This window comes from Streptomyces sp. NPDC052020, from assembly GCF_040680575.1.
GTDB lineage: Bacteria > Actinomycetota > Actinomycetes > Streptomycetales > Streptomycetaceae > Streptomyces.
In genome coordinates this window covers 1-54,258 of sequence record NZ_JBFAWY010000042.1, presented here as the reverse complement: position 1 = coordinate 54,258, position 54,258 = coordinate 1, and the positions used below count along the sequence as shown (strand labels likewise).

Here is a 54,258-nt window from a genome sequence, read left to right as displayed (position 1 = left end):
GCGAGATCATCCGATGCCTCAAGCGATATGCCGCCCGCGAGGTCTTCAACCTGGTCAGACCGGTTTCCCGCGCCCCCGCGTTATAGGGGCGTCTGAGCCGGCGCGCGCGATGTGGTCGGTTCTTCGTGTGGTCCGTGTGCCTGTGACTCTCGGACGCCTGATTTGCGGTCGCACCGCTCGGGAAATCCCGCTGTGTGCTGCACAGGCTCTGGCGCCACCGCGACACCGTTCTCGAGTCCATCGACCAGGGTGCGTACCTTCATGTGTGTGGTGAGGCCACCGGCACGAGATCGGCTGGCGAGGCATACTCCAGCGGACGGGTCGGCACGTCCACTGACCTTCTTACTGAGGTTGAACTCGTGATGTCGCGCCGTTGGTCAGGCGGGTCTGATGGTCAGGCCGGTCTCGGCGAGGCAGCTGTCTATGAGGTGACTGCGGTACTGGATGTGCCGTAGACCGCGTCGGATGCGCTGGACGAGGTGTTCGGGGGTGGAGAAGGCGACGTTGGAAAGCCAGCCGCGTCGCAGGAGGGACCAGATCCCTTCGACGGGGTTGAGGTCGGGTGCGTAGGGCGGCAGGTGGTAGTTGGTCAGCCAGTCCCGGGCCGCGGCCCATTCCCGCAGGTCGGCGGCCTTGTGAACGTTGAGGTTGTCCCACACGAGCACGATCGGGCCGCCGAGCTGCTGGTGGGCGGCGATCAACAGATCCCGGTAGTCGCGCCAGGAGAAGCTCTTGCGTCCGTCCCGTCTGCCGTCGTCCCGGCGTGGCCGGTAGATCAGCCTCGATCGGTGGCCGGGTTTGAAGCAGGTCAGCGCAGCGATGGATATCCGTCTGCGGGAACGGCCGCGGACCCGCACGATGGGAGTCCGGCCGCGCTGTGACCAGGTCTTCGCCTGCGGCGGCGTCATGGAGAATCCGGCCTCGTCCTCGAAGACGAGCCAGGCCCCACTCACCGCCGCGAGTCTTCCGCGCAGGGCCACACCTCCTTGACCCACCCGGCCACCGCCTCGTCGTCCCGCTCGATCGCGCGTCGGGCCGGGACTTGGCACGACCAGCCGTTGCGTACCAGCAGCTTGCGCACGCCTTGGATCGTGTAGGTCAGGTGGAAGCGCCGGCCGATCACCGTCTTGACCCGCGCCAGCGTCCACCGCTGGTCCTCCCAGCCATGCGCGGCCGGCCCCTTGGCCAGCTCCGCCTCCAACTGGGCGAACTGCTTTTCGCTCAGCCTCGGCAGCGACGCCGGCCCCTGCGACCGCAGAGCCCGCGGGCCGCCCTCGTTCCACGTCCGCCGCCACCGCTGCACCGAGCGGACGCTGACCCGCAGGTCCTTGGCGATCGCCGAGCTCGCCTCACCCCGGGCGAACCTCTCGGCCGCTTTGAGTCGTAACTCCTCGCGAGACTGCTGGCGTTCGGCGGTCAGGCCGCCCCCTTGTGGATACCGCATGCCCCGGTGATACCGCACGAGCGACGAGCCGTCAGCCCCTGCGACACCACGAGTTCAACCTCAGTAGCTGAATAGCGTGACCCGGTCGGGGCGTCACGCCATCAATCTGTTCTGAGTCTCGTCGCCATGAACGATCCAGCAGCTGGGCCCCCGTGTGGAGCCGCATCGTCTCCTCACAGGTCGGTTACCAGAGTTAGGCGCGTCAATGGCGCTTATGGCGTGAAAACCGCTTCGGTTTCGTCCTTTTCGCTTTCACCCTCGGCCACGGGGAGGCGCTTGTTGCGGCGGACGGAGGACCAGAAGGAGGCGCCGATCAGGACCACACCGATCATGCCGGTGATGAACTCGTTGATCTCGTACTGGATGGTCACCAGCAGGACGGCGGCGAGGGCGCCGATGGCGTAATGGGCACCGTGCTCCAGGTAGACGTAGTCGTCGAGGGTGCCCTCGCGGACCAGGTAGACGGTCAGGGACCGCACGTACATGGCGCCGATGCCGAGGCCAAGGGCCATCAGGACGATGTCGTTGGTGATGGCGAAGGCGCCGATGACGCCGTCGAAGGAGAAGGAAGCATCCAGGACCTCCAGGTAGAGGAACATGAAGAACGCGGCCTTGCCCGCGAGTTTGACGGCCGACTTCGGCTTGCCGGTGCGCGCGGCTCCCTCCTCCTTGTGCTGCCGTTCCTCCTCCGCTTCGAGCTTGTCCTCGAAGAAGCCGGAGAGACCGCCGACGACCAGGTAGGTGATCAGACCGGCGATGCCGGAGAGCAGGACCGTCTCCGCCTTGTCGGCGTGGGTGCCACCGTGCTGGTGGGCATGGGCACCGAAGGTGATCGCCGAGACCAGCAGCACGATCAGGGCGATGCAGACCGACAGCATGTCGACCTTGCCCAGCTTGGCCAGCGGGCGCTCCAGCCAGCCCAGCCACTTGATGTCCCGGTCCTCGAAGACGAAGTCCAGGAAGATCATGAGGAGGAACATGCCACCGAATGCGGCGATCGACGGGTGCGCGTCGGTGACCAGCTCCTGATAGCGGTCCTTGTCGGTGAGCGCGAGGTCGACGGCCTCGATCGGCCCGAGCGACGCGCTGACCGCCACGATCACGACCGGGAAGACCAGACGCATGCCGAAGACAGCGATCAGGATGCCGATGGTGAGGAAGATCTTCTGCCAGAAGGCATTCATCTTCTTCAGGATCCCGGCGTTGACCACCGCGTTGTCGAACGACAGCGAGATCTCCAGGACGGACAGGATCGCCACCACTCCGAAGGCGGCCCACCCACCGTAGAAGATCGCGGCCACCAGGCCGAGCGCGGTGACCGCGAACGACCACCCGAAGGTCTTCATGAACACCGGTCAGTTCACCGTGCCTTCGGGGAGGACGGCGATGCCGTCGTCGTCGGCGTGCAGGATGTCGCCGGGGCGGAAGGTGACTCCGCCGATGGTGACGGGCACGTCGACGGCTCCGGCGGAGTCCTTGGCGCTCTTGCGGGGGATGGAGCCCAGCGCTTTGATGCCGAGCCGGAGGCCGGCCAGGGTGGCGCTGTCGCGGACGGCGCCGTGCAGGACGAGGCCGGCCCAGCCGTTGTCCTGGGCGGCACCGGCGATGAGGTCGCCGACCAGGGCGGTGCGCAGGGAGCCGCCTCCGTCGACGACCAGCACGGCGCCGTCGCCCGGGGTGCGCAGGAGGTCGCGCAGCAGGCCATTGTCCTCGTGGCACGAGACGGTCCGGACGGGGCCGGCAAAGCTCCGGTGGGCGCCGAACTGGCGGAACTGCATGTCACAGACGCGCAGGTCGGTGCCGTACTGGTCGACGAGGTCGGCCGTGGGGACGGGGGTGACTGTCTCGGGCATGGTGATGCTCCTCTTCGTTCGGGGCTGCCGCGCCCGTTTCTCATCCGGCCGTCAGGAGGATGGGGGCGCGAGCGCGGCAGCCTGCTCGGGGGTGAGGGGGCGGGTGGCGTGTCCTCGCAGGAGGAGGTGCAACTTGGCGGTTTCCTCCAGCTCCTCGATCGCGTCGGCGGCCTGTTCCATCGACGTGCCGGCGATGACGGGCCCGTGGTTGGCGAGGAGGAGGGCGTGGTGGGTGCGGGCCGTCCGTTCGGCGAGCGGTTCGAGGCTGCTGTCACCTGGGGCGTGGTAGGGGAGGAGGGGGAGCTTTCCGACGCGCATGGCGTAGTAGGCGGTGAGCGGGGGCAGCGCGTCGGCAGGGTTCACGTCGTCGAGGCAGGAGACGGCGGCGGCGTGGGTGGAGTGCAGGTGGACGACTGCCTGGGCGCCGGGGCGGGCCCGGTAGAAGGCGGCGTGCAGGAACGCCTCCTTCGTGGGCCGGGGGCCGTCCAGGTGCTTGCCGTGCAGGTCGGTGCGGGACAGCTCGGCTTCCTCGACGGTGCCGAGGCTGGACCCGGTGGGAGTGAGGAGCAGGGTGCCGTCGGCCAGGCGAACGGAGAGGTTGCCGGTCGAGCCGTGTGTCAGACCGCGGGTGAAGAGCGAGCGAGCGGTACGGACGATGAGCGTCCGGGCGGCCGGCTCGTCGGCGTAGGCGGTCACTCGGCCTCCGTGAGGGCGCGGGTGAACAGGTCGGGGGCGCCGAAGTTGCCGGACTTCAGCATGAGGGCGAGGTCGCCGCTCTTGGTGGTGGCGTAGGTCCACGGCACACCCGGGTCGGCCTCCTCGCCGACGAGGACGGCGCGGATGCCGAGGGCGGTGGTGACGGCACCGGAGGTCTCCCCGCCGGCCACCAGAAGACGGCGTACGCCGCGTTCGACCAGGTGGGTGGCGAGGGTGCCGAGCAGTTCTTCGACCTGTGTGGCGGCCTCGGCGACACCCAATTGGGCCTGCACAGCAGCCAGTTCCTCCGGTGACGCGGAGGCGTAGATCAGGACGGGCAGGTCAGTGTCCTGTCCGTCGTACCAGGCGAGGGCCTCGCCGGTGACGTCGCGGCCGGCAGCGGCGGCGAGGACGTCGAGGTGGAGGGAGGGCAGACCGGCGGCGTAGAACTGGGCGATCTGCTCCAGGGTGCGGGCCGAGCAGCTGCCGGCAAGGACGGCCGCCCGACCGTCGCGCGGCCAGGCTTCGGCGGCGGCCGTACCGGCGGCCGGGTAGGCGTGTCCGAGTCCTTCGGCGAGGCCGGCGGCACCGGCGACGACCGGCAGTTCGAGCGTGGCGGCCCCCAGAACGGCGAGGTCCTCGTCGGTGAGGGCGTCGGCGATGATGTGCCGGACGCCGGACTGCTGGTGGGCTACGACGGCGTCCCGGACGGCTTCGACTCCGCGGCGGACGGTGGTCCAGTCGATCAGGGCCACCTGGTGGCGGGTCTGCGCGGACAGCAGGCGCACCAGCGCGGAGTCTGTCATGGGGTTGAGGGGGTGGTGGCGCAGCGGGGAGTCGGACAGCAGCTGGTCGTGGACGAAGAGGTGGCCCTGGTAGACCGTGCGGCCGTTGGGAGGGGAGGCCGGGCAGTGCAGGGTGACGCCGGCGCCGGCGGCGTCCATCAGGGCGTCGGTGACCGGACCGATGTTGCCCTGCGGGGTGGAGTCGAAGGTCGAGCAGTACTTGAAGTACACCTGCGCGGCGCCCTTGGACCACAGCCAGCGCTGGGCGGCGAGGGAGTCGGCGACGGCCTCGTCGGCGGGCGTCGAACGCGACTTGAGGGCGATCACGGCGGCATCGCAGTCGGCCGGGAGCGCGGTGGTGTCGTCCGGGGTGCCGAAGACCAGGGCGGTGCGCAGGCCGGCACGCCGGAAGGCCGCGGCGACATCGGTGCCGCCGGTGAAGTCGTCGGCTATGCAGCCGATGCGCAGGGTCATGGTCGGGGTCTCTCCTCGAACGTGCGGGTGGTACGGGAGGCGGATCGGGGCGGGCGGCGGAGGCACCCGCCCCGGAGTGGGCGGGTCAGTTCTGCCCGGCGCCGATGGCCTTGATGACGGCGGCGGTGAACTCGGTGGTGGAGGCGGAGCCGCCGAGGTCGCGGGTGGAGGTGCCGGCGGCGATCGCGTCGGCCACGCCCTTCTCGATGATCTTCGCGACGGTGGCGAGCTTCTCGTCGCCGTGCTTGGCGGCGAGCCACTCGAAGAGCATGGCGCCGGAGAGGATCATGGCGACCGGGTTGGCGATATTCTGCCCGGCGATGTCGGGGGCGGAGCCGTGGGACGCCTGGGCCATGGCGGTGGTGGCGGAGGAGTTGATGGACGGGGCGGTGCCGAGCGAGCCGGAGATCTCGCCGGCCAGGTCGGAGAGGATGTCGCCGAACATGTTCTCGGTGACGATGACGTCGAAGTCCTGGGCGCGGCGCACCAGGTGGACGGTCATGGCGTCGATGTGGAAGTCGTCCACAGCGACGTCCGGGTAGTCCTTGGCGACTTCCTGGCACACCGTGCGGAACAGGCCCGTGGTGAGCTTGAGGACGTTGGCCTTGTGGACGATGGTGAGCTTCTTGCGGCGCGAGCGGGCCAGGTCGAAGGCGACGCGGGCGACGCGCTCGGTGGCCTCGCGGGTGATGATGCCCAGCATGATCGCGGTGTCCGGGGTGGGCATGAACTCGCCGGTGCCCGCGAAGGTGTTGCGGTCGGCGTAGAAGCCCTCGGTGTTCTCCCGGACGATGACCAGGTCGGCGTTGTCGCAGACGGCCTTCGCGCCGGGGAAGGACTTGGCGGGGCGGATGTTGGCGAAGAGCTGGAAGTGCTTGCGCAGGGTGCCCGAGGGATTGAGGGCGGACTTGTGCGGCTCGGGGTAGCTGACCGAGTCGTGCGGGCCGAGGTACCAGCCGTCGAGGCCGGCGAGGGCGTCCTTGGTCTCCTCGGGGACGGGGGTGCCGTGGGTCTCGATGGCGGAGGCGCCCAGCGGCAGCGTCACCCAGTCGACGGAGACGCCGGCGGCCTCGGCGGCGGCGGTGGCGATCTCGACGGAGGACGGGACGATCTCGGGGCCGATGCCGTCGCCGTCGAGGACGCCGAGGCGGTAGGTCTTGCTGCTCATGGTGCGGGTTCCTCTCAGAACAAGAAATGGTCAGGACAGTGCCGAGGCGGCGTCGGTGAGCGCGGTCCAGGAACGGGCGGCGGCCTTGGTGCTGTCGCCGTCCTGGGTGTGCTCCAGAGTCAGCCAGCCGGTGAAGCCGCCGGCGTGCAGTGCGGTGAGGAGCTCGGGGAGCCGGGGATCACCGACCGTCAAGGGCCCCCGGGTCGGGGCGGCGGCGAGTTGCAGGCAGCCGGTGACGGCGGCGTGGTCGGTGACGGCCCGGACCACGTCGACGCCCTCGGCGTCGAGGTGGTGGGTGTCCAGCACCAGGCCGGTCGGGGCGTCGAGCGAGTCGAGGACGGCGAGGGCCTCGGCCGGGGTGTGCCACAGCGAGGTGTTGGCCCGCGACTGCGGCTCCAGCAGCAACCGGCTTCCGCGCGTGGCGGCCTCCTCGGCCAGTTGCTCCACGGCACGCTCGGCCCACACGCGCTGCATGTCCGCGAGGCCGGGCAGGAAGGTGCCCCGGGTCTGGCCGAGCGAGACCGGCACGCCCAGTTCCCCGGCCAGCCGGGCCGCGCCAAGCAGCCGGAACAGCGCATGTCGGCGGACGTCGGGGGACGGGTCGGTCAGGGTCAGCCGGTCCTGCGCCGCCACCGGTCCGGTGCCGATCCCCAGGACCTTCAGGCCGGCGGCCTCGACGGTCCGGGCCAGCGTCTCGGTGTCGTGCGCGCCGGTCTCCCTGACCTGTACCTCCACCCCGTCGTAACCGAGTTCGGCCAGATCGCGGACGGCCTCGGCGAGCGGCGCCGAGTGGCCGAGCGGCATGGATGAGACACAGTCGTTCCCGGAGACCGTGTAGGCCACCGGCCAGGGCAGTACTGCGCTCATGGCGTGACCACCTGCGCCCCGACCGGGACGAGCAGGCCGCGCAGCTCACGGGCGGCGGCACCGGCGCCGTCCAGTACCGGCACACCGAGCAGGGCCGCCAGGGCATCGCGGACCGGCGTGAGCGAGTACTGCGCCAGGAGCACCGCGTCGGCGTCTGTGCCCCCGACCGTACGGAGGGCGTCCGCCAGGAGCCGGGCCGCCTCCTCGGGGCCGGCGCCGGCGGCAGCCTCGCTCAGCGCGGTCACGATGTCGACCGGGCGGCCCGGGCGGACGGCCGGGACGAGCGCTTCCAGCTGGGCGACTGCCGCCGGTACGGCCGGCGGGGTGGAGGCGACGACGGCGATCCGCCGGTACGGGCCGGCCAGGGCGGCCTTGAACATCGACTCGTCCGACTTCAGCACCGGCACGTCCCACAGTACGCGGGCGGTGTCCACCACCTCCCCGTAGGAGGAGCAGGTCAGCAGCAGACCCTGGGCGCCACCGTCCATGACGTGTGCGATCAGCCGGAGCATGCGGCGACGCAGTGCGTCGGTGAGGCCGCCGGTCGCGTTGGCGTCGTCCAGCAGGCGGTCGTCCAGCACGTTCCAGACCGTGGCCTGTGGAAACTCCTGGGCGAACGCGTTCTGGGCGATGCGATGGGCGGCCGGCACGGCGTGGATCATGGCGACCAGGGGAGGGGATTCGATCACCGGGTTCTTACCTCTTCCGGTAGGCGGGGACCGGCAAGGGTCCCGACCGAGGACCGGTCTCCGGACGACGCGGGAATTGTTTCCCGACGGCGGAGGACACGGGCCCGAGATGGGGGCGGCAGCGTGGTGTATCGGTGCCGCGCCGCCACTCTAGGTCCAACCGGTCAACCGGTCAACCGGTTCTGCGCAGGGCTGCGCCTCCGGCTGCCGGAAGAGGTCCGGCAGCCCCCCGTGGCCCCTAGCCCTCGCGCTGTTCGAGCGCCTTCATCAGGCGCCGGGAGGCGCCGTCCATGTGCCGGGCCATCGCCGCGCGGGCGGCCTCCGCGTCACCGTTCGCGACCGCCTCGAAGATCGGTACGTGGTCGTCGTAGGCCACCTTGCGGGAGCGGACCGCCCCCGTGCGCTCCACCCAGCCGCGCTGGATCATCGCCCGCATCCCCTTGAGCATGTCCCGCAGCACGGTGTTGCCGGCCAGTTCGCCCAGGGCGGCGTGGAAGGCGGTGTCCGCCTCCGGGAACTCCGCGTCCGGGCACTCCCGCATCGCCGTCAGTCGGGTCCGGAGCAGTTCGACGCCCGCCTCGTCGCGGGCCTGCGCGGCCAGTCCCGCGACGATCACCTCCAGCTCCGCGCGGGCCTGCACCATGTCCCGGGCGCCCCGCTCGCCGAGCACCAGCCCCAGTTCGAAGAGCCGGTAGAGCACGTCCGAGTCGGTGCCGCGGAAGTACGTGCCGCTCGACTGCCGGATCTCCAGTAGGCCGAGGAAGCCCAGTGACTTGATCGCCTCGCGCACGGTGGGCCGGTTCACCCCGAGCATCTCGGTGAGCTGTCGCTCCGAGGGGATGCGGTCGCCGGGCTGGACCTCGCCGGACATCAGGTAGTCGATCAGGCGGCGGGAGACCTCGGCGGCCAGCGGCTCGCGCGGCTCGACCGTGATTCTGGCGAGTTCGGCCATCGATTTCCTCACTTCGGTATTGACGCGATGGCTGGATTCTAGTTACCTACCGGCAATCCGGTAAACCGGTTGTCCGGAAGCGGGCGGGGCCGAGTCACCCGCCTTCCCCGTGTCGGCCACCCCGGACGTCCCAGCCATGCCAGGCGCACTCCTGACCTCCTCACCGGGCCCAGCCCCGCCACGACCGTGCGCCCGCCGAGCCCGCCGTACAGGAGCCGCACGTACCATGACCGACCCGACGCACGAGCCGAGCACGGCCTTGCGTGCGCTGCCGGTCGCCACCCGAACCGACACGCACTGACCTCACGCGCCGTTCCGCGCCGCCGCCCGACCGGCGGCCCTCAGCCCTGCCCCAAGGAGCAAGGAGCAACGATGCTCGCCGTCCTCGGCTTCGCCACCCTGGGCAGCTTCATGCTGCTCGTGATGCGGAAGTACCTCTCCGCCTTCACCGCCATCATGCTCACCCCCCTCGTCGCCGCCGTCATCGCGGGCAAGGGGAGCCAACTCGGCGACATGATCATGAACGGGCTGGACACGGTCGCGCCGACCGCCGCCCTCCTGCTGTTCGCCGTCCTCTACTTCGGCCTGATGATGGAGGTGAAACTCTTCGAGCCGATCGTCCAGGCCATCGTCCGCGCCTCCAAGGGCGACCCGGTCCGCATCGTGGTCGGCACCGCCGTGCTCGCCCTCCTGGTCGCCCTCGACGGCGACGGCACCACCAGCTACATGATCGTCTGCTCGGCGTTCCTGCCGATCTACCGCCGCCTGGGCATGAATCCCCTCATCCTGGCGACCCTGGCGGCCATGGCGCTGGGCACCATCTCCGGCACGACCCCCTGGGGCGGCGCGGCCACCCGCGGCATCAGCGTCCTGCATCTGAACGCGAGCGAGTACTTCGTCCACATGATCGGCCCCATGGCGCTCACCAGCCTGGCCATCATCGCCGTCGCCTACTGGCTCGGCCTGCGCGAACGCCACAAGATCGACGCCGAGAAGCTGGCCGCCTACAAGTTGGAGATCGCCTCCGGCGAGGCGTTCGAGCCGGTCGAGGTGGACTGGCGTCTGTGGTTCAACGCCGCGCTCACCCTGCTCCTGATGGTCCTGCTCATCGCCGAGGTCGCCGACCTCCTGGTGCTGTTCATGGTCGCCTTCGTCATCGCCCTGCTCGTCAACATCCGCTCCATCGGCGACCAGCAGGACCTCATCAAGCGCCAGGCCGCGAACGCGGTCCCGGTGATGATCCTCGTCCTGGCCGCCGGCGTCTTCACCGGCATCATGACCGACTCCGGCATGATCAAGGCAATGGCCGACGCGGCGCTGTCGATCGTCCCCGACAGATGGGGCAACGTCATACCGCTGTTCACTGCGGTCCTCGCGCTTCCCCTCGGCTTCTTCATGTCGAACGACGGCTACTGGTTCGGTGTGGTCCCCGTCCTCGCCGAATCCGCAGCCCACTACGGCATCCCGGCCAACGAGATCGCCCGCGCCGGAGCCATCGGCCAGATCCTCCACATGATGGGCCCCACCAGCGCGCCCCTGTGGGTCCTCCTCGGCCTGGTCAAGGCGGAACTGGGCGACTTCCAGAAGCACGCCCTGCGCTGGGGTGTCCTGGTCTCCTTCGCTTACATCGCCTTCGCCCTCCTCACCGGCGCCATCAGTATCACCTGAGCCGTGTGCGTGTCCTTCGTTCCCCAGACCCCCTGGCAGACCTTGGTCGAAGGCTTATCGCCGGCGCCCCGCTCACCTGCGTCCTGACGGTCCGCGCGAGGGTCGGTACGGGTTCCCTCGTCGCCGCCGGGTCGGACTGCGCCCCGCCGAGACAGCCCCGGTCACCGCGACGCACAGCGGCCTGGGCGGCTCGGCCAACGCCTCCGACACCCTGTGCGTGGCCCAGGCCCAGCACGGCTCCGCCCCCGGCATCGCCGGCCAGGGCGTCGCCAACCCCACCTCTCTGATCCTGTCCGCCGCGATGCCGCTGGACTGGCGCGGCCGACGCGACGGCGACGACCGCCTCCAGCGGGCCGCCGTCCTGATCACCGGCGCGGTCAGCACCGTGCTGGACAACCCCGCCACCCGCACCCGCGACATCGGCGGCACCCTCGGCACCGCCGACTTCGCCGCCGAGATCCACCGCATCATCGAGCACACCGGAGAGACCGCCTGATGATCGTTTCCACCGACCCGGTCAACGGCACCGAGCTCGCCCGCTACACCCCGCAGTCCGCCGAGGAGGTCGGCGGCATCCTCGACGCGGTGGCCGACGCTCAGGCAGACTGGCGACGGCGTGACATCACCGACCGGGTGCCCCTGCTGCGGGAGATGGCCCGTGTCCTGCGCGACGGCAAGGACCACTACGCGACGCTCATCACCGCCGAGATGGGCAAGCCGATCACCGAAGCACGCGCCGAGATCGAGAAGTGCGCGATGACCTGCGAGTACTACGCCGAGCACGCCCCCGAGCAGCTCGCCGACCGACCCGTCGCCTCCAACGCCACCGAGAGCGCCGTTGTCTACGACCCGCTCGGCGTCGTCCTCGCCGTCATGCCGTGGAACTACCCCTTCTGGCAGTTCTTCCGCTTCGCCGCCCCGCCCTCGCCGCCGGCAACGGCACCCTGCTCAAGCACGCCAACAACGTCCCGCAGTGCGCCCTCGCCGTCGAGGAGGTCGTCCGCAAGGCCGGCGCCCCCGAGGGCTTGTGCCGCACCCTGCTCATCGAGGTCGACCAGGTCGCCGGGATTATCGCCGACCCGCGCGTCGCGGCGGTCACGCTCACCGGGTCCACCGAGGTCGGTGCGATCGTCGCGGCCCAGGCCGCGGCCGTGCTGAAGAAGCAGGTCCTCGAACTCGGCGGCTCGGACCCCTTCGTCGTGCTCGCCGACGCCGACGTCGAGGCCGCCACTGCCGTCAAGGCCCGGTACGTCAACGTCGGCCAGTCCTGCGTCAACGCCAAGCGGTTCATCGTCGAGGAGGCCGTGGCCGACGCGTTCGTCGCCGCCTTCACGGCCGCCGCCGCGGAGCTGAAGGTCGGCGACCCGACCGACCCCGAGACGGCGATCGGCCCCATGGCCCGCGCGAACCTCCGCGACACTCTGCACGACCAGGTCCGCCGCACCGTCGACGCAGGCGCCCACCTGCTCCTCGGCGGCGAGATCCCCGACGGGCCGGGCTGCTACTACCCGCCCACCGTCCTCGACCACGTCCGCCCCGGGATGGCCGCCTTCGACGAGGAGACCTTCGGCCCGGTCGCCGCCATCACCCGCGTCGCCGACGCCGACGAGGCGATCACGTTGGCCAACCGGACCGAGTACGGCCTCGGCGCCGCCCTGTGGACGAGCGACCTCCGTGCCCGCCGACTGACCCGCCTCCTCGACGCCGGCGCCGTCTTCGTCAACGGCATGGTCGCCTCCGACCCGCGCCTGCCCTTCGGCGGCATCAAGAAGTCCGGCTACGGCCGCGAACTCGGCGCCGAGGGAATCCGCGAGTTCGTCAACACCAAGACCGTCTGGATCGGCCCGGCCGCCTGACCATCCCCACCTGGAGAACCACCGTGCACCACCATCCCACCGACGAGCCCTGCTTCGCCTCCTTCGAGCCCGCGGTCCTGCGCCCGGCCGAACTGACCGCCTTCAGCCGCGGCGGTGGCGCCCGCACCATCCCCCTGGTCACCAAGGCGACCGGCGCCGAGGTCTTCCTCACCGGCCAGACTCTCTTCGACGGCGGCGCGGGCATCGCCCTGCACACCCACAACTGCCCGGAGAGCGTCACCATCCTCGAAGGCGACGCCATCGTGGAGATCGACGGCACCGAACACCACGTCACTCGCTTCGACACCACCTACGTCCCCGCCGGTATGCCCCACTGCTTCCGCAACGCCTCCGCCACCGAGCCGATGCGCATCCTGTGGATCTACGCCACCGTCGACGCCACCCGCACCATCGTCGAAACCGGCGTCACCGCACGGGTAGACGCCGAGCACGCCAAGGCCGACGCCCGGAACAACGGCTGAGACCGAGAAGGAAGCACCCCGTGATCACCGAGATCGCCCAGATCGAAATTCATCCCGGCCAGGAGCAACAGTTCGAAGAGGCCGTCGCCAAGGCCCTTCCTTACTTCCTCGCAGCCGACGGCTGCGACGGGGTCGACCTGCACCGCAGCGTCGAACACCCCTCGCGCTACCGGCTGATGGTCCGCTGGGAGACCGTCGAGCACCACACCGTCACCTTCCGCGCCTCCGAGGGCTTCGCCAAGTGGCGGGCCCTGGCCGGACCGCACTTCGCGGCTCCGCCGCAGGTCGAACACGTACACTCCGTCCTTGCACCATGACGTCGGCGGCCGGGACCGACCGGGTCCCGGCCCACGCGGAGGCATCAGAGGATGACAGCGCCCACGGCCCACGGCCCCACCCCGCTCACCCGGCGGACGGCCGCCCGCATCGTGGAGCACATCGCGTCGAGCGACATGCCCGTTGGCGCACGCCTGGTTGAACGGGCCCTGGCCGAACACCTGAAGGTCTCGCGCTCACCGGTCCGCCAGGCCCTGCGGCTGCTGGCGGACGAAGGCGTGGTGGCCGCCGCCGAACGGGGCGGTTACACCGTCGCCCTCACCGGTCCGGCCCTGACCGAGGCGTCCCCGCTCCCGCCGGTCGAGGACGTCTACCTGCGCATCGCGGCCGACCGGCTCGACGGCCGGCTCCCCGACCGCATCACCGAGAACGCCCTCGCCCGCCGCTATGACCTCCCACCCGGACAACTCGCCCACGTCCTGCGCCGCGTCGCGGTGGAAGGCTGGATCGAACGGCTCCCCGGCTACGGCTGGGATTCCAGCCCATGCTCACCTCGATGGACGCCTACCAGGACAGCTACCGCTTCCGCCTCACCATCGAACCCGCGGCCATCCTCGAACCCGGCTTCGTCATGGACCGCGACGCCCTCGAAACCGTCCGAGCCCAGCAGCGCCTGGTCGACGGTCGTATCCACACCATCGGCAACGCCCAGCTGTACGACCTCAACAGCCGCTTCCACGAGCCCGTCATGGCGTGCAGCAACAACACCTTCTTCATCGGCTTCCTGCGCCGCGTCGACCGCCTGCGCCGCCTCATCGAATACCGGCGCTCCCTGCAACGCGACCGCGCGGCCCTGCGCTGCGCCGAGCACGTGCGCATCGCCGACCTCCTCCTGGCCGGCAAGCGCGCCGAGGCGTCGGCCTACCTGCGCGAACACCTGTCGTCCGTGAGCCAGGAGAAGACGCGCCGCAGTGGGTACCGCCGAATGACGGTGTGCCCCGTGGTTAGTGAGCGTTCACCTTCCTGCGGCTGAGTCCGACGAGGTTGGGCGAATGGACGGGTGTGCATGGCGGTGTTCAGGCTCCGCCACACGCGGCGTCCCTCAGCGGCTCCACCGCGTCCGCCGCCCTGGCCGCGGACCCCTCCCAGCCGGTCACCATCCCCGTGCCGCGGGAGCGGACCGCCGGCTCCGGTTCGTACCAGGTAGGGGCAGTAGATGAACCGCAGCTGCATGACGCGCGTGCTGTGCCACCGCGCTGAGCGGGCGAGGTCCGCGCCGCAGGAGCCGCCGACTGCTGTCACCGTCGCGATCTCATAGGCGTCCGACAGGAAGACCTCACGAAAAAATCAGGGTCCTGGGCGAGGGTCACTCACATGCACGCACACCGTCCCCGTACCCCCGCCACCGAGCGCACGCGCCGCTGGTTCATGAACCGTTCCCTGCTGCTGGGAGGCGCCGCCGCCGTGGCGACCATGACCGGCTGTTCCGCCGGAGTGTCCGACACGGGCGGCTCCGCGTCCGGCGGCGCCCAGAGCGGGATGCCGTCCGGTGGGCCCGGTGGCGCCGGGGGCATGGGCCCCGGTGCCACCGAGGTGAAGTACGCCGACTTCACGGGTGTCACCACCGACGGCACGGTCGTCGACGACCTGTTCTCGATCCACTCCACCGGCGTCTCGACGGATGCGGTGGTGCAGGCCGCGCAGGCGTTCCTGGACGGACTCAGCACCAAGGTGCGCCGGGCGTCCGTGTTCGACGTGGACGACGACGAGTGGCTGGCCTGGAGCAACGTCGACGGCTACGAACGCGAGGGTGCCCGCATGGGCGACCTGACCGAGAAGCAGCGCAACCTCGGCTATGCCCTGCTCGGTGCGGCTCTGTCGGCCGACGGGCTGGCCCAGACCCGCAACATCATGAAGCTCAACGCCTTCCTCGGTGACTACAACGGTGGTGGCAAGGAGACGCTGACCGAGGGGCACTACTACTTCACCTTCATGGGGACTCCCTCCACGTCCAAGCCCTGGGGCTTCCAGTACGAAGGCCACCACGTGGCCATCAACTACTTCGTCCTCGGCGACCAGGTCGTCATGTCCCCGACCTTCATGGGCTCGGAGCCCACCTCGGCTACCTACAACGGCGAGAAGATCACCCTTTTCAAGCCGGAGACCAAGGCCGGCCTGGCACTGCTGCGGTCCCTGACCTCGGCACAACGCAAGAAGGTGATCTCCGCCGACGAGAAGGGCGGCACGAACATGGTCGCCGGGGCCGGCCAGGACAACCTGAAGCTGGCCTACCAGGGCCTCGCCGCGAAGGAGTTCACCTCCGCCCAGCGCCAGAAACTGCTCGACCTGGTCGGCGTCTACGTCGGCTACATGGACGACGGCCACGCCGCGGTGAAGATGAAGGAGGTGGAGGAGCACCTCGACGACACGTACTTCTACTGGATCGGCGAGACCAAGGACTCCTCCGCCTTCTACTACCGGGTGCACAGCCCGGTCGTGCTCATCGAGTACGACGCCCAGTCCCCGCTGGCCTACGGCGAGAACGCTCAGATGGGCGGCGGCGGTGGCGCCCCAAGCGGCGGGCCGTCCGGCATGCCGAGCGGGCAGCCCACCGGTATGCCGAGCGGCGGCCCGGCCGGTGGCGGCATGGGCGGCGGCACCCCCACCCAGCAGCACATCCACACCATCATCCGCACGCCCAACGGCGGTGACTACGGCGTGGACCTGCTCAAGCTCCACCTGGAAACCGACCACTGACACATGACGTCCGCGACCGGCACGTGCCGCGTCATGACACCCCGTGCCGCAGGAGTGCGGGCAGCCCGGTCCCGGTAGGCGTCGTGAGAGGCCGATGCCCGCCGGGACTGGCCGCGTGCTGCGCTCCGGATCAGACCTGTGCCGGGAACAGCAGGCAGTCGTCCGGGCGGATGACCAGGTTGATTTCGGCGTCCGTGTGCCGGACGGGGCTCTCGGCGTGGACGCGCAGATCGCCGACGCTGAGTTCGTACTCGAATCGCGCTCCGGTGTAAGAACACTGTTCGATCCTCGCCCGGAGCACATTGACGGCACCGTCGTGCGGGGCGTCCGCGCGGTCGGTGAGTGTGATGCGTTCGGAGCGCAGGCCCACGGTGGCGGACGACCCCGCGGAGCAGACCCCAGCCACCCTCAGGCGCTGGCCGGTCTTGCCCAGTTCGACCTGTACGGTTGCGCCCTCGGTGGAGTCGACGTGCCCCTCCAGGAGGTTGCAGCGGCCGATGAAGCCGGCGACCTCGGGAGTGGCGGGGGTCTCGTAGATCTCGGTCGGTGTGCCCACCTGCTGGAGGCGGCCGTGCATGAACACGGCGATGCGGTCGGACAGGGACATCGCCTCCACCTGGTCGTGGGTGACGTATACGGTGGTGATGCCGACCTCGCGTTGGAGATCTTTGAGCCAGACGCGGGCTTGGTCGCGCATCTTGGCGTCCAGGTTGGAGAGTGGTTCGTCCAGGAGCAGGACGCCGGGGGAGTAGACGATGCCTCGGGCGAGGGCGACGCGCTGCTGCTGTCCGCCGGAGAGCTGGTGGGGGTAGCGGTCGCGCAGGTGAGCCATGTCGACCTTGGTGAGGGCGTCGTCGATGAGGCGCCGTCGCTCGTCCTTGGCGACCTTGCGGAGCTTCAGCGGCAGTGCGAGGTTGTCGGCGATCGTCATGTGCGGCCAGAGCGCGTACGACTGGAAGACCAAGCCGAGATTCCGGCCCTCGGGGGGCACCGTGTGGCGCGGGGTGCCGTCGAAGAAGACCTGGTCGCCGACGCGGATGGTGCCTGAGTCGGGGGTCTCCAGACCCGCGACGCACGACAAGGTGGTGGACTTGCCGCAGCCCGACGGGCCGAGCAGCGTGAAGAACTCCCCGTCGGCGACGGTGAAGTTGATGTCTTCCAGGACTGCGGTCCCGTGGAAGGACTTCTTGATGTTCTCGACGACCAGCTCAGGCATGCTTCTTCCCCTTCAGGAGGAGACCGGCGAGGCCGGCGACGACGGCGGTGACGGCGATCTGCAGGGTGGCGAGGGCGGCGACAGAGCCGGTCTCACCCTGGGTCCACAGGTCGATGGCAGTGGTGCCGATGACCTGTGACTCGGCTCCGGCGAGGAACATGGCAGGGGCGTACTCGCGGATCATCTGGGTCCAGATGAGCAGGAACGAGGCGAGCATCGCGGGCATGAGGAGACGGAGCATGATCCGGGACACCGTGCGCCACCAGTCGGCGCCGGCGACGCGTGCGGCGTTGTCGAGTTCGGCTCCGAGCTGCATGGTCGCCGGGGAGATCGCGCCGTACGCCGACGGGAGTGCCCGGATGCCGAAGGCGATGATCAGCGCGAAGAGCGTGCCGCGCACCAGGTCGCCGCCGGGCATCCAGGTGAAGGCCCAGAACAGGCCGATGCCGACGATCAGGCCCGGGACCGCGTGCGGCGACTGCGCGGTCGTCTCCAGGAGCCGGGCAAAGCGGAAGTCGGAACGGCGTGCCACGAGGACCACCACCGTGCCGAACAGGGTCACGGCCACCGCCCCCACGAAGGCCACAGTGATGCTGTTCACGATCGACTCGGTGTAGGGCGCGTAGTCGAAGATCAGACGGAAGTTGTCCAGGGTGAGCAAGTCGAACGGATTCACCAGCGGAGTGAGCAGCGAGGTGAACGCGCGCAGGATCAGCGCGAGCATCGGCAGCAGCGCGCCGAAGACGACGTACAGACCGACGAAGGCGAAGCCCAGCCACTTCCAGGCACCGATGTCGAGCAGGTCGGAGCGGGTGGCCTTGCCGCGCACCGACACGAACCGCTGGGCGTGCTTGAGCAGCCGCGTCTGGAACACGACCAGGCCGATGGTGGTGAGCAGCATGAAGGTGGACGCCGCGCCCAGCAGGCCGTAGTCCGGGTTGATCGAGTCGATGCCCTGCTCGTAGAGGAAGTTGGAGAAGAGGGTGATGCCGGCGGGCTCGCCAAGGATGAGTGGGATGGACAGTGTCTCGATCGCCGTTCCGAAGATCAGCAGGCCCGCGTAGAGCATCGGTGGACGCAGCATCGGCACCACGACCGAGCGCAGGATGCGCAGAGGCCCCGCGCCGACGCTCCGGGCCGCGTTCTCCAGCGAGGTGTCGGAGGCGGCCAGCGCGTTGGCGCAGAACAGGTAGGCGATGGGAACCTGGGCGACGGCCTCGACGAACGCCATGCCGGGCAGCGAGTAAAGGTTCCAGGGCACCCAGCCGAAGCCCTCGCGCACCGCGCTGGTCAGGAAGCCGGCTGGCCCGTAGACGACGATCCAGCCGAAGGCCAGGACGAGCGGGGAGATGTAGATGGGCCAGCGCAGCACCTGGCCGAACAGGCGGGCGGCGGGAAAGCGGGTGCGCTCCAGCAGGATCGCCATCGGCACCGCGATGGCGAGGGCGAACACGGTCGTCAGGACGGCGAAGAGGAGCGTGTCGAGGATGATCGAACCGAAGCCCGCCGACGTGAACAGGTGGGTGTAGTTCGAGAGGGTGAAGGCGCCGCCGGCAGCGTACAGGGGCTGGTTGCGGACCGACTGGTAGAGGATCGGTACGACGGGGGCGAGGACGAGCACGGCGGTGACGAGGAACGTCAGCCAGTGGATGGTGACTTCACGTCCGGCGCCGCACAGGCGCCGGTACTGGGGCGTGCCCAGCTCGCCCGCGCGCGGGGTGCGGGACGGGGCGGGTGGCGCCTGGGGTGTCTGGATGGCCATGGCGACTCCGTACGAACGGGGCGGGGGCAGGGAGGCGTTGGGGCGGACGTGGTCGGCTCAGCTGGCTGCCTTCTCCCAGCGCGCGACGTATGCCTCCCGCACACGCTCGGGGACCTGCACGGGCCGGTACAGATGGACGCGCTCCGCGCCGAGCTTGCGCCGCATGTCCTGCAAGCTGTCCATGGCGTCCTGGCGCACGTCCGGCCGGTACGGCACCAAGCCGCCCTCGGCGACCGCCGCCTGCCCTTCGGCGGAGAGCAGGAAGTCCAGGAAGAGACGGGCCGCGTTCGGGTGCGGGGCGGTCTTCACGATGGACACTCCACGTGGCATGACGACGGTGCCCTCCGCGTAGTAGCTCCACCCCAGCAGGCCCCCGCTGTGCTCGGCGGCCGGGATCGCGACGCCACCGCTGAGGTTGATGGAGAAGTCGTACTCGCCGGAGACGACCTTCTCCACGAGCGTGCCGGAGGAATGATCGGCGTGGGCGAACGGCAGCAGCCGTCGGAACGTGTCCCAGCCGCCCGCGACGTTCGAGGTGTAGCCATGGTTGCTGGCGTAGCCGTAGGCGTTGGTCGGGTCGTAGACGCCGATCTTCCCGCGGAAGCGGGACGGCTGCGCTTCTACGATCGCCGCCAGCGACCGAAGACCGTCGGGGAACTGGTCCGGAGCGAGGGTCTTGCGGTTGTAGATGAGAGCGACCGGGTCCGTCGACATGGTCCATACGCCGGGCAGCAGCTCGGCCCAGTCCGGCAAGTGGTCCTTCTCCGGTGAGCGGTAGTCGGCGGCGGCGTTCCGGGTCGCGTAGTCGCCCCACAGGGGGCCCGCGTTGTTGGCCAGCACGTCGGCGGGGGAGGTTCCGGCGGCGGATTCGCTGTAGTAGCGCTCGTAGACGGCGGAGCCGCCGAGGTTGGTCGCGCGGATGTCCGACAGCCAGGGGTAGCGCCGGGCGAACGCGTCGAAGACCGGCTGCCAGTTGGTCTGCGAGGTGTTCGAGTAGATGAGGAGCTTCCGCTCCCGCCGTGAGGCGTCGACGATCGTGTCGTAGGAGGCGGGGTAGTACGCGGGGGCTTGTGGGGCGGCGGCGTTCGCCTCGTCGGCCGTGCAGGCGGAGAGTGTGCCGCCCAGGGCGGTGAGGCTTCCGACGGCCGCGGCGCCCCGTAGGAGGTGACGGCGGGAGGGGCAGGCGCTGGACGATGGTCCCGGTGCGGGTGTACGGGGGATGGTGGACATGGCGGCTCTTCTCGTAGGGGACGCGACGGCGCTGTCAGCTGCTTCGAGAGACCGGCGGGGTCAGGTGACGCCGGTGGGCGTGGGGGGTGGCAAGAGGCGGGCGCGGTGCCGTCCGGTTACGACGCCGCGATGGCGCGGCGCACTACGTACGGCAGGATTCCGCCGTGCCGGAGGTAGGCGAGTTCCTGACGCGAGTGGAGGCGCAGCCGGAGGCGGACCGTGGTGCGGGAGGCGTCGGGCCGGGTGAGGGACAGGGTGACGCGGTTCGTGCCGACGCGCAGGTCGGCGAGGCCGTCGAAGGTGAGTTCCTCCTCTCCGGTGAAGGCGTGGGCCGATGCCGTGTCGCCGTCCGCGAACTCCAGGGGCAGCACGCCCATACCGATCAGGTTGTTGCGGTGGATGCGCTCGTAAGACTCGGCGATCACCGCCCGCACTCCCAGCAGTGCCTGTGCCTTGGCGGCCCAGTCGCGGCTGGACCCGGCACCGTAGTTGCGGCCCGCGACGACGACCAGATCATGGCCTGCGGCACGGTAGGTCGCGGCGGCTTCGTGAACGGGCAGGACGGCGGAGCGGTCGGCGGTGTGGGCGTGACCGCCCGTGAAGGCGTCTGCCGACGGGAGAAGCAGGTTGCGGACGGCCGCATTGGTGAAGGCCCCGCGCAGCATGACCTCGTGATTGCTGCGGCGGGTCGAGTACTGGTTGAGGTCGTGGCGGGCGACACCGCGGTCCGTCAGCCAGCGCCCGGCGGCGCTGCGTGCCGGAATCGCGCCGGCCGGTGAGATGTGGTCCGTGGTGACGTCGTCGCCCAGCACCATCAGCACCTTGGCCCGCTCGACGCGGAGTCGGTCGGGCGGTGAGGCGGACAGGCCCGTGAGGTGCGGGGGGCGGCGGATGTAGGTGGAGTTTGGATCCCAGGAGAAGCGGACGCCGTCGGGCGCCTCGATCTCGTGCCACGCCCGGGTGCCCTCGCGCAGCCGGGTGGCGTTGGTCCGGAACATCTCGGGACGTACGGAGGTGGCGACGCGCGCGGCGACCTCCTCGTCGGTGGGCCACAGGTCCTTCAGGAACACGGGGGTGCCGTCCGCGCAGGTACCGAGCGGGTCGCGCTCGAAGTCGTGCAGGATTGAGCCGGCCAGCGCGTACGCCACGACCAGCGGTGGCGAGGCGAGGTAGGACTGGGCGACGCGCGGGTTGACGCGGCCGGCGAAGTTGCGATTGCCGGACAGGACGGCCACCGGATCGATGTGGGCGTCGGCGGCGAGCCGCTCCAGCTCGGGGTGGAGCGGGCCCGAGTTGCCGATGCAGGTCATGCAGCCGAAGCCGACGATGTGGAAGCCGGTTTCCGCCAAGGGGTCCAGGAGCCCGGCCTCGCGCAGGTAGTCCTCGACCACCCGCGAGCCGGGTGACAGGGATGTCTTCACCCACGGCTTCGCCGTGAGCCCGGCCCGCTGTGCCCGTTCGGCGAGGAGCGCCGCCTGCACGACCAGTGTCGGATTGGCGGTGTTGGTGCAGCTGGTGATGGCCGCGATGGCGACCGGCCCCTCGGGGAGCCGCTCTGCGAACTCCGTCGTGTGCGCAGGCCGACCGGCGGTGGTGGACCGGAAGGACTCGGGCACCCGGGACAGCGGAAGCCGCTGATGGGGCAGATCGGGGCCGGCCACGCTCGGCTCCACCGTCGCCAGATCGAGGTCGATGACATCGTCGTAGCGCGGCTCGGGCCGGTCGGTGGTGCGCTTGAGGCCCTGCGCGGTCAGGTAGGCGTCGACCAGTCGTACGTGTGCCTCGTCGCGGCCGGTCAGCCGCAGGTAGGCGGCGGTCTCGTCGTCGTACGGGAAGTAGACGCAGGTCGCCCCGTACTCGGGTGCCATGTTGGAGACCGCGGCACGCTCCGCCCACCCGAGGGTGGCCGCACCGGGGCCGCAGAACTCCACGAACCGGTCCACCACGCCCTTGGCGCGCAGCAGCTCGGTGAGGGTGAGCGCCAAGTCGGTGGCACCGACGCCGGGCCGCAGCCGCCCGGTCAGGCGCACGCCCACCACGCGCGGGTAGGGGATGGTGACCGGTTCGCCCAGCATGGCGGCCTGCCCCTCCAGTCCGCCCACGCCCCAGCCGACGACGCCCAAGGCGTTGATCATCGGGGTGTGGCTGTCGGTGGCGACGAGCACGTCCGGGTGCAGCCAGGGCAGGCCGCCCTCGGCCGGGTCCTCGTCGCGCCAGACCACGCGGGCCAGGACCTCCATGTTGACCTGGTGGATGATGCCGGTACCGGGCGGCACGACCCGGAAGCCGCGCAGGCTGCGCTCGGCCCACTTCACGAACGCGTAGCGCTCGGTGTTGCGGCGGAAGTCGATGAGCAGGTTGCGTTCGACGGCGTCGGGGTGCCCGTACTCCTCGACGATGACCGAGTGGTCGACGGTCAGGTCGACGGGGACGGCCGGCTGCAGCCGTTCCGGGTCACCGCCGAGTTCGGCGACGCTGTCGCGCAGGGCGGCGAAGTCGGCGAGGGCGGGCAGACACGTGGTGTCGTGCAGCATGATCCGGTTCGGGTGCACCGGGAGCTCGCAGTCGCCGTGGCCCGAGCGGGCACGGGCGAGTACGTCGCCGAGCGCGGCGGGGGAACGGCGGGCGACGTTCTCCAGCAGCACCCGGACCGCGTACGGCAGTTCGGGGAGCCGCTCGGCGGGCAGCAGCCCGGCCAGCGGCTGGTACCGGTACGAGTGCCCTGCGACGGTCAGGACGGCGGTGGCGGTGGGGTCCGTGCGAGGGTCTGTGCTCATGGTCCCTGCTGTCGTTCCGGGAAGAGGAGCCCACGGGCGCATGGCGCCGGGCGCGGCCCATATTGTCTCAAGCCGCTTATTGATACAACCGTTGGAGCGTCGGATTCTCGGAAAGGTCCGATGGCGGGGAAGGGTGCTCGGGGAGTGAGGTGCTCAGCGCTGCGTCTTGATGGCGCGGACCTTGTCCAGGTGGCGGCGCAGGAAGGCGGCCGCCTCCTCGAGCTTCCCGTCCTCGACCAGGTCGAGCATGTGCAGGTGCTCGCGGGCCTGGCCGGCCAGGCGGGAGCGGTCGACCTGGTGGCGGTACTCGATGAGGCGGCGCAGCCGGTGCTGCCGGCGGGCGGCGTCCAGGAGGAACTGGTTGCCCGAGAAGCTCACGAGCATCTCGTGGAACGAGGCGTTGACGTGGAACAACTCCGCCCGGGGCAGCAGCAGGATGTCTCCGCGCAGCAGGGCCTCCTGCTGCTTGCGGTGCAGGGCCGCGGCCTCGGGGTCGATCGTGAAGCCGGGCTCCAGCAGGGCGTTCGGCTCGATGATCATGCGGAAGCGGTAGCTCTGGTCGTGCGCCTCGACGGTCGAGAGTACCTGCTGGAACTCCCAGCCGCGTCCACCGGCCTTACGGCGCACCAGGTCCTCGGACTCCATGCGGGCTAGTACCCGGTCGGCCTGGCGTGCCGACAGTCCGTAGCCGCGGCTGATGTCGGCAGCGGTGAACGGGCCGGTGAACCGTCCCCCGATGTAGTCGTCGGCGATCCGGAAGTACGCGTCCTCCTCGATGTCGGCGCCCGCCGCGAGATCCGTCCCGGTCAGGGTGGCGGCGTCACGGTCCAGGAAGAAACCCCGGTTCGGTTCCCGCCTCAGAATGCCGACCTCGGCGAGGAAGAGCATCGCCTTCCGGGCCGGGGTGCGGGAGACGTCCAGCTCGTCCGCCGCCCATTGCTCGGTGATGTGCGCGCCCTCCTTCAGGCCGCTGCGGCGGAGGAGATCGACCAGGCGGGTGGCGATGGAGGTGGTCAGGTTGGGCCGCGACATCAGTCTGCGCTCTTCGGAAGGGGACGTGGGACGCCCCATCTTATGAGTCCGGGTATGACGGGTGCGGTCGCTGGACTCTCTCTCATCAAGGGATTGTATCTATCGTCATGGTGGTGCAAAGTTTGGCCGGGGTGCCGATTCGCGCCTCTGTGAAGCCAGGAACGATGAGAGGCAGCCCTACAACGATGCAGTCGATTCCCGTCCCCACCGCCGACCTGGCCGACCAGTACGGCCACCGACTGCGTGTCTGCGGGGTGCAGTTCACCACCTACGGGGGACTGCGCTCCTTCGCCGGCCCGGTGCGGACCGTCTCCTGTCGCGAGGACAACGCCTTGCTGCACGAATTGCTCCATTCACCTGGTGACGGGGCCGTCGTGGTGGTCGATGGTGGCGGCTCCCTCGACACCACGCTTTTCGGCGACCGAATGGCCACGAGGGCCCGGGACAATGGATGGGCAGGGGTCGTCGTGTACGGCGCCGTCCGCGACAGCGTCGCACTGGGCGGCATACGGCTTGGCGTGCAGGCGCTGGGCACCAATCCGCGCCGAGCGGACAAGACGGGGCAGGGAGCGGTGGACGTGCCCGTTTCCTTTGGCGGGGTCACGTTCGCCGTCGGTGATGTCCTGCATGCCGATGAGGACGGGGTGGTGCTGCTCCCGGCCGGTCAGGGCCCTCAGGTGTCTGTTTCAGCGTGAGCAGCCGCAGCGGGGCAGGCTTGTCATTGGGCGGCTCGGGGACGTCGCGAAGTGATGCGTCGTCCGACGACGCGCTCTTGCGAACAACGGTTCTGCGCCGCGCCATCGAGGCGTGCCGGTGGCGAGCGGGATGGTGCATGCGCCGACGTGGATGTGGGCAAGCCGAGTGGCTCAGTGACGTGAGGCCGTTCGCTGTCGCGGAGGGTCGACGTGACGGTCAGGAGGGCGCCGAGGCGGGCTTGGACCTCGGTGACGCCTACCCTCCGGGGTGCGGCCAGTTCCTTCAGGGCACGGCGCACGTGGGGGAAGCCCGCAGGTGCTTCGCCTCGTGCGCCGGCCGCGCCGTACATCACGGACATCGCCGAACCGTGTGTCGTCCTTCGAGGTGCCCTGAAGTCGCTATGGATGACGATCCGGCCGGCGGTTTCGGCAAGGCCCTCGGCTGTCGGGGAAGGACCGAGCACGGGCCCTGCGACCAGCATCAGCGTCCGGGGGAGGGCCCACGGCCTGTGGGAGACACAACCACCTTCCGTTGGGGAAATGACGAGTGACCCATGGCGTCAGGAGAGAGGGACGTTCTCACTACGGGCGAGTCTGAGCCAGGTGACCAGGTGCCAGTCCTGGTCGTTGGCGAGTGGGTCGGCTCTGTGTGCCTGCCGCCCGTCGACCGTGCTGGGCATGACGAAGGCGCAGGTGGCAGAGCCGTCGGAGCGGTAGTTGATGAGGTTGGCCAGCAGGGACGAGCGGGCCACGTGCTCGGTGTGCGGGGTACGCAGACGCGAGGGGAGCCGGTACAGGACGGTCGCGGTCAGCACGCTCCAGTAGTGCGGGAAGACATCGCCGAAGAGCCGGTCCTGGCCGAACCAGTAGCCGTCCCAGTGCCGGATACTGACGCCGTTCAGCCGAACGTGCGGTTGGCGTCCGCTGAAGGCGAGCAGCCAGGGCAGCCGTTCGGCGATCTCCTTCTCCAGGACGGGGTCGGCGCTGATCCGCCACGCGTCGATGAGCAGGTTCAGCAACGGAGCGACGATGGCGTGTTCGTAGGCGACTTCGTGCTCGGGAAGCTGCTCACCCAGGTTGATGAAGTGCCGCGCGGAGCGCACGATCTCCTCGCGCAGTCGCGCCGCCCGTTCTTCCTGTCCAGCGGTGTCCAGCGCGTCGGCGGCTTCGGCGACGGTCTCGGACAGACCGATCGCCAGGTGGCGTCCGGCGCCCAGCTCGTAAGTCCGTTCGAGAATGCGCACGGCCGTTTCCAGTTGCTCGGGGCGGCGGTGGACTCGGTGGTGCTCGAGGAAGAAGGAGGCCAGCCACGGAGCGTCGTAGAGCCGGATCCCGGTGTGCTGGTCCTGGGAGCCGCGGCGGGGGGCCAGGGTGTCGTCGAGCAGGTGGCCGAGGGCGAACTCGGCCCATCCCTCCACTAGGGGATCGGCGATCTGCGGATCGATCCAGCCCTGTTGTCTGGCCAGCAGCACCAGGAGCGGCATGGCGATCCGTTCCGAGCCGTCGCTCCAGTCGGACCATCCGTTGGTCAGGACGGACAGGCCGGTAGTGGTGTCCACGGGTACGAACGCGTGGCGCAGCAGGTCGGGCCGTTCGGGTGAGCGCTGGCGGGTCACGATGTAGGTGACGCGTCGCCGTACGAGCTCGGGCAGCGACAGGTGGAAGAGGACCTCGGTGAAGGCGTCACCGACGCGTACGGTGACGGGTCCGTGGTCGGTGGAGGTGAGGACGGTGGCCTCGCCGTCTCGGCGGACGTCGACGTGCTCGGACAGGGGGGTGACGTCCCTGGCCGGGATGGTCAGTTCGTGGCCGACCTCGGTGGCCAGTGAAGTGACGTCGACAGGACCGGGATTGTGCCGCTCGAAGTCGTCAGGAGAGGCGTACCAGGTCAGGACCCATTCGAGGGTGTAGGTCTGGCCGGGGGCCAGCTCGATGACGGGCTGTCCGCCGAAGGCGGTCGGGTGGGCGGCGTGATCGGTCACGTTGAGGACGAGGTGGCCGCGGGCGTTCGACAGTGTGTTGGCGTTGCGGCTCTCGATGGAGTAGCCGGCGAGTCGGCCGGTGCGGACCACAAGGCCGAGGCAGCGGCCGGTCCCGGAGATCGGCTGGGCCAGGACCCAGGACCGGCTGCCACCGGTGAAGACGTGGGCGTGCACGGCGGTGCGCAGGGCGGCTGCGGCGTTCTCGTAGAGGTCGGCGAAGGGTGTCTGGATGCCCAGGGCACGGATGCTTCGCGTGGCCCCGCCGGTGTTGGTGAAGGTGTACCGCTCCAGGTAGTCGTCGCCCTGGATCCAGCGGGTCGTCTCCACGGTGATGCCGGTGATCGGGGCGTGCCTGACCCGGACGCGGTCCGGTTTCGCGTCGATGCTCTCGGGGGCGTTCCAGCGGCCGGCACCGGCGTCCGTCACCAGGTGCCCCGACCCCCAGGTGTGCTCGGTGGAGTGCCAGGGGGTGCGCGCGTCCAGCAGGAAGCGGCGGTCCGGCTGGTCGGGGTCGGTGAACTGCCGTGGTGCGCCGGAGCACAGGTGGACGCTGCCTGGACCGAACGTCCAGGTGGTGTGGTCATCCCTTGAGGGCACCGGAGGAGAATCCCTTCACGTAGTAGCGCTGAAGCAGGAGGAACAGCAGGGCACAGGGGACGGCGGCGATGATGACGCCTGCCTGGAGGGAGCCGAAGTCGATGTGCCCGAGGGTGCCGGAACGCTGGGAGACCAGGGCGACCGGCAGCGTTGCCTTGTCGCCGTCGGACAGGAAGATCAGCGGCCCGATGAACTCGTTCCAGCCGGCGAGGAACGTGTAGAGCGCGACCGTGCCGATGCCGGGCAGGACTCCGGGCAGCAGCACGCGGAAGAAGGTGCCGGTCCAGCCGCAGCCGTCGACCATGGCGGCCTCTTCCATCTCACGCGGCAGGGCGGAGAAGGAGTTGCGCATCATGAAGAGACTGAAGGGGCCAGGACGTCACCGCCGACGAAGGCGGACCGTTCGCCGTCCGCTCCGGGGATGGCGGTCACCCCGATACGGAGTTTGTCGTTCTGCTTGAGAGTGGCATAGCCGAGGGCGCCGAACCGCTGCAGGCCGACAGTGCCGTTCTGGAACCCCACGGTCCAGGTCGCCCCGGTCTCCTCGCGCGCCTTCTTTGGCACGACTCCGTCGGCGTACATCCGCTGCCAGGCGTCCATCCAAGCGCGGCTGGAGGCGGACTCCAGCCGCGCGGTGGTGCCGTCCTCGCTCAGCGGTTCCTCGCCGTCGGCCCATATCGAGGGCCAGCCGGCGAACATGTTGCAGCCCGGGCAGTTGCCCGCGAAGTAGGAGTCGGCGATGCCCTCGCCGAGGGCGTGAATCTCCGTGGCCTGCTGAACTTCTTTGGCGAGAGTGGTGGGCGGCCGGTCGGGATCGAGGCCGGCCTTCTCGTAGAGGACCTTGTTGTAGAACAGCGCCGACACGTCCACCACGGTGGGTACGGCGTAGAGCTTCCGGTCGACGGTCGAGGCCGTGAGGGGGCCGGACGCCAGCTTGTCCTTGTACGGCAGTGAGTTGACCCGTCTGGTGAGGTCGAGCAGCACGTTCTTCGAGGCGAGGCCGGACGCGTGGGTGACGTCGGTGGCCAGCAGGTCGGGCAGAGCCTTGCTGTCGGCGGCGATACCCACCTTCTGCAGATACGAGTCGCCTGGGACGGACGTCAGCTTCACCTGGTTGCGGTGCGTGGCGTTGTAACGCTTCACCAGTTGCCCGAGTGAGGAGTCGGCGGCCAGCCGGGTCCAGAGCGTCAGGTCGGCGCCGTCGTCCACGGCGGACACATCCCCCGCCGCAGTCTCCTGGCTCGCCTGGGGAGCGGCCTGACATCCCGCCAGCAGTGCCGCGAGGGCCACGGCGGCGACGGCGCACCGCCTGTTCCTGTCATTGCGCACATCCGCCTCCATGTAGCAGTCGGCTCCAACAACGATTTCGGCACTATCGACGCAGGTGAATGGCATTATGTGGCGGCTGTAGGCGGTTTACCGAAATCGGTTTCTGGCCGCTATTAGCCAGCAGGGCCGCTTGTCATGTCAAGTACCTTGGGCGACATTGCCCACCCGGACAGGAGGCTTCATGGAGCACCCGGTGACCATCTCCGACGTGGCGCGGCGTGCGCAGGTGTCCCCTTCGACCGCATCCAAGGCGCTCAACGGACGGGCTCAGGTCAGCGAAGCCACCCGCCGGCGAGTGCTCGCGGCCGCCCGCGACCTCGACTACGTGCCCAATGCCTTCGCGCAGAACCTGCGTACCGGCAGGAGCCGGACCGTCGGCATCATCGCCGCCGACGGCGTCGGAAGGTTCACCCTGCCCGTCCTCATGGGCGCGTCCCACGCGTTCGGGTCCGAGCAGATGGCAGTCCTGCTGTACGACTCCCACGGCGATCCCGAACTGGAACACCGCAATCTGGACGCGTTGGTCAAGCACCAGGCCGACGGCGTGATCATGCTGGGGCAGCATACTGACGCGCGCCCACCGGTCTCCCATGCCGCCCGCATACCGATCGTGTACGCCTACGCTCCTTCCTACGATCCGCGTGACTGCTCGGTAGTTCCCGACGAGGCCGACGGCGCACGGCAGGCGATCGAGCATCTGGTCCAGCAGGGCTATCGCCGCATCGCCCACATCACCGGACCGAGCACCTTCCACGCCACACGGGTTCGCCTCGAAAGCGTCAAGGAAACACTCGCCGAGCACGGTCTGACACTCGCGGGTTCTCGCCCCTACGTCGGCGAGTGGAGCGAACAGTGGGGCATGTCCGCGACGATCATGCTGCTCACCGAGGACCCGTCCATCGACGCGATCTTCTGCGGCAACGACCAGCTCGCACGCGGAGCCGTCGACGCGGCCCGAGACATGGGCCGCAGGGTCCCCGACGACCTCGGCATCGTCGGATTCGACGACTGGGACGCATTCACCCTGGGCTCCCGCCCTCCCCTCAGTAGCGTCGACATGCGGCTCGAGGAACTGGGGAAGAGAGCCGCTCACCAACTGTTCGGAAGCCGTACGAAACGAGACCGAGGCCGCGTGACCGTCCCGTGCGAACTTATCGCACGTGACTCGTCCCAGCGACTGCCGGCGGTCGCCGCTGCGAGGAGCAAGGGTGAAGGAGGCTGACCACACCGGAGCTTTCGTCCGTTCGAACCAACTCTGCCCGCGCCGCATCCCATGCGATGGCTTCCCGCGGCGTGGTATAGGGGATATCCGCGGTTGAGCGCGCGGGTTCTGCTCCCTAGGGTGCGCCGTCTGCCGGTGTCTGCCCCCTGCTCAACTGACGGACCGCCGTGCAACTGGCCGGACTGAACGGGCAGTTCGCCCCCAGAGGGTGCGCGACGGCCTTGTCCCAGCCTGACCTACTTCGCCTGCTTGAGTCACCACGTTCGGCCGATGGTCTGGAACTCGTCCGCGACGGCGCCGACCGCTGCTGCAGGAGCTGATCGAGGCCGAGGCCACCGTAAAGATCGGCGCGCCGAGTTGGGCGAACACACCGACATATCCACCACCTGGCGCAACGGGCACCGCGAGAAGACAGTGACCAGCAGGCCGGCGACCTGGAACTCCCATCCCGAAGCTACGGGCCGGAAGTCGGTCAAGGAGGTCTCGTCCTCTGCTACCGCAGTGCCGTGGCGTTGGCGGGTGAGCCGACTCCGCCCGTGAGGTGCAGTGGTTTGACCGTCAGGAGACTGTCCCAGCGGCCGGTGGCCCGGCAGTCGGCGGCCAGGGCTGTCAGGTTCCACAACTCGCCCAGTGGGAGCCCGAGTTTGGCGATCAGTTCTTGGTGCATCATGCCGGCGTCCTCGGGTGCGCTGTGCAGGAAGTCGCTGTCCGGCAGGACGGGCAGGACCTCCACGGCGAAGGTGTCGGTGGCCATCAGGGCGATGCGGTGGTCCCAGCACCAGGCGGCGAAGTCGCGGGACTGGGCGAACCCGGTGGCGCGCCGCGACTGTCTTGTTTCGGCGCGGGTGGCTGGGTCGGTGGTGAGGTACCACTGGGCCCAGCCGGTGTGGACGAGGACGAGGTCGCCGTCTTCGACATGGGAGCCCTGTGCGTCCAATGCCGCGTCGAGCAGGTCCGGGTGAGGGCGGGGCCGACGGCGTGGTCGAGTGGGGTGCCGCGGTCGCGCAGCAGGCCGTCGATGTCGATGAGCAGTCCTCGTCCGGCCAGCGGTGTCTCGGCCCACAGCTGGACGCTCAGGCGTGGGCTGCGCGGGGTGATGTCCTCGTCGGGGACACCGTTGTAGAAGCCGTGTCCGGAGGCGCGTCGGTGGCGCAGTCCGTCGATCTGGGTGCTCGCCTGGAGGTGGAAGTCGTCCAGGACGTCGTCGCGGGCCTGGTCGTGCTTGGCGGTGATGCGGTGCCGGGGAATGCCGCGTGCCTTGGACATGGGCGGGTCGAAGGCGTCGAGGGGGTAGTCGAGGTTGAGGGCGCGGCCGTCTCGTACGCACTGCGCGGCGCGCAGGACCTGCGGGGGGTCGGCGAGGTTGGCCATGCCGCGTTCGGGTTCACGGTCGAGGAGGTGCCAGCTGGATCCGGGGGGCGCGTCGGTACGTTCGAGGAGTTCGTCGTAGGTCGGCAGGAACTGCACAGGTGGGGCCTTCGGTTCAGGGGCAGCGGGCGGCAATGGCCCCCGCCGCGTGGCGGACTTCGGTGACGATGCGGGCGTGGTCGGTCTCGGGCAGGTCGCTGCTGGGCCCGACGACGCTGAGTGAGCCCAGCAGGTGGCCGTCCTTGAGGACGGGGGCGCTGACGGAAGTGACGTCCAGGACGCGTTCGTCCTGGGACAGGGCGAATCCGTTCTTCTTGATGTCGCGCAGTTCGGCGATCAGATCCTCAGCGGGGACCTGCTGGCCGGAGGCCCGGGTGAACGGTACGGCGGCGGCGACACAGCTCTCCTGTTCGTTCTCGGGCAGCCAGGCCAGCAATGCCTTTCCCGCGCCCAGGTGGAGGGGCAGCTTGTCTCCGATGGGCAGTTGGTAGCGGAGCGGGTTGCGACCCTCCACGCGGGCGATGGTCACGCGGGCAGTGCCGACGCGGACGAACAGGGTCGGGGTGAGGCCGGTGGTGGCGGCCAGTTCCTGGAGGATGGGCAGGGCCACGGGGGTGAGCCGGTTGTTGACCAGGAACGCGTGAGCGGTGGCGACGGCGGCGGGGCCGGCCACGTAGCCGGTGTCCTCCTTGGCCGCGTAGCCGCGGTCGACCAGGACGTTCAGGATGCGCTGGGCGGTGGCCACGATCCGCCAGGCCCTGCACCTGCTGGCGGTCGACGGCCTAGTGACCTGAGTCGGAGACGCGTCGTTGGTTGGGCATGAGTCGCTCGGGTCCGAAGATCCGCCGGTTGCAAATCGGAGCGCGGGACGAGGGCGATGACCGTGGTGGATCGGCCTTGAGAGGGTCGGCCGGTTGGCGTACCCACGGCATCGTGCGTACGCGACCGGGCGATCAACCAGGCCGATGGTCGATGCCGTCCGCGAGCTCATGCGTCGGCGGACGGACTGAAGGACGGGCCGTGACCGCACCAGAAGAGGATCTCCAGTGCCAGCCCGACGTTCAGTATGTTCTGCTGGAGAGGGCGGGGGAGAAGTCGTTCCGCCTTGGCGAGACGACCGAGGACGGTGTTTCGGTGCAGGAACAGGGTGCGGGCGGTGGCTGCCGCGTTGCCTTGGTGGGCGAGGTAGGCGCGCAGGGTGACGCAGAGATCCGGGTGCCGGGCCAACGGGCCCAGAACACGTCGCACCATGCCCTGCGCCGACTCGAGATGCCGCGTGGCGAGGACCACGGCCTGGACACTGTCATGGTCAGCCACCCGGTGCGGTGCCCGAGGATTTTCCAGCAGCCGACGAACTTCCTCAGCCGCGTGGTGGCTGTACCGGAAGCCTTCCAGTCCGAACGCGGTGGTGCCGATCGCCACGCGGAAGTCGGGATGTCCGTCGAGGACCGACTCCCAAGTGGCCGCGTTCGGGTGGTATGAGACCGGCAGCCAGGCCCACAGAGTCGCCGGCCCGGCCAGGACCGTCAGGGGCTTGCGCCGCTTCAGTACGGATACCGACTCGGCGAGCAGATGGGCGGCGTCTTCCAGGTCTCCGGGCTTGGGCGTCCGGCTCGCGCAGTGGACGATGATGGCGGTGTGCGTCCCGTCGAGCCGGTAGTCCAAGCGCTCCCCGGCGTGAACCGGGTCGATGCCGTCCGCTTCACGCAGGATCGCGGTGACGAGGTCGAGGCGCTCGGCATGGATACTGCGGGTGAGGCGGTCGCGTTCCTTCGCGATGACGGCCGTCGCCACGCCGAGCGCGGTGTCGATGTAGTCCGTCAGGGACCGTGACGTGATGTCCAGGAGTCCGCGCAACTCGTCGGCATCGTCGGTCAGCGTGAAGGCGATGGCCATCCAACGTCGCCAGATGACGTTCTGCCCGATGCGGTAGGCATGCAGGGCCCGATCCCCCAGACCTCGGTGGGCGAGCCCTCGGAGAACCGTCCGCACGTCCTCCCCCTGCTCCGGCGCCACCGGCGCTCCAGGCGCCCGGACGTTTCCGGTGGCCCAGCGCAGCAGATGGGCCCGGTTGCTGCGCCGTGCCGCCTCGACAAGATCGTGCTGCGGAGGGGATCCGTTTCCGATGCTGAGGATGGCATGGTCAAGCTCGCGAAAGGCCGTGTCCGACGACTGGAGCAGCCGCTCTGCTCCCGCCCGGATGAGCTGGCACATCCTCGGAGTCGGCTCTTCCCGTGCGGTGCCCTCTCCCATGAGCGGTGACGTTACCGCCGGTCATACCGGGGTGGTAGGTCTCGTGCGCTGATCGCAGCGCCCTTCCGGTCGTGACGTCAAACCGCCTTCACACCCTGGACCGTGCCGGCACGGAGTGTGCACCTTGCACAGTCCCTCCGCGCAAGCCGGGGCTCCTGCACGTAGTGAGGAAAACGGCCGCGCAGCACGATGTGAGCGCAAGCGGTTCCCGAACCGTCGCATCGGGCGGTCCCGTGACCGCCGTTCTCCCGACAGGCAATGCCGATGATGAGGAGGAAGACCATGCGCACAACCACCTGGAAGGCGAGACCGCGCCGTTGTGGGCGTCTGCTGGCCACGGTCGTCGCCCTGGCCCTAGGCGTCCTGGCCGCCACCCCCGCCCACGCCGACACTGCCACAACCACCGCAGCGGCCGACCATCCGGTGGGTGGCCTGGCCACGGCGGTGGTCAACTTCACCGTCAGCCCCGACCGGGTGGCCGGCGCCAACGACTGGGACTGCGAGCCCAGCGCCGCCCATCCCGAGCCCGTCGTGCTCGTCCACGCGACCTTCGCCAACCTCGGCATGAACTGGACGGCCCTGTCCCCGACCCTGGCAAACGAGGGGTACTGCGTCTACGCGTTCAACTACGGCCAGACCCTCCTGTCGCTCAACCGCATCGGCGGCCTGGACGACATCGGCGATTCCGCCCAGACGCTCCAGCGCTTCGTCGAGCTCGTCCGGTGGCGCACCGGTTCGGCGAAGGTCGACCTTGTCGGCCACAGTCAGGGCGGCATGCTGACCAACTACTACATCAAGCGTCTCGGCGGCGCCGACAAGGTGCGCCGCAGCGTCGCCCTGGCACCGAGCAACCACGGCACGACCCTCTCGGGCCTGACCAGCCTGGCCGAATCCTTCCGTCTCCTCGGCCTCATCGACACCCTCTACTCCGTCGCCGGCACCCCGGCGCTCTCGCAGCAGGTACAGGGCTCCGACTTCCAGAAGGCCCTCTGGGCCGACGGCGACACCGTCCCCGGCCCCCGCTACACGGTCATCGCCACCAACCGGGACTGGGTGGTCACTCCGTACACCAACGCCTTCCTCAACGGACCGAACGTCAACAACATCACTCTCCAGGATCAGTGCCCCGGCAATCCGGTCTCCCACATCGGCATGTTCGTGGACGGCCCCACCCTGCAGAACGTCCTGAACGCCCTCGGCCCCGACGACCCGAACTTCCGACCGGCCTGCAGAAACTACGGCCCGGCCATCTGACGGCCCGCGTCGGGGGCAATGCCACCCGGCGCCTGCAGGGCAGCCCCACCGCGACACCGAGGTCCGCCTGCCGGACGCTTCGGGGGCTGCCTGCAAACCGCAGGGGCCGCAGTCATCGACGGCACCGCCATGCCGCACAGGCGGAGAACACGGGCAGCACCCACAGGAAGAGGGCTCACTCGACCAATCCCTGGTCTTCGACAAGGACGACTTCACGGAGAAGACGGAATCGATCGCCGACGCCTCCGGCACCGAGCGCTCGGTGACGTACCGCTTCCACAAGGCCCGCAACTACGTGACGCACCCGAGCGACTCCGACCACCAGAGCTTGGTCGTCAGCGTCTCGGTCAAGATCGACGGACGGACGGTCCACGCCTCGTCCGCCCCGATCGTGCTGGCCAACGCGGTGGGCGGCTACATGCCCTCCAGCGTGGCGGACGCCGCCGGCCTGGGTCAGGCCAGGCTGGAGATGACTGCCACCGGACGGCATGGATGGCAGCGGGGCGGGTGGCACGGGCGCCAGTGCCGGCGGCGCCTTCTCGGCGCCCCCGGCGACAGCAAGATCTACGCGCCCTATCTCAGGGAGGCCGGTGTGGCCGACGCCTCCGACTCGATCTTCGCGGCCGGCGTCTGGTGCCCGATCACGGACCTGGAGCACGCCGACGGCGCCTATGAGGTGGAATTGGGGCACCCTGCCCACGCAGACCACCGGCAAGACCTTCGACCGGAGCGTGTCGAAGGAGCTCCAGTCGCAGTTCGCCGAGTACCAAGCGCGCCTGAACCTGCGCGGCCTCAAGGGCTCGGGCTTCCGCAACTACGACGACTACCTGCTCAAGCAGTACCTCCAGCCCTCTCGGACGAAGTACCTCGCGGCCCTCTTGGATTCCGAGCGCGAGACGTACCTGCCCAAGAACACGCACATGTCGTGGAAGAACAACCAGGCCGCCTTCACATGGGAGGGCTACCTTGCGCACGTGGCTCAGCGGAAGAAGACCCAGCCGGCCTTCGACGGGTTCGACCTGTCCGCCGGTGAGAACAACGAGTTCGGCACGGGCACCACCGAGGCCCGCCACTTCACCGCTTCGACATCCGGGAGAAGCTCAAGCTGAATGAACCCGATGTTCCACCTCCTCGAAAAGCACACCCCGAACCGCTCCAAGCACTGGTGGATTCGGCTCGGCGCATCCGACACCGACACCGCCCTGACGGTTGCCGCGAACCTGACCATGGCCGTGGACAGCCTCGGTCACCTGAACTGGAAGATCCGCAGGTGGGCCGCGAAGAACAAGATCGAGCTGTGCTTCACACCCACCTACGCGTCCTGGGCCAACCCCATCGAGGCCCACTTCGGTCCGCTGTGGCAGTTCACCCTGGCCAATTCCCACCACCCAAACCACACGGTCCAGACCCGGGCCCTGCACGCCTACCCGCGCTGGCGCAACCAGAACGCCCGCCACCCCGACGCCCTGGCAGCCCAACGACGCGAACGCGCACGCATCCGCAGCGAACGAGGCATCCGCTGGGGCGGCAGACCACTACCAGCCGTGGCCTGACCACCCAACCCGGCGAACCTTCCCGGTCACAGCACTAGCGGCTTTGCCCGCGCTCGGGGTGATGTCGGTGATCGAGCCGACGGTGGGGTGGCCGACGTCGAGGGCGAAAGGGGGCCTGGTCAGCCCGTAGGCGGCGCCGTGCAGGTGGGAGTCGTTGATGCAGGGCAGGACCGTGCGGCCACCGAGCTCCACGACGCGAGTGGCGGGCCCCGCGAGCGTGCGGATCTCATGGTCGGCGCCGACGGCGACGATCTCGCTGCTGCGGATTGCGACGGCCTCGGCGACGCGGGAATGCGGGTCCATGGTGAGCACTTGTCCGCCGGTCAGGATGAGTGAGGGGATCCCGGCGCTGTTCCCGCTCATGCGCGTCCCTCCTGCAGCAGCTTCGGCTGCCGACGGGTCCACTGAGTGGCCTGCTCATAAGCGTGGGCGAGTTGCAGCACGCCGAAGTCTGCGCCGTTCCTGCCGATCAACTAAAGTCCGGTGGCCAGCCCTTGCTGGCCGAAGCCCGCAGAAACGGCCGCGACCGGAAGCCCGCTGAGCGACCAGGGAACGACGGTCTCCATCCAGTGGTGGTAGGTGTCCATCGTGCGCCCGGCCACGGCGGAGGGCCAGTGCACGCTCTTGTCGAAGGGGAACACCTGGGCGGCCGGCGCGAGGACGTAGTCGTAGGTGTCGAACAGGCGGAGCACCGACCGGTGGTAAAGGTCCCGAACCGTGACGGCTCGGGAGACGTCCAGCGCGCTGAGCTTCTCGCCCTGCTCGATCTCCCAGAGCGCCTCGGGCTTCAGCCGCTCGCGGGTGGCGGGGTCGGCGTAGAACGCGTGCAGGCCCAGATTTACCCACCATCGCCAGGTGAGGGAGGTGTGCCAGATGTCCTTGGCCGGGAAGTCCGGGGTCGCCTCGTCGATGCGGCAGTCGAGGGACTCGAACGCCTGCAGAGCGTTGCGGCAGAGGTCGAGCACCCCGCCCTCAAAGGGAAGGTGACCACCCCAGTCGCCGATCCCGGCGAAATGCGGGCGTCGGCCTCGCCCGGTTCGCCACGACGGTGGCCTCGGTGGACGCTTCGGCTGACGCCCGTCCCTCCCGGGGCCGCCATCCCGGTCGCGGAGGCGGCCTTTCGGGCTGTCGACCGTCAGTGCCTCGTGGCCGAGCGCGTCTTGATGGTGAGGGCGGCCAGGGCCATCATCAGTGCGCCGAAGACGGCGGCGCAGGCGTACATGGTGAAGCCGATGTCGGCGTTGCCGGCCGCGATCAGCGCGCCGCCGATCCACGGGCCGAAGATGGCGCCGAAGCGGCCCATGCCGGAGACCCAGCCGAGGGCGGTGGGGCGGTCCTCGTCGTTGTGGTGGGTGCCGACCGTCGCGTAGACCATGGTCTGGCCGGAGAAGAGCAGCAGTCCGGCGAGGAAGACCACCGTGTACAGGACGCCGACCGGCATCTTGACGCCCATGAGGTAGACGAAGGCGGCGGTCAGGAGGAACCAGGCGATGACGACCTTGCGCGGGCCGATGCGGTCGGCGGTGCGGCCGGCGATGAGCATGCCGCAGATGCCACCGACGTTCAGGAACGTCGAGAAGAGCAGCGAGTCGCCGGTGTCGTAACCGAGCTCGACCATGATCTTCGGCAGCCACTGGCCGACTCCGTAGACCAGGAGCAGGCCCGCGAACGAGGTCAGCCAGAAGCACAGGGTGGTGGGCCACCGGCGGTCGCGGAAGAGGTTCTTCAGTGCGTCCAGCTTGTCCCCGTGGTCCGCCTTCGGCTCGGCCAGTTCGGTGCCGTAGGCGGCGGCGAGCAGTTCGGCGTCGGCGCGGCGGCCGCGGGTGAGAAGGTTGGTGGGCGACTCGGGCAGCAGCTTGAAGGCGACCGGGAGCAGGATCAGGGCGGGCAGCGCGGAGGCGATGAAGGCCGTTCGCCAGCCGTGGTCGTCGACCAGCCAGAGGGCGATCAGCGGGGCCAGGGCGCCGCCGGTCTGGTGGGCGGTCATGATGATGCCGGTGGCGAGGGCGCGACGGCCGCGCGAGGTGAACTCCATGCCGTACGAGATCGCGATCGGCAGCAGCGCGCCGAGGCCGAAGCCGCACACGAAGCGGAAGAAGCCGAACTGGCCCGAGGACTGGGACCAGCCGGTGCCCAGCGTGGCGAGGGTGAAGATCACGACGCTGACGAAGACGGTGACGCGGCGGCCGATCCAGTTCGAGGCCATGCCGGACAGGATCGTGCCGAGCAGCATGCCGAAGTTGGCGTAGCTGCCGATCGTGCCCGCCATGTCGGGGGTGAGGCCGAGGCTGTGGCCGGCGAGCATCTTCGGGAGCACGGAGCCGTAGATGAACGTGTCGATGCCGTCGAGGAGGACGAGTGCCCAGCACAGGGCGATGACGGCGGTGCGGCTACGGCGGGTCGCCGTCCCGGTCGCTCGGGCGAGCGGGGAGGTGGCGGAGGAGGACATCGTTGTTTCCTCTCGTGCGGGACGTTAGGACAGGGCCCTGGTCCCTGGCTGCAAGGGCAGGGGGTCGGTGCGGCTCGCGCGGCCGGTGGGGAGGACGGGCGGAGCGTGCCCCTGAGCTGCGGACTCCGCGCGGGGAGCCCGGAGCTCGCTGTGGCGTAGACGTTAAGAAGCCATAGGCGTCACGTCAACACTTTTGTTAACAATCTAAGCAACAATTCGGCCCCGGGGTACGGGTGGTAGCCGTTCCCCGGGGCCGGAAAGGGCAGATCAGATCAGGGCCGCACGGGCGGCGTGCCGTGCGTGTGGAAGGACTCGATGGTCTTCAGGCCCCACGCCTGTCCCTTCTTGCGCTCCTCCTCGGTCCAGGTGATGAGCGGCCAGTCGGGGGCGAGGACGAGGCGGGTGAGCGGGTTGCAGAGTTCGATACGGTTGCCGCCGGGTTCGTAGACGTAGAGGAAGAACGTCTGCTGGATGGCGTGCTTGTGCGGCCCCGTCTCGATGAAGACGCCGGTGTCGATGGCGAGGTCGGCGGCGCGCAGGATGTCCTCGCGGGTGTCGGTAGCGAAGGCGATGTGGTGCAGGCGGCCCTCGCTGCCGGTCCAGTCGGACGTGTAGACGACGTCGTACGACTTGTCGGTGTACGTCAGCCAGCGAGCCGCGATCTTGCCGGAGTCGAGCCGGATCTGCTCGGTGGGACGGGCGCCGAGGAGCTGTTCCTGCCATTCGGTGTTGGCGAGGACGTCGGCGGCGAGGAAGTTGATGTGGTCCAGGCGGCGGACGCCGACGCCGCGGTTGGGTTTGGCCTGCGGCTGGTTCTTCAGGGACGGCCTAAGCGCTCGGGGGGCCTGGTAGTGCTCGCTCTCCCAGTACAGGGCGTGTTCGTGGCCGTCCGGGTCGGCGGTGACGTAGAGCTTGCCGAGCCCGGGCTCGTCCTCGACCCAGTGGCCGGTGCGGCCCGCCGCCTCGATGGCCTGCACCCGGCGCCGGAGCGCCTCCTCGCTGGAAGTGCGCAGGGCGAGGCGGCCGAGGCCGGGCTGATCGCGGGCGGTCAGGACGAGGCTGTGGTGCTCGTAGTCGTCGAAGGTCCGCAAGTAGACGGTGTCGCCGTCCCGTCCGTTGACGGTCAGGCCCATGAAGTCGGTGAAGAAGGCGACGGAGGCGTCCAGGTCCGGAGTGAACAGCTGGGCGTGGCCGACGTGGGCGATGTCGCCGAGAGGCGGGGTCATGAGCGACCTCCTGTGGGTGGTACGGGGAAGACGGTGCCGTCGAAGATCTTGCGGGCGGTGCGGACGACGGCGGTACGACGCGCTCTCGGACCGCCCTCGGGGGTGCGCTCGATGCTGCTCTCGATGTCGGTGAATCCGCTGGGGTGCTCGATGCGGAGCCGGTCACCGTCTTCGGGGAGGGCCGCGATGCCGTGCGCGACGCTTCCCTTCACCCGCAGTCCGGCCGCCACGCTGGCGGCGCCCAGGACGCCGATGGAGGTGTGGACGCGGGCGGGGATGAAGGTGCGGGTGGTGACGGCGCCGCCGTGGCGGGGCGGCGAGAGGAGGGTGAGCTTGGGGACGGTGGTGTCCGTGACGTCGCCGAGTCCCATCAGCCGCCCGGCTGCCAGCCGTATCTCGTGGAGCCGGGCGGTCAGTTCCTGGTTCGTCTCCAGCTCTTTCGGGTCCTCCTGGCCGGTGACCTCGAGGGCCTCGGCTGGGATCAGGACGGTCGGCATGCCGTTGTCGACGCACGTGACCTCGGTGCCGGCGACCGTGTCGCGCACGTTCCCGGTGGGCAGCAACTCGCTTTTTCCCGGCGGGAATTCGATGACGACGGCGGCGGCGCTCCCGGGAACCCCGGAGATCTCCGTGCCGCCGCTGTAGTCGACGCGGCCGTCAGGGGTCGGGAACGTCGCCGTGGCGAAGTCACCGGAGTTCACCATGCGGATGCGTACGGACGTCTCGCTGCTCCCCGCGCGCACGAGTCCGCGCTCGACGGCGAACGGGCCGACCCCGGCGAGCAGGTTGCCGCAGTTCTGGCGGTCCGAGACCTCTGCCTTGTCCACGGCGACCTGGAGGAAGAGGTAGTCGACGTCGGCCTCGGGACCGGCCGACGGGGACACCACGGCGACCTTGCTCGTGAGCGGGTGGGCGCCGCCGAGGCCGTCGATCTGGCGCGGGTCGGGGCTGCCCATGACCCGCAGCAACAGCTCGTCGCGGGTGGTCTCTTCGGCAGGCAGGTCGTCTGCCAGAAAGTAGGCGCCCTTGGAGGTGCCGCCGCGCATCAGCATGCAGCGGATCTCCGCGGGGCCGGTCACGACTCGGCCTCCTCGTACGAGCGGTAGGTCACCCCGAGCCGTGTGAGCGTCTCCCGCAACCCGTAGCGGTCCAGGCCCAGTTGCCCCTCCAGGAAGGCGGCGCGGGCCCCGGCCTCCTTCCGCTCGCGGGCCTCGGACGCCTCAGCGGTGTCGCGGGCGCGCTCGCGCGGGACGACCACCACGCCGTCGTCGTCGGCGACGATCACATCACCGGGGTGGATCACCTGGCCGCCGATCACGATCGGCACGTTCACGCTGCCGCCGGTCGCCTTGACCGTGCCCTGCGGGCTGACGGCGGCGGACCAGGCGGGAAAGCCCATCGCGCGCAGTTCGGCGGTGTCGCGGATACCGGTGTTCAGGACGACGCCACGGACCCCGCGATGGGCGAGGGCGGTGGCGAACAGCTCGCCGAACAGACCGTCGGTGCACGGCGAGGTGGTGGTGACGACGAGGATGTCGCCCTCGCCGCACTGCTCGACCGCCGCGTGGATCATGAGGTTGTCGCCGGGCCAGCACAGCACCGTGACGGCGGTGCCCGCGACCCGGACGCCTTGCTGGATCGGGCGCAGATGTGCGCCGAGGAAGCCGGTGCGGCCCATGGCCTCACCGACGGTGGCCGTCCCGTAGCCGGCGAGCGCCGCGACGTCCTGCGCCTCGGCCTTGGGCGGGTTGGTGACGATCACGCCGGGCATCAGGCGAGCTCCTTCGCGATCTGCGGGTAGGGCCGCATGTACGCCTCGGCCATGGTCTTGTGGGCGAGGCCCAGGTTGGGGCCGGCGTTCCGCTTGAGCTGCACTCCCCGGCGTACGGCGAGGTCGGTGTAGTAGTCCCACAGGTGCTGCTGGGCACCGAGGCACTCCATCGCCTTGCGCTTGGTCTCCCACACCTCGGTGATGTCCAGGAGGACCTCGGGCTTGAAGCCGCTCATCTCCGGCTGGTGCGGTTCGAAGTAGAAGACCGGCGGGGCGCCGATGATCTCGCCCGCGCCGGGGTAGCCGATGGCCTGGGCGAGGACGCGGGCCTCCAGGGCCATGCGGTTGGCGGCCGGATGGTCGCCGTTGTACGGGTCCTCGACCGGGTGCGTGAGCACGACGTCCGGCTGCGTCTCCCGGTAGACGGCGACGAGCCGGTCGGTCAGCTCGGCCGTGGCGAGCAGCGGGTAGTCACCGGCGTCGAAGAAGCGGACCTCGGCTCCGAGGACGGCGGCGGCCTTCTCCGCCTCCTCCCGGCGTATCGCCTTGATCTCCTCGAGCTTCTTGCCCTCCCGCCACGCCTTGGCCGACTCGCCGCGTTCGCCGAAGGTCAGGCACGCGATGGTGACCTTCTCGCCCCGGGAGGCGGCCAGGGCGATGGCTCCGCCCGCCCGCCACACGAAGTCGCCGGCGTGCGCGGTGACGACGAGGGTCGATCGGGGCGGAGTGGCGGCGGGTGCGCCGTTGCCGTGGGTCATGCTGCATCTCCTTGGTGACAGGTGCCGCACCCGCCCCAGGAGCGCGTTTCAGTCGGCGCGCAGGGCGTCGATCACGCTGCTGAGGTGGGCGCGAACGGCCGTCTCGGCCGCTTGCGGGTCCCTGGCCCGGATCGCTTCGATCACGGCCAGGTGCTCACTCAGGGACTGCTGCGGACGGCCCGGCCGCAGCGCCAGCTGGAAGCGGTGGCGCACGAGCTGGGCGTTGAGCCGCTCCAGGAGACCGACGGCCGTGTGCTGGCCGGAGGCGTTCCGGATCAGGGCGTGGAGGTCGTGGTTGAGCTCGGAGTAGGTGACCGGATCGCCGTCGGAGACCGCCTTGGACATGGCCTTGCCCAGGCCGGTCAGCTCGTCGAGCTGCGCGTCGGTGGCCTCGGTCGCCGCCTTGGCCGCGCACAGCCCTTCGAGCGCCATCCGGCACTCCGTGATCTCCACGGCCTCCTCGACCGTCACCACCCGCACCCGGGAACCGCGGTTGCGGATCCGCTCGACCAGCCCCTCGGAGGTCAGATCCAGCAGTGCGGCACGCACGCTGGCACGCGTGACGCCGTAACTCTCGGCGAGCTCGTTCTCCACCAGCCGCTGGGCCGGCGCCATCTCGCCCCGCAGGATCGCCTTCCTGAGCCGCTCCAGCGCGTACTGCTTGGCCTGCTCTCCGGAGCCTGGACGGGCTTCCTTCGGCATCTGCCCTCCCTGAGTGAGTGCCTGTCGACGCTAAATCTAGGCGAACAGAATTGTCAACGATTCTGTTCTCACTTTTTCGGGTGGGGCGGGCGGGTCACGGCGCATATCACAGGCGGTGCGCCCGATGGCCCCCGTCAAGGGTCAGGTCGCCGACGGGGGAGGGCGGAGCGGCCGTTGCTGCCGTCACCACCGGCTCACTGCCCTGCGGTGATTGCACCTCGGTAGTGACGCAATCGCCGCAGCGTGTTCAGGCCGCCCATGGCGGTCGGCTCCGGCAGGAACGGCGGAACGTGCGTACGGTGTGACGGGGTCGGTGGCTAGCTCTTGTAGCCTGTCACCTTGGCGACCCACTTGATGAAGTCGTCCGGGTCCTCGTTGGTGGCATGGCCCTTGTCCCAGTAGTACGCGTGGTCGACGTCGTCACCGAGGTTGTCCACGGCCATGGCGAGGTTCGCGGCGACTGTCAGCGCTGTGTCGGTGTCGGATGTGCCGAGCCGGATCCACCAGTGCTTGGAACGGTTCGGGTTGCGCTCTTCGAGAAGGTGGAACATCGGGTTCATCAGCTTGAGCTTCTCGGGGATGTCGCTGTCGACCCGCTTGCTGCTGAGCCCGGTGGTGTCCTTCCTTGCGCTGTAGGCGGTGAAGTGACGGGCCTTGGTGGTGCTCTTGCCGAACTCGTTGTTCTCGCCGGCGGACAGGTCGAACGCGTCGAAGGCCGGCTGGGTCTTCTTGCGCTGCGCCACGTGCGCGAGGTAGCCCTCCCATGTGAAGGCGGCCTGGTTGTTCTTCCACGTGATGAACGTGTTCTTGGCCAGGTATGTCTCGCGCTCGGAAGCCGACAGGGTCGCGAGGTACTTCGTCGCCGACGGCTGGAGGTAGTGCTCCAGGAGGTAGTCGGCGTAGTTGCGGGCGGTGATCTTGCCGAAGCGCGAGCCCTTGAGGCCGCGTAGGTTCAAGCCTGCCTGATACTCGGCGAACTGTGCCCGGAGCTCCTTCGACACGCTCTGGTCGACGGTCTTGCCGGTGGTCTGCGTGGGCAGGGTGCCCCAGTTCCACTCGTAGGCGCCGTCGGCATGTTCCAGGTCCGTGATCGGACACCAGGCGCCGGTCGCGAAGATCGCGTCGGAGGCGTCGGCCGCGCCGGCCTCCCTGAGGTACGGCTCGTAGATCTTGCTGTCGCCGGAGGCGCCGAGCAGGGCCGAGGAGGCGCCGCCCGCGCTGGTGCCGGTGGATACGATCCGCTCGACATTGCCCGCAATGCGGCCTTTGTTGGCGCGGATGTAGCGTACGGCGGCCTTCAGGTCGACGATCACCGCGGGGGCGGTGCCGTAGTAGGTGCCGGAGGAGTCGGTCAGGCTGCGGCCGCGGGTGCCGGGCTCCACCACGACGTAACCGGCGACCAGGGCCAGCTTCGCGAGATTCACCATGCCGTTGATGGCGCCCGTGCCACCCGCCATGCCGCCGCCCGTGCCGCCTGACGGCTTGCCGCTGGGCACGGGGCCGCCCGTACCGCCGCCCATGCCGGTCATCTCCAGCTTGGCCTGGCCCACGCCGGTGGCGTCGGCCACTGTGGAGGGCATGTAGGCCCCCACCGCGTTGGCGAGCACGATGGGGGCGTTCGAGGCGTCGACCGCCTTGCCGTCGATCTTGACCGGGACGCTGACGACCAGGCTCTGGTGGTCGGAGTCGCTCGGGTTCGTCACGTAGTCGCGGGCCTTGTAGAAGCGGTACGTCACCGAGTGCTCGGTGCCGGACGCGTCGGCGATCGACTCTGTCTTCTCCGTGAAGTCGTCCTGGTCGAAGACCAGGGAGCCGTTGACCGAGGCCCCCTGGTTGTCGGTGCCGCCCGTGTTCTCCGCCTGTGCGGTCAGAGCGATGCCGCCGACGGCTGCGATCCCCGCGGTCGCACCGAGCCCTATGACGACGCTCCTGCGGTTCACTGCCCTGTGCTTCACGATCATCTCCTTGCCGTGGCGGGCTGCCGCCGTCCGTACGGGTTGCCTTCACTTCGAGTGTGCGACTCCGTGCCCGGGCGAGTGCGGACCACAGCCGTTCATGTGGCCTGGGGGCACAGCACGGTGATGACGTCCGACCTGGCCGGCGTACCCGGTCGGGCACGGCAACTACCGAATTCGGGAGGCCCGTTCGGACCGGTGGAGGCCCTGGCCGATGACATCGCCTCCGCTGTCGACGCCGTCGGTCCACCGGAGCCAGGGGCCCACCATGGCCGCCTGGTGATCGCCCTGTCCGGACCGGTCACCGAAAGGGCCCAGGACGCGGCGGGCCCTGCGCGCAGTGCCTCGCACCTCGCCCGGCTTGTCGCCGGTCGGCTGCCCGGAGTGACGTGCCCCGTCGACGTGGTCAACGATGCCAAGGCCGCGGCCCTGGCCGAGTATCACGCCCTTGCCGTGCGCGGTGGCACCGTCGCGTACGTGAAGTCCGACGCGGGAGTGGCCGGTGCGTTGATCGTCAACGGCCGTGTCTTTCACGGCAGTCACGGCCTGGCGGGGGAGCTCGGCCACATCCCGGTCTCTCTCGACGGGCCGGTCTGCCGGTGCGGCGCGACCGGTTGCCTGACCACGTACGTCAGCACCCGCGCGGTCCTGGAGGAGGCCGGCCTCGGCGGTTCGGCTTCGCCTCACCAGGCCAGTGCCGCCCTCACCGAACTCGACCACCGCCTGCGTGCAGGGGAGCCGGTCGCTCTGGCCGCACTGAACCGTGCCGGGCACGCCCTGGGCGCCGCACTTCAGTCGCTCACCGGAGTGACCGACCCCGATCATGTCGTCCTCGGTGGCCGTCTCGCCGACTGGCTGCCCTGGTTGAGGCCCGGCATCGACGCCCGCCTCGCCCCGCGCCGGGGCGCCTTCCCGGCCTTTTCCCCTGCCGTCACGCCCGGGACCTCGGTGCCGACGCGGCCCTCCACGGTGCGCTCGCCGCCGGACGTGAACACATCCTCGCCGACCCGGCCGCCGTACCGAAGGGAACGTGACGGCGGCCGCGCGGGTGCTGTTGTCGGAGGTGGCTCAGGACCTGCTTTTTTGTCGCCGTCCGCTGGGCGCCGACGCAAGTGAAGGCGGTGAGGTCGCGGTCGGCTGCGTGGTACATGCCCTCGCCGAGGCTCTCGTCCGTCTTGTCATAGGCGGACGTGAACGTGATGTCCTACCTGAGGGTGGGCTCCGGGTTGTCGAAGCTCGGCGTGGTATGGGTCTGCACCGGCCCAGGCCGTCAGCCTTGACCTCGGACGTCCGATGACCCCGGCTGGCACCGTGGTCTTCGTCATCGCCACCGAATCAGCAGCATCACTGGGCCTCCGCGTAATGCCGACCGGAACCGAAGAAGGCCCAGCCGGCGACCCGTGCTGCCCCGTCGTCGGCATGCCATGTCCGCGAAACCGCCGGGGCGAGCCTCACGGGGTTCGGAAGCCCCGGAAGGTCATCTGCCTGCGCGTTCTGAAGCCGAGGCGCTCGTACAGCGCGATGGCGCCGGTGTTCGCCTCGGCGACATGCAGGAAAGGACGGTCGCCGCGCTCCAAGATGCGTGCGGCGAGCGTACGTACCAAGCGGGCGGCGTGGCCTTGGCCCCGTGCCTCGGGGGCGGTGCAGACGGCGCTGATCTCCGTCCAGCCCGGGGGCCGCAGGCGTTCCCCGGCCATCGCCACGAGGGTGCCGTCGACCTTGACGCCCAGGTAGGTGCCGAGTTCGTGGGTGCGCGACCAGAAGGGCCCCGGCTCGGTCCGGGCGACGAGGTCGAGCATCTCGGGCACGTCGTCCTCGCCCAGTACGACCATGTCGCTGTCGGGCTCGTCGCCGCGCCGGCCGGGAAGGGGGCCGCCGGACCAGATCAATTGTCGGCCCGCCAGGCTGAAGACGGGCTCCCAACCCGGCGGCGGGCAGGCCGGACAGCTGAACATGTCGGCGAAGGCACCCGGACCGAGCAACGCGGCGAGGTCGGCCCAGTCCCGCGCCTCCGGCTGGACGGGCACGGCGGAGAAGGTCGCCACGTCGGTGCGATAGGTGGCGGCTCCGCCCAGCCGTCGGGCGAGGTGCGCGTGCGGGCCGCCGAGCGACTGCCCTACCGGATCGTCGAGTACCGAGACGTCGATCATCATTCCTGCAGTCTCACATCCGTGGCGGACGCAGTGCCCGACCGGTGTCACCTGCCGCGGGCGCCCCCGGTCGTTGACCGCGGTCGAAAAGTTTCGCGTCCCTGTACCCGACCGGGTGGCGTTGCTTTCATGTGACCGCTGTCGCCCAAGCAAGCTCACGTACATGCGAGGAGTGTCCACGTGCTTTCCACCGAGGTCAGGGGTCCGCAGTCGCTCCCCTTCGGCACGGGACGTGCGGTGCTCGACCCGGTGACGGGCGCGCCGGTGCAGTTCCTGGACGACCGGGCGCCGGTACGGCGGTTTCTGCTCGACCAGGCCGCCGCGCCCTGGCACTCGGTGGAGCACCAGTGGGGCTCCGGGCACCTGGTGACGGACAGGGGCGCGGGCCGGTGGCTCGCGCCGTCGGAACTGCGGGTGGCGGGCGGCGCCGTCGAGGCGGTGCACACACCGCTGCCCGGGGTCAGGGTGGAGGTGCGGCGTTCCGTGGAGGGGGCGGTGCTGCGTGAGCGCTACACGGTCGTCAACGCCGCTGACGAGCCGCTAGCCGTCACCGGCCTGGGCATCCAGGCGCCCTTCGCCGACTGGTACCGGGACGCGCGGACGGCGCTGGAGGGGGCCGTGCACGCGCACGTCTTCACCGGGGGCACATGGGCGTGGGTGCTGGCCCAGCCGATGTCGGGCGAGGGCCGCTGTCTGGGGCTGATCGTGCGGGAGGGGGCGGTGCGGGCGTACTCGGTGGAGTCCCGCAACCACGCGTCGCTGTCCGACGTCCGAGGTCACCTGGTCCTCCAGGTCACCGACCACGCCCGCAACCCCGAGGCGTTCGGCGGGCAACCGATGCTGTACCTGGGGCCGGGGGAGTCGACGGCGGTGGCCTGGGAGCTGGGCTGGTACGACTCGGCCGGCGAGTTCACCGCCGCCACCCGGCCGCCGGCCGCCTTCTCCGCGTACGCCGCCGAGACCGGGACCCCGATCGTCGTGGAGGCGGCGTCGGTGAGCAGCCCGGACCCGGAGGTGAAGGTGGAGCGGGAGGCGGACGGCCGGTACCGCATCGAGGCGTGTGCGCACGGCACCCGCACCCTGGACATCGGCGACGGCGCCCGTACCGAGGTCCTCTTCCACCTCCCGCCGGAGGAGGTCGTCCGCCGCCGCGTCGCCTACATCGTCCGCCACCAGCGGGCCACGGAACGTCCCGGCCTGCTCGCCCATGCCTTCGTCCCCGTGAACACCAGGACCAAACTGACCAGCGCCACCAACGGCTGGTCGGACTGGTCCGACGGCTCGGAGCGGATCGCCATGCCGCTGCTGTTGCAGGCCGCCACCGCCCGCGGCCTCGCCGACCCGGAGCAGACCGGCCCCCTGCTGGACGGCTGGTCCCGGTTCGCCGTGCGCCACCTGCTCGACGAGACCGACGCCCCGCGCCGCGGATCCCAGACCAGGCACCTGGAACCGCGGTTGTACGACATGCCCTGGCTGGCCCGCTTCTTCCTCGACCGGCACCGGGCACACAGCCGGGAAGAGGATCTGGAGCGCGCCGCCCGCATCATCGAGCGCCGCTACGACCTGGGCGGCACCACCCACCTGTCCATCGACGACTCCCCGACCACGACCGCCGTCTGCCACGGCCTGGACGCCGCCGGCCAGACCGCCCGCGCCGACCGACTGCGCGACCTGCTGGTCGACAGCGCCCGGCGGTTCGCGCGCATGGGCCGGTACCTGCCCGCTCACGAGGTCAACTACGAGCAGGCGATCGTTGCTCCGCTGCTGGACCTCCTCAGCGACACCTACGCCCTGACCGGCGAGACCCTCTTCCACGACGCGATCCAGGAACGGCTGCCCTGGCTGCTGGCCTTCGGCGGCCCCCAGCCTCACGCACGCCTGCACGGCATCGCCATCCGACACTGGGACGGCTACTGGTTCGGCGAGAACCGGCTCTGGGGCGACGTCTTCCCCCACTACTGGAGCACCCTGACCGCCACGGCCCTGCTGCGCCTCCCGGCCACCCTGCGCACCCCCGACACCGACCGCCTCGCCGAGACGATCTTCCGCGCCAACCTGGCCAACTACCACGAGGACGGCTCGGCCACCTGCGCCTTCGTCATGCCCTCCACCGTCGACGGACGCGCCGCCCACACCACCGACCCCCTCGCCAACGACCAGGACTGGCACCTGGTCCTGTGGCTGCGCCACCACGACGCGCGATAATGTCCACGATAATGCTGTGTATATTGTCAACAATCTTGTAGCGTGCGTCACGCCTCGACCCCGAGGCATCCGCGAAGCACCTGGTGCTCGATGAGGGGAGACCCATGCAGAGGTTGACCACGTCCTGCGGACGAGACGCACTCGCCCACCCGCCGAGCCTACGGGAGGAACGCCCCCTGACCCGCACACGCCTCCTGAGAGGCATGGCGCTCGCGGGTTCCCTCGTCCTCACGTCCGTCGCAGTACCGGCCTCCGTCGCAACGGCCGCCCCCACGCAGAGCCGTGGCCATGCCGCGGACCCCCAGGACGCGGCGCTCGCCTTCGGCTCCTCCGGCTACACGACGATCACCGTCACCGTCGACGGCCGTCCGGTGGACGTGCGCTGGTACAAGGAAATCTGCTACGTCGCGAACCCGGTCGCCGCAGCGGCGCAGCAGCCCGGTGGTCCCGGCGGGGGCAGCACCACCGTCCCCGACACCGCCTGCGGCTACCAGAGCATGAACGTGTTCGTCCCCGACAGCGCCTTCGGCGACCAGCGGGCGCCGGTCTACCTCGCGGTGAACAACAGCGGCTGGATGGCCAGTCACCTGCGGGCGAGCGTGACCCCCGGCGCCTCCTACAACAGTGCGACGAGCAACGTCGGCGCCGCCCTGAAGGCGGGTTACGTCTTCGTCGACGTCGCCAGCCGCAGCCGCGGCCTGGTCGGTGCCGACGGCTCGTTCCCCGGCAAGGCTCCCGCGGCCGTCGCCGACGCCAAGGCCGCCGTGCGCTACCTGCGTCTCAACGACACCGAGATGCCCGGCAGCGCGGAGCGGATCGTCGTCAACGGCACCAGTGGCGGCGGCGCGCTGGCATCGATCCTGGGCGCTTCCGGCAACAGCGGGGAGTACACCCCGTACCTCGCGGCGATCGGCGCCGCCGGCATCGACGCCAAGGGGCGCAGCACCCTGCGCGACGACGTCTTCGCGGTCAACGCCTACTGCCCGATCACCGATCTCGGCAACGCCGACACGGCTTACGAGTGGCTCTACAACGTCCTCGGCACCCGCGAGACCACCGGCCAGAACCCCTCGCCCGGAGCAGCCGCGCAGATGGCGTCCCGGTTCGCGGCCTACGAGAAGGGCCTCGGGCTGCGCACCCCCGACGGCTCCCGGCTCACCGCCGCGACCATGCTCGACACCATCGAGAGGGAAGTCGCCCGCTCCGCCGAGACCTACCTGGAGGCGGACCCCGCCCACACCATCCCGCCGTTGGGCGGCACCTTCCAGATCATGGCAGGGGGCACCACCAAGGCGTACGTCAACGACTGGATCGACGTCGACACCGCCACCCGCACGGTGCGCTCCGTCGACATGGAGAGGTACCTCGCCTTCGTCGCCTCCCAGGCGGCACTCAAGACGACCCCTGCCTTCGACGCCGTGGGCGTCGACGGGAACACCACCAGCCGCACCGAGACCAACCTCTTCGGCCCGCCGACCGCGCCGTACATGAACTACACCGAGTTCAGCTGGAACCACAACGACGTGCCCGGCGACGGCAGCGGTCCGGACGACACCGGGCTGACCTGGAAGCAGTACACCGCGCGCAAGAGCACCACCGTCGACGACCAGGTCCACCTCATCAACCCGATGGACTTCATCGGCACCGGCGCCGACACCGCGCCGAACTGGTACATCCGCCACGGCACCCGCGACCGGGACACCGCCTTCACCGTCTCGGTCAACCTCGACCGCGCACTCGCCGCGGACCAGGAGGTCGAGGACCTGGACTACCGGCTCGCCTGGAACCAGCCGCACGCCGGGAACTACGACGTGCCCGAGGCCATGGCCTGGATCGCCAGGGTCGTCCAGAAGGCCGGCGACCCACTCGCATAAGAGCCCCGAACAGTCACCGGCCGCCCCGTCCCGGGACGGGGCGGCCGGGTCGTCTTGTTCGCCCCGTGCGGGGCAACGCCTGGTACGGAACGAAAGGCGGAGCCGCCTCACGGGGCGATCGCCGGGACGGCTCCGCGTGGGCCCGCCGGCTCAGTCGCGGCTCATCCGGTCCTCGGCCGACAGGTGTTCCACCGTCTTGCCGGTCTTCGTGAAGGTCCGGGTCACATGGCCCGAGGAGTACACCCACAGGATCCGCAGCGGCGTGTCGCCCGCGTTGCGGAACAGGTGGGGGACCGGAGAGGGGATGTAGGTGGTGTCGTACCGCTCCAGCTTCGTCACCTCGCCGTTCACCCACACCTCCGCCTCACCGTCGAGGATCGTCACGTGCTCGTCGCAGTTGTGCGAGTGCAGCGGCGCCCCGGAGCCCACCGGGTACACGCTTATACCGCTGGTGATGCGGTTCTCCCCGCCCGCCGACGGAGTGGTGATCAGCGGTGTCGTGACGACCGCGCTGCCCCGGTCGAGCAGGGGCACGGACGCGGCCTTGACGATGGTGGTCATCCAGGGGTTCCTTCCACTCCGACGTGATGCGCCGACCGACGTTAGGCCGTCCCCGGCGCGCACGGTCACCGCGTTCCTCGGCGGACTGCTCTTCATCCATCTTGTACGGCAGCGGAAGGTGGCCCAGCTGTGAGCCTCCTCCAGGACGGTCCCGCGCGGGCCCGCGTGCAGGTGCGGCGCGGGCTGCTGCGCACCCGCCGCTGGTTGCTGCGCTACGACACCCGCGCCCTGCTGGTCTGCGCGCTGCTCGGCGCGCTCACGGTGTGCGCCATGGTGTCGGCCATCGGCACCGGAACCTACGCGCTGTCCCCGCCCGAGGTGCTGAGCACGCTCACCGGCGACGGCCCGCCGGGCGCCGGGTTCGTCGTGTTCGACCTGCGCCTTCCGCAGGCCCTGGTGGCCGCGCTGGTCGGCTTCGGGCTGGGCATGGCGGGTGCGGTCTTCCAGTCCCTCACCCGCAACCCGCTGGGCTGCCCCGACGTCATCGTGTACCTGCTGGCCTGGAAGCGCGGGGTGCACGGCTACCGGCTGGTCCTCGTCGGCATCGGGGCCTCCTCGGTGCTGGGCGCGGCGACCGGCTTCCTGTACCTGCGCGCCGACATCGGCAAGGCCGCGCAGGCCGCCGCCTGGACGGTCGGCTCGCTCAACGCCCGGGACTGGAGCGACGTCCGCGTCGCCGCGCTGGGGCTGGTGGTGCTCGTACCGGTCGTCCTGGTGTACGGGCGGCGGCTGACCATGCTGGAGATGGGCGACGACACCGCCGCCGCGCTCGGTGTGCCGCCCGAGCGCAGCCGCCTGGTGCTGCTCGGCGCGGGCACGGGACTCACCGCCATGGCGGTGGCCGCGGCCGGACCCGTTCCGTTCGTCGCGATGGCCGCCCCGCAGCTGGCCCGCAGGATGACACGGGCGGCGGGCCCGAACGTGCTGTCCGCCGGGTGGATGGGCGCACTCCTGGTGACCGCCGCGGATCTGGTCACCCAGCGGGTGACCGGCTCGGCCCGGCTGCCGGTCGGTGTGGTGACCGGCGTGGCCGGCGGGGTCTACCTGGCGTGGTTGTGCGCGGCGAGCGTCGGGAATCGCGGCTGTGACGGGCAGGCCGACCGCCGAGGAGCTGCTCACCTGCGCGGCACGACGAGCTGCGGGGCCGGCATCCCCACACCTCCGCTCCCGGCGGTCTGTTTTCCCGGAAGTGAGCGAGATCGAAGGCGCGCTCACCGGCATCACCTACCCGAGTAACCGTCACCGGTCGACCGCTTGACGCCCCGGCCGGCGTGCCCCTGGACCGGGCCGCCGTCGTCCTCCTGCACCGGCTGGCCGACTGCGCCCGGGGCATCGGCGCGGGGTGGGGTCGGAGAGGTCGAAGGGGGCGAGGAAACTCAAGCCGGACAATCTTCCGGTTCGCGATGTTCTCATCGACTGTCTTGGCGCTCTTCTTCGCCTGAGGGATGAGTTCGTCGATGTTGTGGACGGACTTGACCTGGTATCCGTGCGCAGCGCTGCCGGCGGGCGCCTGGTCATACCACTCGACGCCGCCGTCCGGAGCAGCAGTCTTGATCGTCTATCAGCCCGGAGGCGCCGGCGTGCGGAGCTGGAAACAAAGTTCTCGAATGCGCGATGGTGACTTCCGTCCCATTCACGGATGCTCTACCAGTTGTGTGCCCTGCTGTCGTTCGATGCACTCTGACCGGCGTTGACTACCGTCCACTCCTGACCGACTTTTCATGGCCGGCAGCGCTCGGGTCAGCACCGGCTACAACGGAATTCCTACGCCTGATCCGGTCCATCGGCCCAGGGAAACTTGGTGTGTCAGCGCAGCCCTCTACGCTGGGATCCGACACGCGCACAGTGGGGCGGCAGGACTGTACCGGGATCGATGGGACGGTTGTGCAGTGCCGTCCCAGGCGGAAATCTGACTCGTGAGATCTATGACCGAAGTGTCCAGTCACAGACCTGTCGACTGTCGTCGCGGGATGCTGCCTGCCACCGAGCCACAGGGCGTGTCCCAATAGGGGCCTTGCCGAGTTTCAGGCGCCATCACGGTTCAGACCGCCCGAGCAGGCCGGTGCCATTCATCCAGCACGTCACCACGTGGAAGGGGAACCATCATGACGACCAGACAGCGCAGCACCTCCTCGAACACGGACCCGCCCGTGCGGAGAGAGGTCGTACTGGGCGTGGACACGCACGGCGAGATGCATGTCGCCGCCGTGACCTCCCCGCTGGGGAAGATCCTGGGTAACGAGTCGTTTCCGGCCACGGTGGCCGGCTATCGGCAGCTGCTCGTGTGGGCCCGCAAGCGTGGGACGGTGGGCCGGGCCGGCGTGGAGGGCACCGGCACCTTCGGCCTGGGGCTGTCCCGCTACCTGGTGA

The 54,258-nt window shown here is 69.8% G+C and carries 49 protein-coding genes and 4 pseudogenes; 18 read left to right on the top strand and 35 right to left on the bottom strand.

What is annotated here, in order from left to right; all coding sequences use genetic code 11:
• Nucleotides 1-377: 377 nt before the first annotated feature.
• From AB0L74_RS30195 to AB0L74_RS30150, 10 genes are all read right to left on the bottom strand, one after another.
• Complete coding sequence (locus AB0L74_RS30195; RefSeq protein WP_365659270.1) at nt 378-953, bottom strand: transposase; 576 nt, start codon at nt 951-953, stop codon at nt 378-380.
• The gene (locus AB0L74_RS30190) at nt 950-1,444 is read right to left on the bottom strand and encodes a winged helix-turn-helix domain-containing protein (RefSeq protein WP_365659267.1); all 495 of its coding nucleotides are present in this window, start codon (nt 1,442-1,444) and stop codon (nt 950-952) included. Before AB0L74_RS30190 ends, AB0L74_RS30195 begins: the two co-directional genes overlap by 4 nt.
• A gap of 212 nt (nt 1,445-1,656) precedes the next feature.
• The gene (locus tag AB0L74_RS30185; protein ID WP_365659264.1) at nt 1,657-2,796 is read right to left on the bottom strand and encodes a DUF475 domain-containing protein; all 1,140 of its coding nucleotides are present in this window, start codon (nt 2,794-2,796) and stop codon (nt 1,657-1,659) included.
• A gap of 3 nt (nt 2,797-2,799) precedes the next feature.
• Nucleotides 2,800-3,297, bottom strand: coding sequence for a ribonuclease E activity regulator RraA (rraA, locus tag AB0L74_RS30180; protein ID WP_365659261.1), 498 nt, complete (start codon nt 3,295-3,297; stop codon nt 2,800-2,802).
• Nucleotides 3,298-3,348: 51 nt separating this feature from the next.
• A complete protein-coding gene (gene otnC / locus AB0L74_RS30175; RefSeq protein ID WP_365659258.1) occupies nt 3,349-3,993 on the bottom strand; it encodes a 3-oxo-tetronate 4-phosphate decarboxylase in 645 nt (214 codons plus the stop codon).
• Nucleotides 3,990-5,252 (bottom strand): 3-oxo-tetronate kinase, encoded by a 1,263-nt coding sequence (otnK, locus tag AB0L74_RS30170; RefSeq protein WP_365659255.1) that lies wholly within the window; start codon nt 5,250-5,252, stop codon nt 3,990-3,992. The genes otnC and otnK overlap by 4 nt, the downstream gene beginning before the upstream one ends.
• An 85-nt stretch (nt 5,253-5,337) precedes the next feature.
• On the bottom strand, nt 5,338-6,420 hold the full coding sequence (locus AB0L74_RS30165; protein ID WP_239099474.1) for an isocitrate/isopropylmalate dehydrogenase family protein: 1,083 nt from the start codon (nt 6,418-6,420) through the stop codon (nt 5,338-5,340).
• Nucleotides 6,421-6,450: 30 nt separating this feature from the next.
• Complete coding sequence (locus AB0L74_RS30160; protein WP_365659251.1) at nt 6,451-7,287, bottom strand: sugar phosphate isomerase/epimerase family protein; 837 nt, start codon at nt 7,285-7,287, stop codon at nt 6,451-6,453.
• A complete protein-coding gene (locus AB0L74_RS30155) occupies nt 7,284-7,976 on the bottom strand; it encodes an aspartate/glutamate racemase family protein (protein ID WP_365659248.1) in 693 nt (230 codons plus the stop codon). The genes AB0L74_RS30160 and AB0L74_RS30155 overlap by 4 nt, the downstream gene beginning before the upstream one ends.
• 238 nt (nt 7,977-8,214) lie before the next feature.
• Nucleotides 8,215-8,928 (bottom strand): FadR/GntR family transcriptional regulator, encoded by a 714-nt coding sequence (locus AB0L74_RS30150; protein WP_175462487.1) that lies wholly within the window; start codon nt 8,926-8,928, stop codon nt 8,215-8,217.
• A 372-nt stretch (nt 8,929-9,300) separates the two neighbouring features.
• Between AB0L74_RS30150 and AB0L74_RS30145 the strand changes: the two genes are divergently transcribed.
• From AB0L74_RS30145 to AB0L74_RS30120, 6 genes and pseudogenes are all read left to right on the top strand, one after another.
• Nucleotides 9,301-10,596 (top strand): citrate:proton symporter, encoded by a 1,296-nt coding sequence (locus tag AB0L74_RS30145; protein WP_365659245.1) that lies wholly within the window; start codon nt 9,301-9,303, stop codon nt 10,594-10,596.
• The gene (locus AB0L74_RS30140) at nt 10,532-11,092 is read left to right on the top strand and encodes an isocitrate/isopropylmalate family dehydrogenase (protein WP_365659242.1); all 561 of its coding nucleotides are present in this window, start codon (nt 10,532-10,534) and stop codon (nt 11,090-11,092) included. The genes AB0L74_RS30145 and AB0L74_RS30140 overlap by 65 nt, the downstream gene beginning before the upstream one ends.
• Nucleotides 11,092-12,452, top strand: a pseudogene (locus AB0L74_RS30135) (NAD-dependent succinate-semialdehyde dehydrogenase). Before AB0L74_RS30140 ends, AB0L74_RS30135 begins: the two are co-directional and overlap by 1 nt.
• Before the next feature lie 23 nt (nt 12,453-12,475).
• The gene (locus AB0L74_RS30130) at nt 12,476-12,934 is read left to right on the top strand and encodes a cupin domain-containing protein (RefSeq protein ID WP_365659239.1); all 459 of its coding nucleotides are present in this window, start codon (nt 12,476-12,478) and stop codon (nt 12,932-12,934) included.
• A 20-nt stretch (nt 12,935-12,954) separates the two neighbouring features.
• The gene (locus AB0L74_RS30125) at nt 12,955-13,251 is read left to right on the top strand and encodes an antibiotic biosynthesis monooxygenase family protein (RefSeq protein WP_365659236.1); all 297 of its coding nucleotides are present in this window, start codon (nt 12,955-12,957) and stop codon (nt 13,249-13,251) included.
• A 51-nt stretch (nt 13,252-13,302) separates the two neighbouring features.
• A pseudogene (locus AB0L74_RS30120) lies at nt 13,303-13,464 on the top strand (GntR family transcriptional regulator); the annotation flags it as partial.
• Here AB0L74_RS30120 and AB0L74_RS30115 read toward each other — a convergent pair.
• Nucleotides 13,447-13,686 carry a hypothetical protein gene (locus AB0L74_RS30115; RefSeq protein WP_365659233.1) on the bottom strand — a complete coding sequence of 80 codons (240 nt, stop codon included), beginning with the start codon at nt 13,684-13,686 and terminating at the stop codon, nt 13,447-13,449. The pseudogene AB0L74_RS30120 and the gene AB0L74_RS30115 overlap by 18 nt on opposite strands.
• A 68-nt stretch (nt 13,687-13,754) precedes the next feature.
• Here AB0L74_RS30115 and AB0L74_RS30110 point away from each other — a divergent pair, with 68 nt between their 5' ends.
• Both AB0L74_RS30110 and AB0L74_RS30105 read left to right on the top strand, forming a co-directional pair.
• Nucleotides 13,755-14,243, top strand: a complete 489-nt coding sequence (locus AB0L74_RS30110; protein ID WP_365659230.1) for an FCD domain-containing protein — start codon at nt 13,755-13,757, stop codon at nt 14,241-14,243.
• A gap of 341 nt (nt 14,244-14,584) precedes the next feature.
• Complete coding sequence (locus AB0L74_RS30105) at nt 14,585-15,967, top strand: DUF3500 domain-containing protein (RefSeq protein WP_365659227.1); 1,383 nt, start codon at nt 14,585-14,587, stop codon at nt 15,965-15,967.
• Between the two features lie 130 nt (nt 15,968-16,097).
• On the opposite strand, the gene AB0L74_RS30100 is transcribed toward AB0L74_RS30105, so the two are convergent.
• The 5 genes from AB0L74_RS30100 to AB0L74_RS30080 all read right to left on the bottom strand — a co-directional run bounded on the left by AB0L74_RS30100 (nt 16,098) and on the right by AB0L74_RS30080 (nt 23,984).
• Nucleotides 16,098-17,183: an ABC transporter ATP-binding protein gene (locus AB0L74_RS30100; protein ID WP_365659224.1), complete on the bottom strand. Its 1,086-nt coding sequence runs from the start codon at nt 17,181-17,183 to the stop codon at nt 16,098-16,100.
• Nucleotides 17,176-18,945, bottom strand: a complete 1,770-nt coding sequence (locus AB0L74_RS30095; RefSeq protein WP_365659221.1) for an iron ABC transporter permease — start codon at nt 18,943-18,945, stop codon at nt 17,176-17,178. Before AB0L74_RS30095 ends, AB0L74_RS30100 begins: the two co-directional genes overlap by 8 nt.
• A gap of 57 nt (nt 18,946-19,002) precedes the next feature.
• Nucleotides 19,003-20,175, bottom strand: a complete 1,173-nt coding sequence (locus tag AB0L74_RS30090; RefSeq protein ID WP_365659218.1) for an extracellular solute-binding protein — start codon at nt 20,173-20,175, stop codon at nt 19,003-19,005.
• Nucleotides 20,176-20,291: 116 nt separating this feature from the next.
• Nucleotides 20,292-22,952: an aconitate hydratase AcnA gene (gene acnA / locus AB0L74_RS30085; protein ID WP_365659215.1), complete on the bottom strand. Its 2,661-nt coding sequence runs from the start codon at nt 22,950-22,952 to the stop codon at nt 20,292-20,294.
• A 153-nt stretch (nt 22,953-23,105) separates the two neighbouring features.
• On the bottom strand, nt 23,106-23,984 hold the full coding sequence (locus tag AB0L74_RS30080) for a GntR family transcriptional regulator (protein WP_365659212.1): 879 nt from the start codon (nt 23,982-23,984) through the stop codon (nt 23,106-23,108).
• A 185-nt stretch (nt 23,985-24,169) separates the two neighbouring features.
• Here AB0L74_RS30080 and rraA (AB0L74_RS30075) point away from each other — a divergent pair, with 185 nt between their 5' ends.
• Nucleotides 24,170-24,679 carry a ribonuclease E activity regulator RraA gene (rraA, locus tag AB0L74_RS30075; protein WP_365659209.1) on the top strand — a complete coding sequence of 170 codons (510 nt, stop codon included), beginning with the start codon at nt 24,170-24,172 and terminating at the stop codon, nt 24,677-24,679.
• Nucleotides 24,680-24,702: 23 nt separating this feature from the next.
• On the opposite strand, the gene AB0L74_RS30070 is transcribed toward rraA (AB0L74_RS30075), so the two are convergent.
• From AB0L74_RS30070 to AB0L74_RS30055, 4 genes are all read right to left on the bottom strand, one after another.
• The gene (locus AB0L74_RS30070; protein WP_365659206.1) at nt 24,703-25,038 is read right to left on the bottom strand and encodes a hypothetical protein; all 336 of its coding nucleotides are present in this window, start codon (nt 25,036-25,038) and stop codon (nt 24,703-24,705) included.
• A gap of 201 nt (nt 25,039-25,239) precedes the next feature.
• A complete protein-coding gene (locus AB0L74_RS30065) occupies nt 25,240-27,258 on the bottom strand; it encodes a hypothetical protein (protein WP_365659204.1) in 2,019 nt (672 codons plus the stop codon).
• Nucleotides 27,242-27,613, bottom strand: coding sequence for a carbohydrate ABC transporter permease (locus AB0L74_RS30060; RefSeq protein WP_365659201.1), 372 nt, complete (start codon nt 27,611-27,613; stop codon nt 27,242-27,244). Before AB0L74_RS30060 ends, AB0L74_RS30065 begins: the two co-directional genes overlap by 17 nt.
• Nucleotides 27,610-28,587: an extracellular solute-binding protein gene (locus AB0L74_RS30055; RefSeq protein WP_365659198.1), complete on the bottom strand. Its 978-nt coding sequence runs from the start codon at nt 28,585-28,587 to the stop codon at nt 27,610-27,612. Before AB0L74_RS30055 ends, AB0L74_RS30060 begins: the two co-directional genes overlap by 4 nt.
• Before the next feature lie 193 nt (nt 28,588-28,780).
• Between AB0L74_RS30055 and AB0L74_RS30050 the strand changes: the two genes are divergently transcribed.
• Nucleotides 28,781-29,809, top strand: coding sequence for a LacI family DNA-binding transcriptional regulator (locus AB0L74_RS30050; protein ID WP_365659195.1), 1,029 nt, complete (start codon nt 28,781-28,783; stop codon nt 29,807-29,809).
• Between the two features lie 493 nt (nt 29,810-30,302).
• On the opposite strand, the gene AB0L74_RS30045 is transcribed toward AB0L74_RS30050, so the two are convergent.
• From AB0L74_RS30045 to AB0L74_RS30030, 4 genes and pseudogenes are all read right to left on the bottom strand, one after another.
• Nucleotides 30,303-30,563 carry a hypothetical protein gene (locus AB0L74_RS30045; protein WP_365659276.1) on the bottom strand — a complete coding sequence of 87 codons (261 nt, stop codon included), beginning with the start codon at nt 30,561-30,563 and terminating at the stop codon, nt 30,303-30,305.
• A gap of 33 nt (nt 30,564-30,596) precedes the next feature.
• Nucleotides 30,597-30,872 (bottom strand): annotated as a pseudogene (locus tag AB0L74_RS30040) (hypothetical protein); the annotation flags it as partial.
• Between the two features lie 420 nt (nt 30,873-31,292).
• A complete protein-coding gene (locus tag AB0L74_RS30035) occupies nt 31,293-31,922 on the bottom strand; it encodes an IclR family transcriptional regulator (protein ID WP_365659192.1) in 630 nt (209 codons plus the stop codon).
• Between the two features lie 242 nt (nt 31,923-32,164).
• Nucleotides 32,165-33,430: a helix-turn-helix domain-containing protein gene (locus tag AB0L74_RS30030; protein WP_365659187.1), complete on the bottom strand. Its 1,266-nt coding sequence runs from the start codon at nt 33,428-33,430 to the stop codon at nt 32,165-32,167.
• Nucleotides 33,431-33,712: 282 nt separating this feature from the next.
• Here AB0L74_RS30030 and AB0L74_RS30025 point away from each other — a divergent pair, with 282 nt between their 5' ends.
• The 3 genes and pseudogenes from AB0L74_RS30025 to AB0L74_RS30015 all read left to right on the top strand — a co-directional run.
• Nucleotides 33,713-34,684 carry an alpha/beta fold hydrolase gene (locus tag AB0L74_RS30025; protein ID WP_365659184.1) on the top strand — a complete coding sequence of 324 codons (972 nt, stop codon included), beginning with the start codon at nt 33,713-33,715 and terminating at the stop codon, nt 34,682-34,684.
• 671 nt (nt 34,685-35,355) lie between these two features.
• Nucleotides 35,356-35,793, top strand: coding sequence for a hypothetical protein (locus AB0L74_RS30020; RefSeq protein ID WP_365659181.1), 438 nt, complete (start codon nt 35,356-35,358; stop codon nt 35,791-35,793).
• 123 nt (nt 35,794-35,916) lie between these two features.
• Nucleotides 35,917-36,237, top strand: a pseudogene (locus tag AB0L74_RS30015) (IS630 family transposase); the annotation flags it as partial.
• Here AB0L74_RS30015 and AB0L74_RS30010 read toward each other — a convergent pair.
• From AB0L74_RS30010 to AB0L74_RS29970, 9 genes are all read right to left on the bottom strand, one after another.
• Nucleotides 36,220-36,600 carry a hypothetical protein gene (locus AB0L74_RS30010; RefSeq protein ID WP_365659179.1) on the bottom strand — a complete coding sequence of 127 codons (381 nt, stop codon included), beginning with the start codon at nt 36,598-36,600 and terminating at the stop codon, nt 36,220-36,222. The pseudogene AB0L74_RS30015 and the gene AB0L74_RS30010 overlap by 18 nt on opposite strands.
• Before the next feature lie 110 nt (nt 36,601-36,710).
• On the bottom strand, nt 36,711-37,202 hold the full coding sequence (locus AB0L74_RS30005; protein ID WP_365659177.1) for an amidase family protein: 492 nt from the start codon (nt 37,200-37,202) through the stop codon (nt 36,711-36,713).
• Between the two features lie 170 nt (nt 37,203-37,372).
• On the bottom strand, nt 37,373-38,686 hold the full coding sequence (locus AB0L74_RS30000) for an aromatic acid/H+ symport family MFS transporter (protein WP_365659175.1): 1,314 nt from the start codon (nt 38,684-38,686) through the stop codon (nt 37,373-37,375).
• A gap of 272 nt (nt 38,687-38,958) precedes the next feature.
• The gene (locus AB0L74_RS29995; RefSeq protein ID WP_365659173.1) at nt 38,959-39,912 is read right to left on the bottom strand and encodes a catechol 2,3-dioxygenase; all 954 of its coding nucleotides are present in this window, start codon (nt 39,910-39,912) and stop codon (nt 38,959-38,961) included.
• A complete protein-coding gene (locus AB0L74_RS29990) occupies nt 39,909-40,991 on the bottom strand; it encodes a 4-oxalomesaconate tautomerase (protein WP_365659170.1) in 1,083 nt (360 codons plus the stop codon). Before AB0L74_RS29990 ends, AB0L74_RS29995 begins: the two co-directional genes overlap by 4 nt.
• Nucleotides 40,988-41,683 (bottom strand): 4-carboxy-4-hydroxy-2-oxoadipate aldolase/oxaloacetate decarboxylase, encoded by a 696-nt coding sequence (locus tag AB0L74_RS29985; protein ID WP_365659168.1) that lies wholly within the window; start codon nt 41,681-41,683, stop codon nt 40,988-40,990. Before AB0L74_RS29985 ends, AB0L74_RS29990 begins: the two co-directional genes overlap by 4 nt.
• On the bottom strand, nt 41,683-42,441 hold the full coding sequence (locus AB0L74_RS29980; protein WP_365659166.1) for a PIG-L deacetylase family protein: 759 nt from the start codon (nt 42,439-42,441) through the stop codon (nt 41,683-41,685). The genes AB0L74_RS29985 and AB0L74_RS29980 overlap by 1 nt, the downstream gene beginning before the upstream one ends.
• A 48-nt stretch (nt 42,442-42,489) precedes the next feature.
• Nucleotides 42,490-43,143 (bottom strand): GntR family transcriptional regulator, encoded by a 654-nt coding sequence (locus AB0L74_RS29975; RefSeq protein WP_365659164.1) that lies wholly within the window; start codon nt 43,141-43,143, stop codon nt 42,490-42,492.
• A 317-nt stretch (nt 43,144-43,460) separates the two neighbouring features.
• Complete coding sequence (locus AB0L74_RS29970) at nt 43,461-45,098, bottom strand: subtype B tannase (RefSeq protein WP_365659160.1); 1,638 nt, start codon at nt 45,096-45,098, stop codon at nt 43,461-43,463.
• A gap of 126 nt (nt 45,099-45,224) precedes the next feature.
• Here AB0L74_RS29970 and AB0L74_RS29965 point away from each other — a divergent pair, with 126 nt between their 5' ends.
• Nucleotides 45,225-46,214 carry an ROK family protein gene (locus AB0L74_RS29965; RefSeq protein WP_365659158.1) on the top strand — a complete coding sequence of 330 codons (990 nt, stop codon included), beginning with the start codon at nt 45,225-45,227 and terminating at the stop codon, nt 46,212-46,214.
• 335 nt (nt 46,215-46,549) lie between these two features.
• On the opposite strand, the gene AB0L74_RS29960 is transcribed toward AB0L74_RS29965, so the two are convergent.
• The gene (locus tag AB0L74_RS29960) at nt 46,550-47,248 is read right to left on the bottom strand and encodes a GNAT family N-acetyltransferase (RefSeq protein WP_365659273.1); all 699 of its coding nucleotides are present in this window, start codon (nt 47,246-47,248) and stop codon (nt 46,550-46,552) included.
• Nucleotides 47,249-47,428: 180 nt separating this feature from the next.
• Here AB0L74_RS29960 and AB0L74_RS29955 point away from each other — a divergent pair, with 180 nt between their 5' ends.
• A complete protein-coding gene (locus AB0L74_RS29955; RefSeq protein WP_365659156.1) occupies nt 47,429-49,453 on the top strand; it encodes a hypothetical protein in 2,025 nt (674 codons plus the stop codon).
• 203 nt (nt 49,454-49,656) lie between these two features.
• Nucleotides 49,657-51,327 carry a subtype B tannase gene (locus AB0L74_RS29950; RefSeq protein WP_365659153.1) on the top strand — a complete coding sequence of 557 codons (1,671 nt, stop codon included), beginning with the start codon at nt 49,657-49,659 and terminating at the stop codon, nt 51,325-51,327.
• 150 nt (nt 51,328-51,477) lie between these two features.
• On the opposite strand, the gene AB0L74_RS29945 is transcribed toward AB0L74_RS29950, so the two are convergent.
• Nucleotides 51,478-51,888, bottom strand: coding sequence for a cupin domain-containing protein (locus tag AB0L74_RS29945; protein ID WP_365659150.1), 411 nt, complete (start codon nt 51,886-51,888; stop codon nt 51,478-51,480).
• A 129-nt stretch (nt 51,889-52,017) separates the two neighbouring features.
• Here AB0L74_RS29945 and AB0L74_RS29940 point away from each other — a divergent pair, with 129 nt between their 5' ends.
• Both AB0L74_RS29940 and AB0L74_RS29935 read left to right on the top strand, forming a co-directional pair.
• On the top strand, nt 52,018-53,124 hold the full coding sequence (locus tag AB0L74_RS29940) for an iron chelate uptake ABC transporter family permease subunit (protein WP_365659147.1): 1,107 nt from the start codon (nt 52,018-52,020) through the stop codon (nt 53,122-53,124).
• An 869-nt stretch (nt 53,125-53,993) separates the two neighbouring features.
• On the top strand, nt 53,994-54,258 hold a 265-nt coding region (locus tag AB0L74_RS29935), incomplete at its 3' end, for a transposase (RefSeq protein WP_365659144.1).

Excerpts from the sequence above, each read along its gene's own strand:
- AB0L74_RS30030 (WP_365659187.1), bottom strand. The coding sequence starts at position 33,430 with ATGGGAGAGGGCACCGCACGGGAAGAGCCGACTCCGAGGATGTGCCAG.
- AB0L74_RS29950 (WP_365659153.1), top strand. The coding sequence starts at position 49,657 with ATGGCGCTCGCGGGTTCCCTCGTCCTCACGTCCGTCGCAGTACCGGCC.
- AB0L74_RS30010 (WP_365659179.1), bottom strand. The coding sequence starts at position 36,600 with ATGAGCGGGAACAGCGCCGGGATCCCCTCACTCATCCTGACCGGCGGA.
- AB0L74_RS29945 (WP_365659150.1), bottom strand. The coding sequence starts at position 51,888 with ATGACCACCATCGTCAAGGCCGCGTCCGTGCCCCTGCTCGACCGGGGC.
- AB0L74_RS29980 (WP_365659166.1), bottom strand. The coding sequence starts at position 42,441 with ATGACCCACGGCAACGGCGCACCCGCCGCCACTCCGCCCCGATCGACC.
- AB0L74_RS29985 (WP_365659168.1), bottom strand. The coding sequence starts at position 41,683 with ATGCCCGGCGTGATCGTCACCAACCCGCCCAAGGCCGAGGCGCAGGAC.
- AB0L74_RS29965 (WP_365659158.1), top strand. The coding sequence starts at position 45,225 with ATGACGTCCGACCTGGCCGGCGTACCCGGTCGGGCACGGCAACTACCG.
- AB0L74_RS30105 (WP_365659227.1), top strand. The coding sequence starts at position 14,585 with ATGCACGCACACCGTCCCCGTACCCCCGCCACCGAGCGCACGCGCCGC.
- acnA (WP_365659215.1), bottom strand. The coding sequence starts at position 22,952 with ATGAGCACAGACCCTCGCACGGACCCCACCGCCACCGCCGTCCTGACC.
- AB0L74_RS30100 (WP_365659224.1), bottom strand. The coding sequence starts at position 17,183 with ATGCCTGAGCTGGTCGTCGAGAACATCAAGAAGTCCTTCCACGGGACC.
- AB0L74_RS30095 (WP_365659221.1), bottom strand. The coding sequence starts at position 18,945 with ATGGCCATCCAGACACCCCAGGCGCCACCCGCCCCGTCCCGCACCCCG.
- AB0L74_RS30000 (WP_365659175.1), bottom strand. The coding sequence starts at position 38,686 with ATGTCCTCCTCCGCCACCTCCCCGCTCGCCCGAGCGACCGGGACGGCG.
- AB0L74_RS30060 (WP_365659201.1), bottom strand. The coding sequence starts at position 27,613 with ATGATGCGCAACTCCTTCTCCGCCCTGCCGCGTGAGATGGAAGAGGCC.
- AB0L74_RS29975 (WP_365659164.1), bottom strand. The coding sequence starts at position 43,143 with ATGCCGAAGGAAGCCCGTCCAGGCTCCGGAGAGCAGGCCAAGCAGTAC.
- AB0L74_RS30080 (WP_365659212.1), bottom strand. The coding sequence starts at position 23,984 with ATGTCGCGGCCCAACCTGACCACCTCCATCGCCACCCGCCTGGTCGAT.
- AB0L74_RS29960 (WP_365659273.1), bottom strand. The coding sequence starts at position 47,248 with ATGATCGACGTCTCGGTACTCGACGATCCGGTAGGGCAGTCGCTCGGC.
- AB0L74_RS30150 (WP_175462487.1), bottom strand. The coding sequence starts at position 8,928 with ATGGCCGAACTCGCCAGAATCACGGTCGAGCCGCGCGAGCCGCTGGCC.
- AB0L74_RS30160 (WP_365659251.1), bottom strand. The coding sequence starts at position 7,287 with ATGAGCGCAGTACTGCCCTGGCCGGTGGCCTACACGGTCTCCGGGAAC.
- rraA (WP_365659261.1), bottom strand. The coding sequence starts at position 3,297 with ATGCCCGAGACAGTCACCCCCGTCCCCACGGCCGACCTCGTCGACCAG.
- AB0L74_RS30110 (WP_365659230.1), top strand. The coding sequence starts at position 13,755 with ATGCTCACCTCGATGGACGCCTACCAGGACAGCTACCGCTTCCGCCTC.
- AB0L74_RS30145 (WP_365659245.1), top strand. The coding sequence starts at position 9,301 with ATGCTCGCCGTCCTCGGCTTCGCCACCCTGGGCAGCTTCATGCTGCTC.
- AB0L74_RS30025 (WP_365659184.1), top strand. The coding sequence starts at position 33,713 with ATGCGCACAACCACCTGGAAGGCGAGACCGCGCCGTTGTGGGCGTCTG.
- rraA (WP_365659209.1), top strand. The coding sequence starts at position 24,170 with ATGCAGTCGATTCCCGTCCCCACCGCCGACCTGGCCGACCAGTACGGC.
- AB0L74_RS30020 (WP_365659181.1), top strand. The coding sequence starts at position 35,356 with ATGAGGTGGAATTGGGGCACCCTGCCCACGCAGACCACCGGCAAGACC.
- AB0L74_RS30045 (WP_365659276.1), bottom strand. The coding sequence starts at position 30,563 with ATGGCCACCGACACCTTCGCCGTGGAGGTCCTGCCCGTCCTGCCGGAC.
- otnK (WP_365659255.1), bottom strand. The coding sequence starts at position 5,252 with ATGACCCTGCGCATCGGCTGCATAGCCGACGACTTCACCGGCGGCACC.
- AB0L74_RS30070 (WP_365659206.1), bottom strand. The coding sequence starts at position 25,038 with ATGTCCGTGATGTACGGCGCGGCCGGCGCACGAGGCGAAGCACCTGCG.
- AB0L74_RS29995 (WP_365659173.1), bottom strand. The coding sequence starts at position 39,912 with ATGACCCCGCCTCTCGGCGACATCGCCCACGTCGGCCACGCCCAGCTG.
- AB0L74_RS30090 (WP_365659218.1), bottom strand. The coding sequence starts at position 20,175 with ATGTCCACCATCCCCCGTACACCCGCACCGGGACCATCGTCCAGCGCC.
- AB0L74_RS30165 (WP_239099474.1), bottom strand. The coding sequence starts at position 6,420 with ATGAGCAGCAAGACCTACCGCCTCGGCGTCCTCGACGGCGACGGCATC.
- AB0L74_RS30190 (WP_365659267.1), bottom strand. The coding sequence starts at position 1,444 with ATGCGGTATCCACAAGGGGGCGGCCTGACCGCCGAACGCCAGCAGTCT.